Raw genomic sequence first — 57,671 nt, 5'->3', positions numbered from 1 at the left:
ATTAACTTTAGCATTGGCGAGCAGTGCATTATTTGCTTCAGCAGCAAATGCAGAGGAAAATATCGTATTTATTAATTCTGCTTATATTTTCCAACACGCACCGGAACGTGAAGCGGCATTGAAAAAATTGGATGCTGAATTCAAAACACCTGTAGAGGAATTACAGAAGAAAGAAAAAGTAATTATGGATAAAATCCAAAAATTACAGAAAGATGCGAAAAACTTACGTCAAGCAGATATCAAAAAACGTGAAGACGAAATCAACAAATTACGTGTTGACTATGATAAAGAAGCTAGTGAATTACAACAAAAAATCAATGCTCGTCGTGCAGAAGAGGATAATAAAGTTGTTGAGTCTATTCAAAAAGTAATTAATGAAATTGCTAAAGAGAAAAAATACACTTTCGTGATTGATGCAAATGCTGTTGCTTTTGCTACAGATAACAAAAATATTACTAAAGATGTAATGGCTAAACTTGCACCGGCAGCAGATAAAAAATAGGAGCTCGCTGGAATATGCAACAATACCGTCTAATTGATTTGGCGGAAAAAGTCGGCGGTACTCTTAAGGGTAACGCCGATATTTTCGTTGAGAGTATTGCACCATTGGAGCGTGCGACATCACAACAGTTAACTTTTATTTCCAATCCTAAGTTTCGACCTTTACTTGCACAAAGCCAAGCTGGTGTGTTGTTGGTTAGCGAAGCCGATTTGCCTTATTGCGCTGATGATCAGAATGTGATTGTTGTGAAAGATCCTTATGTAGCTTATGCAATTTTGGCACAATTAATGGATACTACACCGCAACCTTCTGCCGATATTGCAGAAAGCGCAGTGATTTCTACAAGCGCATTATTAGGAAAAAATGTCAGCATTGGAGCGAATGCCGTAATTGAAGATGGAGCTATCATTGGTGATGATGTTTGTATTGGTGCCGGATGTTTTATTGGTAAAAATGCTAAAATTGGTGCAAGAACAAAATTATGGGCAAATGTATCGGTTTATCACAATGTTGAGATCGGTGAAGACTGTTTAATTCAATCCTCGGCAGTTATCGGTAGTGATGGATTCGGTTATGCAAATGAGAAGGGGAAATGGATTAAAATTCCTCAAACTGGTAGCGTAATTATCGGTAATCGTGTTGAAATTGGAGCTTGCACCTGTATTGATCGTGGTGCATTAGATTCCACCATAATTGAAGATAATGTAATTATTGATAACCTTTGCCAAATTGCACATAACGCCCATATCGGTACCGGAACGGCAGTTGCCGGAGGTGTGATTATGGCAGGCAGTTTGCACGTTGGGCGTTATTGCTTGATTGGTGGTGCAAGCGTAATTAACGGTCATATGGAAATTTGTGATGGTGTTACCATTACTGGTATGGGGATGGTGATGCGTCCGATCACCAAACCAGGCGTCTATTCTTCAGGCATTCCGTTACAAACTAATAAGGAGTGGCGTAAGACCGCAGCTTTAACATTGGGCATTAACGATATGAATAAGCGTTTGAAAGCGTTAGAAAAACAAATTAAGAATATCAACAATTAACTCTATTTTTAAGGGGCAACTACAGTGACAACCGAACGAGAACCACGAATAGTCGATATTGATGAAATTATGCAACTTTTGCCACACCGTTACCCATTTTTGTTGGTTGATCGAGTGCTGGATTTTGAAGAAGGAAAATGGATTAAAGCGATCAAAAATGTAAGCGTTAACGAGCCTTGTTTTACCGGTCATTTCCCTCAGAAACCGATTTTCCCTGGAGTATTAATTCTTGAAGCATTAGCACAGGCAGCCGGTGTATTGGCATTTAAAACGACACAACTTTCTGAAAATGAGCTTTATTATTTTGCAGCGATTGATAATGCTCGTTTTAAAAAACCAGTGTTCCCGGGAGATCAATTGCTGTTAACGATTGAATTTGAACGAGAAAGACGTGGTGTAATGCGTTTTAAAGGTGTGGCAACAATTGATGGTCAATTGGTGTGCGAAGCTGATTTGATGTGTGCCAGACGAGGAGTGTAATATGATCCATCCAAGTGCCAAGATTCATTCGACAGCTATTGTCGAAGAGGGGGCGAAGATCGCCGAAAACGTGGTGATCGGCCCGTTTTGTATTGTAGAGAAAACAGTCGAAATCGGAGCGAATACTATATTAAATTCACACATTGTAGTAAAAGGCAAAACGAAAATTGGTGAAAACAACCATATTTTCCAATTTGCTACTATTGGTGAAATTAATCAGGATTTGAAATATGCTGGTGAAGCGACAGAAACGGTTATTGGTAATAATAACCGTATCCGTGAACACGTTACAATCCATCGAGGCACAGTGCAAGGCGGTGGAATCACCAAAATTGGTGATAATAATCTATTTATGGTGAATGCGCATATTGCACACGATTGTCAAATTAAAAATAACTGTATTTTGGCTAATAATGCAACATTAGCAGGACACGTTCAATTAGATGATTTCGTCATCGTAGGCGGAATGTCAGCTATCCATCAATTTGTTATTGTTGGTGCGCATGTAATGTTGGGTGGTGGTTCAATGGTAAGTCAGGATGTGCCACCATATGTGATGGCACAAGGAAATCACGCTCGTCCATTCGGTATCAATATTGAAGGATTGAAACGGCGTGGTTTTGATAAGTCGACACTACACGTTATTCGTAGTGTTTATAAATTGATCTATCGTAGTGATAAAACTTTAGAAGAGATTATGCCGGAAATTGAGCAGATTGCTTCAACTGAGTCCTCAATCAGTTTCTTTATTGATTTCTTTAAACGTTCAACACGTGGCATTATTCGTTAATTGTTGTATTTATATTATTAATTGAATCTAAACCGTACTTTATATACCAATAAAGTGCGGTTTATTTATCAAAACTTGTTAGCAGCTATAACTTCACCATTTACGGTGGCAGAATGTATTTAATTTGGGAGCAGTGTAGCCCTTCCAGATCAAAGAATTTATAGAGAATATTTTATCTGATTTTCTATAAATTAAGAGATTGAAACAGCAAACGTGTTGAATAAGGAGAAAGAGAATGCAGGATCTTCAGCTTAGTGTGAATTATGCACCTACTATTGCGATTGTTGCTGGAGAGGTGTCCGGTGACACATTAGGTGCAGGATTAATTCAAGCCTTAAAAATTCGTTATCCGCAAGCGAAATTTATCGGTATCGGTGGCACTAAAATGCAACAGCAAGGTTTTGAGTCGCTTTTTGATATGGAAGAGTTGAGTGTTATGGGGTTAATGGAAGTAGTGAAACATTTACCTCGTTTGTTAAAAATACGCCACTCACTGATTGAACAATTATTAAACTTAAAACCAGATGTTTTTATCGGGATTGATGCGCCGGATTTTAATATTGATGTTGAATTAAAACTTAAGCAGAACGGCATTAAAACCTTGCATTATGTGAGTCCGTCAGTATGGGCGTGGCGACAAAATAGAATTCATAAAATTGCTAAGGCAGTAAATATGATGTTGGTTTTTATGCCGTTTGAAAAGGCGTTTTATGATAAACATCAAGTGCCTTGCCGTTTTATAGGGCATACTTTGGCGGATGCCTTACCATTGAAACCTGATCGATTAGAAGCTTGCCAGTTTTTACAAATTGATCCGCAGCAACGTTATTTATCGATTTTAGTTGGTAGTCGCCATAATGAAGTTGCTTTTTTGGCGGAAACTTTTATTAAAACCGCTATTTTGCTTAAACAACAATATCCAGATATCAAATTATTAGTACCGTTGGCGAACGAGAAACGTCGTCAACAGTTTGAGCAAATTTTGCAGCAGACTGCACCGGATCTGGAAATGATTTTATTAAATGGACACGCTAAGCAGGCGATGATTGCGGCGGAAGCGACATTATTGGCATCCGGCACGGCAGCATTGGAAGCAATGTTATGTAAATCACCGATGGTAGTTGGCTATAAAATGAAAGGCAGCACTTATTGGTTAGCAAAACGATTAGTGAAAACCAATTATATTTCCTTGCCTAATATTTTAGCGAATAAAATGTTGGTGCCGGAGATGATTCAAGAACAATGTGAGCCGACATTATTGGCAGAAAAATTGACAATCTACTTTTCTGAAAGTGAACAGGATCGCCGCTATTGTGCTGAATTACGGCAAACGTTTACCGATTTGCATCGATCTATCCAACAAGATGCGGATAAATTAGCGGCAGAAGCGGTAAGCGATATTTTAGAAGGAAATATTGAAGTATGACCGATTTTGTCTATCCGAATGCAAAACTGATTGCCGGCGTGGATGAGGTCGGTCGAGGTCCATTAGTCGGTGCAGTGGTAACAGCAGCAGTGATTTTAGATCCAGAAAGACCGATAGCCGGTTTAGCCGATTCTAAAAAATTGTCTGAAAAAAAACGTCTGTTACTTGCTGAAGAGATAAAAGAAAAAGCGTTAGCGTGGAGTTTGGGTAGAGCAGAAGCAACAGAGATTGATCGGATTAATATTTTACAAGCAACAATGTTGGCGATGTGCCGTGCAGTACAAGGATTACACATTCAACCGGATTTTGTCTTGATTGACGGTAACAGAATTCCATCAGCGTTAAAGATAGCAGCACAAGCAGTGGTAAAAGGAGATAGTTTAGTAGCGGAAATCAGTGCGGCATCCATTTTGGCAAAAGTTGCACGAGATCAGGAAATGTTATTATTGCATCAAAAATATCCGCAATACGGCTTTGATCGTCACAAAGGTTATCCGACCAAATTGCATTTGGAATCGATTGAAAAATATGGCATTTTGGCTGAACATCGACAAAGTTTTGCACCAGTAAAAAAATATATAAAAGGATAAATTATGAAAAAACAGCTATTAGCATTATTGGCACTTTCTATGGTGACCACAGTTTTCGCCGATAACGCGAAAATTATTGCGCAATTAAAGAAATTGGGCGTTGAAAAAGTGGAAGTTCAAGATTCGCCATTAAATGGCTTGAAAGCGGCAGTTACCGATCAAGGCATTTTATATGTTTCTGAAGATGGCAAATATGTATTGCAAGGTAATTTATATCAATTAACCGATAGCGGTGCGATTAATCTTTCTAATAAATTATTAGTGGCACAAGTAGAAAATTTAAAAAATGAGATGATTGTTTATCCAGCAAAAAATGAAAAATATGTTGTTACGGTATTTATGGATATTACCTGCCATTATTGCCATATTCTGCACGAACAGCTGAAACAATATAATGATTTGGGCATTACCGTACGTTATTTAGCTTTCCCAAGAGGTGGATTATCTAGCCAAGCTGCTCAGCAAATGGAAAGTATTTGGACGGATAAAGATCCATCATATGCTTTGAATGAAGCTGAAAAAGGTAATTTGCCGACCAAAATGAAAACGCCGAATATCGTCAGCAAACATTACCAATTAGGTTTACAATATGGCGTGCGTGGCACACCGAGTATCATTTTGCCTAGTGGTGAATTGTTGGGAGGTTATGTGCCTCCGCAAGAGTTGTTAAAAATTTTACAAGAGTAATACTTGAAGGCTTAAAAGCAGAATTGTAGTAGATAGAGCAGTAAAAATAGTATGAACGATCAGGCTGTAAAAATTATTCAACGGAGAGAAGTTGCAAACGGAGTTCAAGTGAATGCAGATCCGTTATTGGATCGCATTTATCGCAGTCGAGGCATAGCATCTGAAGCGGAACTAAATTATGCCTTGAAATATATGTTGCCGCCCTCTTTATTGACGCATTTGGAGCAAGCAACTGAATTATTGATTGAATCCTATCATCAACAAAAGCGGATTGTGATTGTCGGTGATTTTGATGCGGATGGTGCAACCAGTATTGCAGTTGCGGTATTCGCTTTACGTCAGTTAGGGTTTCAATCAGTTGATTTTTTAGTGCCGGATCGTTTTGAACAAGGTTATGGCTTGAGTGTTTCTGTGGCGCAAGATGCGCTAGATAAACAGGCGCAGTTAGTGATTACTGTTGATAACGGCGTTTCTTCACTAGAGGGTGTTGATTATTTAAAACAACATCAGGTGCAAGTGATTGTTACCGATCACCATTTGCCGGGTGAAAAATTACCAAATGCCGATGTTATTGTGAATCCTAATTTAGTGCATTGCGGTTTTCCATCCAAATATCTCGCTGGAGTGGGGGTGACTTTCTATTTAATGGTGGCGTTACGCGCTGCCTTTCGCCAACAAGGGCTTTTTGCGGATAAAAAAGAGCCTAACTTTGCGGAATTATTGGATTTTGTCGCATTGGGAACGGTGGCTGATGTGGTGCCGTTGGATCACAATAACCGCATTCTTGTTTCTCAAGGCTTGGCAAGAATACGCACACAACATTGCCATTGTGGAATTCGTGCTTTAATTGAAGTTGCTAATCTTGATATTACACAAATAGTTTCTAGTCATTTAGGTTTTTCTATTGCTCCCCGATTAAATGCTGCCGGTAGAATTGATAATATGTCGATTGGCGTGGAGTTACTTTTATCAGAAACAATGGAACAGGCGCGAGCGTTAGCGCTGGAATTGGATACACTTAATAAAACACGCAAAGAGATAGAAATTGGGATGAAACAGGAAGCATTGCATTATTTGCGTGAGTTAAAACCGATCTATCAGGAAGATACTTTTGCTATTGCGCTTTATCGTCCGGATTGGCATCAAGGCGTATTAGGCATTTTAGCGGCAAGAATGAAAGATCAATTTCATCGTCCGACAGCGATTTTTACACAGGAAGATGAGGGCATTTTGCGTGGTTCTGCGCGTTCAATAGAAGGTTTGCATATTCGTGATCTGCTTGATCATATCCATTGTCAACATCCTGAAATCATTATTAAATTCGGCGGTCACGCAATGGCAGCCGGTTTGAGTATTCACCAGAGATATTTTCCGGAATTTCAACGATTGTTCAACCAGTATGCAAAAGCTTGGTTGAATGAAAAATCATTACAAGGTGTTATTTATACTGATGGTGAATTAGGCGCTCAACAAATGAATGTAACAACGGCGGAAATGTTGCAATTTGCCGGTCCGTGGGGGCAACATTTTCCAGAGCCTCAATTTGATGGAGAATTTCGCATCTTACAGCAACGACTTGTAGGGGAAAAACATCTAAAAATGTTGCTGGAACCGATACAGGGAGGAGGATTGTTTGATGCAATTCAGTTTAATGTCGATACTAGACGGTTCCCTGATTTATCGATTAAAACAGCACGGATGGTCTATCATCTTTCAATCAATGAGTATAGATGTAATAGACAAGTGCAACTATTAGTCAATTATATAGAGGTATTGGAATAAATAATGAACAGTATTAAGTTGGCAATGCAAATTTTTTATTTTTTGCTTTTTGCGTTATCGGCGACGGTGAGTTACGCAGAACAGTTGCCGATTTTTAAAGATGGTAAGGACTATTTTTCCTATAAGCAACCGATACAAGAAGAACCGGCAGCAGACAATAAGATCAAAATTAAATTTTTCTTTTCCTATGAGTGTCGTATTTGTTTAATGGCGGCGGATAATTTGAGTTTATATAAACGAATGAATCCGGATAAAGTTGATATTGAATGGATTCCGGCGGCGACACCGGGAGGTTATTTTTCGGCAGCGGTTTATTACTCTCTAGAGAGTATGGGACATCCGGATCTTGCTGATCTGTTTATTTTTGATACGGCGGAACAAAAGTTTAATCGAAATAATCGCCATCGAGGGAAATTCTTACAAGAGTGGTTAACACGTAAACAAATTAATCTTGAGACTTTTTTAGAGGTGTTTAATTCGGAATTAGTTGCCGCTAAAGTGAATCAATCTATTAATTCGACATCAAAATATGGGGTATTTACCTTGCCGTTTGTTTCGGTTAATGGGCGTTATGTTTTAACTGGTAGTACACTCTATAATGATGATTACACGATGGCGGTTTTGGATTCATTAACAGCAAAAATTGTACAAGAACAACGAGGAAAAAAATGAAACTAGGTATTGTTGGTGCAATGGCACAAGAGGTCGAAATATTACAAAGTTTAATGAAAAATAAACGGATAAATAGATTAGCGAATTGTACAATTTACGAGGGAGAAATTGGTCGTCATCAGGTGGCGTTACTGCAATCAGGAATTGGTAAAACCGCAGCAGCAATGGGAACAACCGCATTGATTTTAACTTGCCAACCGGATTGTATTATTAATACTGGTTCGGCAGGTGGTTTAAATCCACAATTAAATATCGGCGATATTATTATTTCTGATAAAGTGTGCTATCACGATGCTGATGTAACTGCTTTTGGTTATGCTAAGGGGCAGTTGCCAGCGTGTCCGGAAAAATTTACGGCAGATGCGAAATTGATTGAAATTGTGAATACAGTGGTAATCGAGCAGGCGCAAAATGCTGTGATTGGTTTAGTCTGTTCCGGAGATCAATTTATTAATGGTGCCAATATGATTGCTCGAATTCGTCAGGATTTCCCTGAAGTTGCGGCGGTGGAAATGGAAGCGGCAGCGATAGCTCACACTTGTTACGCTTTTAATGTGCCGTTTGTTGTTATTCGCGCCATTTCCGATGTGGCAGATAAAGAATCACATATCTCTTTTGATGAGTTTTTACCGATAGCGGTCAAACAATCATCCAAGATTGTGTTGGCAGTGTTGGAAAAGTTAGCGTAAATCACTGAAAATAAAACAGAACAAAAAAGAATCCGTATCCAAAAAGTTAGTTTTCTAACTGATTAAGATGCGGACTTTTTTAGGCATAGTGGACAAGAGTGTTGGTAATAATTACCAAAATAATTAAGACCAACACTTTTTCTATTATTGGGAGCTTTCTATTTCTCGCCGTGTTTTTCCAACCATTGTTGCATAAATTTAATTTCTGCTTGTTGGGCTTTAATAATATTTTCAGCAAGTTGTCTTAGTTCTGGATCTTTACCATATTTCAATTCGACTTCCGCCATTGCTACTGCACCTTGATGGTGTGGCAACATTCCGGCAGCGAATGCAATGTCTGGATCTTGATGGGCAATGCCTTTCATCATTGAATCGTGCATTGCGCCCATAGATTGCATATAAGCTTCATTTGCTGCTGACATCTGGTGGGAATGGGACATTTCGGCAGAGGCATAAGAGGCAAATGCAAAAATAGCAATCGCTGATAGTAGTTTTTTCATTATTACTCCTTTGCTTAAGTTAATAAAAAATCAAAACGGTTGTTAGCATAAGCCTTTCCCTAACTGGAATCAAAATACCTTAAATTGAGTAATTTCGTTTACCAAAAATAGCTGTGCCGATGCGTACCATCGTAGAACCACAAGCAATTGCTGTTCTCATATCGTCTGTCATTCCCATTGATAATGTATCGATTTTTTGTTGAGGGAAGCGTTGTTGTAGTTGTTGTAAAAGTAATTTCATTTGATTGAAAATGGTAATTTGTTGGTTAATGTCTTCTGTTGGAGCTGGAATCGCCATAAGTCCGCGTAGTTGTAATTTTGGTAATTTAATAATTTGTTGTGCTAGCTCTTCCATTTGTTGTGGTGCAATACCGGATTTTGAACTTTCATCGCTGATATTAATTTGGATTAATATTTGTAGTGGGTTTAGATTATCAGGTCTTTGTTGGTTTAGGCGTTCGGCAATTTTTAGACGATCGATTGTTTGTACCCAATCAAAATGTTCTGCCACAATACGCGTTTTATTGGATTGTAATGGACCGATAAGATGCCAGGTAATATCGTTGATATTTTGTTGTTGTGCCAGCTGAATTTTTTCCACACCTTCCTGTACATAATTTTCACCGAATTGACGTTGTCCGGTGTGATAAGCTTTGAGAATGTCGGCGAAAGGTTTAGTTTTGCTGACAGCCAAAAGTGTTACCTCTTGAGTGGGATGACAATCCGCAATCTGTTGGCGAATATGTGCTAAATTTTGTGCAATCTCCATTTTTATCTCCTAAATGCTTAAAACGGTTTTTATTATAGAAAAATTTCTCATTATTCTCATAATTTTATTTGACAAGTGGAATGAATTTAGGTACTTATTATCACCATTGAAATTTAAAAGCGTTATAAAGATTCCTATGACAATGACTGTTATTACGATGACCCGCATTATGATGACCATTATTATTAGTGGGGCGGGTTAGCACTCAAAAAACAGGATTGTTAAACCCGCATCTTAAAAAATGCGGGTTTTTTTATGGGTAATGTTTTAGATAATTTTCAAAATACAATAAAGAGGACAACATCATGCGAGTATTAAAATTTGGCGGAACATCATTGGCAAATCCGGAACGTTTTTCTCAAGCGGGTGAGCTTATTCTGCAAGCACATTTAAAAGATCAGGCAGCAGCGGTACTTTCTGCCCCAGCGAAGATCACCAACTACTTGGTGGCATTGGTTGATAAGACAAATAAAGGTGAGGATAAACAACAGGATTTCAAAGAAGCAAAGCAAATTTTTGAGAATATTTTGAGTGGTTTGAAGCAAAAAAATGCAAAATTTGATGATGATAAATTAAGAAAAGTTGTCCAAAAGGAATTTGACCAAATAGAATCTGCCCTCTCCCAATTTTCTCCTCAATCTCAATGCCCAGATAATATTAATGCTTCAATCATTTCTCGTGGTGAAAAACTGTCAATTGCGATGATGGCAGCTTGGTTTGAAGCGCAAGGTTACCAAGTATATGTGATTGATCCAGTAAAACAATTATTAGCACAAGGGGAATATTTAGAGTCTTCTGTTGATATTGAGGAATCCACTAAACGAATTAATGCACCGTCAATTCCAAAACAGAGTGTGGTGCTAATGGCAGGATTTACCGCCGGTAATGATAAAGGCGAATTAATGGTGTTAGGTCGCAACGGTTCGGATTATTCTGCAGCGGTTTTAGCTGCTTGTTTACATGCAGATTGTTGCGAAATCTGGACTGATGTGGATGGTGTTTACACTTGTGATCCGCGTTTAGTGCCAGATGCGAGATTGTTGGAAACAATGTCTTATCAGGAGGCGATGGAGCTTTCCTATTTTGGTGCGAAAGTTATTCACCCACGTACCATTGCACCGATTGCTCAATTTAATATTCCTTGTTTGATTAAAAATACCGGTAATCCAAGTGCAGCAGGCACATTGATTGATGGCAATGTGCATTCTGAAACCTTGCAGGTGAAAGGTATTACCAATTTGAATGACGTGGTAATGTTTAATGTTTCCGGACCGGGAATGCAAGGAATGGTTGGTATGGCAGCACGTGTTTTTGACACAATGTCAAGAGCTGGCATTTCTGTTATTTTAATTACCCAGTCTTCATCAGAATATAGTATTAGTTTTTGTGTACCACAAAAATCTGCTACTAAAGCGAAGAGTGCTTTAAAACGTGCTTTTGCTAATGAATTGTCTTCTGGTGCTTTAGATGAAATTGAAATTTTGGATAATTTGGCAATTATCTCTGTTGTTGGGGACGGAATGCGTAAAAGTCGTGGTATAGCCGCAAAATTCTTTACTGCATTAGCACAGGCGAATGTCAACATCGTTGCGATTGCTCAAGGGTCGTCTGAACGTTCTATTTCAACTGTAGTGCCACAATCAAAAGCAATAGAAGGAGTAAAAGCAACACATCGTGCGTTGTTTAATAGTCAACAATCATTGCGTATTTTTTTGGTCGGAACAGGTGGGGTTGGCGGTGAGTTATTGGATCAAATCGCTCATCAACAACAGTTTTTAGCTGAAAAAAATATTGCTATTCGTGTTTGTGGAATAGCAAATTCAAAGCGTCTTTTATTGAATGTTGATGGTTTGGATTTAACTGATTGGCGTGAAAAATTGGAAAACTCCAATGAACACTTTTCTTTACATCGTTTTATTGATGCGGTGGAAGATCAACACGTCCTTAATCCGATTTTTGTAGATTGTACTTCCAATCAAGAGATTGCAGATAGTTATTTAACTTTCTTAAATGCCGGTTTTCATGTAGTGACACCTAATAAAAAAGCGAATACATCAAGTTTGGCGTATTATCATAAATTGCGTGATACAGCCTTGGTTAATCAACGTCTTTTCCTTTATGACACTAATGTTGGTGCCGGTTTGCCGGTGATTGAAAATTTGCAAAATTTATTAGCGGCAGGTGACGAAGTTGAGTTGTTTGACGGCATTTTATCTGGTTCACTTTCCTTTATTTTCGGTGAACTGGAACAAGGAAAATCATTATCTGAAGTGACACGTTTAGCTAAAGAAAAAGGCTTTACTGAGCCCGATCCTCGTGATGATCTTTCTGGGCAGGATGTGGCACGTAAATTATTGATTTTAGCACGTGAAACCGGTTTGGAATTGGAACTTAAAGATATTGAAGTGGAAGGTGTGTTGCCGAAAGGCTTTGCTGAAGGTAAATCAACCGCTGAATTTATGACAATGTTGCCTGAATTGGATGAAGAGTTTGCAAAACGAGTGCAAGCGGCACAGGCAACAGGCAAAGTGTTGCGTTATGTCGGTGAAATCAATCACGGTAAGTGCAAAGTGGCGATCAAAGCGGTAGATGCGGAAGATCCACTCTATAAAGTGAAAAATGGTGAAAATGCATTAGCATTTTATACTCGTTATTATTCACCAATTCCTTTATTATTACGGGGTTATGGTGCAGGAAATAATGTGACTGCCGCCGGAATTTTTGCAGATATTTTGCGGACTTTACGCCGTTAATAAAGAGGATTGATTATGTTACGAATTTATGCGCCGGCTTCAAGTGCCAATATTAGTGTTGGATTTGATACTTTAGGGGCAGCAATTTCACCGATTGATGGTTCATTGTTGGGTGATATTATTCAAATTGAGGATTGTGTAAACCAATTTGAATTTGAAAGTGTCGGTTATTTTGTGCGTAAATTGCCGAAAGAGCCACAGAAAAATATTGTCTATCAGGCTTATGTGTTGTTTAGTGAACGTTTGAAACTACGCAATCATACATTAAAGCCATTACGTTTAACCTTGGAAAAAAATATGCCGATAGGTTCAGGATTGGGTTCAAGTGCCTGTTCAATTGTGGCTACATTGGTGGCATTAAATCAATTCCACCAAGAACCGTTTTCTGATATGGAATTGTTGGAGATGATGGGGGAATTGGAAGGCAGAATCTCCGGTTCAATTCACTACGATAATGTTGCTCCTTGTTTTATGGGGGGCGTGCAGTTTATGGTGCAGTCGCTAGGGTCAATTTGTCAGCGTTTACCATTTTTTGATCATTGGTATTGGGTTTTGGTTTATCCGGGAATTAAAGTTTCCACTGCAGAAGCGAGAGCTATTTTGCCGAAAAGTTATACTCGTCAAGATGTGATTGCTCACGGCAGACATTTAGGGGGATTCGTACACGCTTGTCATACTCATCAAGAAAATTTAGCCGCCATTATGATGAAAGATGTCATTGCAGAGCCTTATCGCCAGCAATTATTACCAAATTTTGCAGAAGTGAAACAGGCAACACAGGATCTTGGGGCGTTGGCAACAGGTATTTCAGGTTCAGGGCCAACAATGTTCGCTATTGCACCGGATTTAACCACCGCAAATAAAGTGGCGGATTATTTAGAAAAACACTATTTACAAAATAATGAAGGTTTTGTGCATATTTGTCAGGTCGACAACCAAGGTGCAAGACAACTTAGTTAAGGAATAAAAGGAAAAAGAATGAATTTATACAACATCAAACATCCGGAAGAGAAAGTCAATTTTTCACAGGCAGTGCGTCAAGGATTAGGAAAAGATCAAGGTTTATTTTTCCCAGAAACATTGCCGCATTTTGAGAATGTTGAAGAATTATTAGCACTGCCTTTGGTAGAGCGTAGTCAACGAATTTTATCTGCTATAATTGGTGATGAAATTAGTGCTGAACAGTTAGCAAATATGGTAGCAAAAGCGTTTACCTTTTCGGCACCTTTAGTCAAAGTTGAAGATCATATTTATGCATTGGAGTTGTTTCACGGTCCGACATTGGCTTTTAAGGATTTCGGTGGACGCTTTATGGCTCAAGCATTAGCAACTGTTCGTAAAGATGGCAAAATTACTATTTTAACAGCAACTTCAGGCGATACCGGTGCGGCGGTGGCACACGCATTTTATGGATTGGAAAATATTGATGTAGTAATTCTCTATCCGAAAGGTAAAATCAGTGTGTTGCAAGAAAAATTATTCTGCACCTTGGGGGGCAATATTCGTACTATCGCCATTGAAGGCGATTTTGATGCTTGTCAAGCTCTAGTCAAACAGGCCTTTGATGATCAGGAACTGCGTAAGGCAATTGGTCTAAATTCAGCGAATTCAATTAATATTAGTCGTTTATTGGCACAAATTTGTTACTATTTTGAAGCGTTCGCACAATTACCGAAAGCGCAACGTCAAAATGTGGTAGTCTCTGTGCCAAGCGGTAATTTTGGGAATTTAACTGCGGGATTAATCGCAAAAGCTATAGGTTTACCTATTAAGCGTTTTATCGCTGCAACCAATGCTAACGATACCGTACCACGTTATTTGCGTTCTCATCAATGGCAACCGAACGCTACAGTGGCGACATTATCCAATGCAATGGATGTTAGCCGTCCAAATAACTGGCCACGCGTTGAGGAGTTATTCCATCGTAAAAATTGGCCATTGAATGACTTGCATTCCGATAGTGTAACTGACAATGAAACTGAGCAAACATTGAAGGATATGTTTGCTAACGGATACCTATGTGAACCACACGGTGCTATTGCTTATCGAGTGCTTAAACAGGATCTACAACCGGAAGAAACCGGTATTTTCCTTTGTACGGCACATCCAGCAAAATTTAAAGAAAGTGTTGAACGAATTTTAGAGACTGAAGTGGCATTACCGGAAGCATTGGCTAAACATAACGCCTTACCATTATTATCAATTACAATGCCAGCGGATTTTGATAAATTGAAAGTGTTTTTGTTAAAAGAAATTACTAATTAATAATAAAATAAAGGTGACAAATTTAAATGTCACCTTTTTTATATTCTAAATAAATTGATAAACAATTTGTTGATAATAAGGTTGAAGCGCTTTTTGGATTCCGCCATATTGATACCATTCCGGATGATTTGGGGTGTCCGGCAATGCTTCAGGCTCTAACGCAATGGCTTGATAATTTTGATATTTTCCAGTGTGGCTTGGGGTGCCAGCAAGGAAATTACTGCTATAAACCTGAATGGCATTTTGTGTGGTGGAGAGCAGTAGTGTTAAATCACTCGAAGAGGAAGTCAATTTGGCGGCCGGTCTTAGTTGACCGTTTTTACCTTGCAGCAGAAACGCATGATCATAACCACCGACCGCTTGCTGATCGGCATCTTTTAGAAAGTCGGTAGCGATGATTTTTGCTGTTCTGAAATCAAAATGTGTTGCCTCAACTGCGGTCAATGGACGATTTGGAATACCCTCTGCGTTGACCGGCAAATAGTAATCGGCAAACAGTTGTAATTGATGTTGACGAGCATCAGTAACGCCTTCATCAAGATTAAAATAACTATGATTGGTTAAATTTAATGCGGTGTCTTGATCACATTTTGCTAAGAAATCAATGAATAATGCATTATCATCAGTTAAGCGATATTTTAGAGTAATCTGTAAATTACCGCTAAAACCTTGATCACCATCCGCTGAAAAGAGGGAAAAAACAGCTGTTTGTGCACCGATATGTTCAATTTTCCAACGGCGTTTATCAAAGCCGGCACCACCGTGCAAGGTGTGTTTATTATCTTGATTTTTCACGATCTTTTGTGTTTTTGCGGCTAAACGGAATTGACCTTGATTGATACGATTAGCGAAACGTCCGATAGTAGCCCCTAAAAACGCTTGGTTTTCTGCTAACTTCGAGAGAGGGCAGCTACAAACTGTTTCACGAAGTTTGCCTTTTACTGGCACTAAAATGGATAAAATGGTCGCGCCCCAATCGGTTAATTGCACTTGCATTCCGTTTTTGTTTGTGAGTGTCACCAATTGATAGGGCAAGTTATCTGCGGCGATAATTTTTGTTGCAGTTAGCATAAATGAACCCCTTGTGAAGCGGTACAAACATAGAAATCTTCTTTTAAGCCTGTCTGTTTTTGATAGTTGTCGGCGATTATCTTACGCACAGACTCCACTTTTTCAAATGGTGCAATGGCGACAATACAACCTCCAAAACCGCCACCTGTCATTCTTGCACCGCCGCTATTGCCTATAGCTAGTTGAGCTAATTCCACCAAATAATCAATTTCCGGTACGGTGATTTCAAAATTATCACGCATAGATTGGTGTGATTGAGCCATTAATTCACCTAAATATTTGATATTGTTCTGTTTTAGAGCTTCAACTGCTTCCAATACTCTAGCATTTTCGGTAACAATATGTTTAGCTCGTTTATAAGCTAACGGGTCACGTTGTTCCAACTCTTTTCCGTAAGCATTAAAATGTGCCATACTCACATCTCTTAATGCCTTTACACCAAAAAACTTAGCTGCGGTTTCACATTGCTGACGACGTGTATTATATTCACCATCAACCAGATCGTGTTTGACGTGAGAATTTATAATCATAATGGCTAAGTTATCCGGAATCGGTGTTGGAATTGTCTCTAAACTACGACAATCAATCATCATTGCGTGGTGGTGTTGTCCTAAGGCAGAAATAAGCTGATCCATATTACCGCATTGACAACCGACAAAAAGATTTTCTGCTTTTTGACCAATTAAGGCGAGCTGTGTATTAGTTAGTGGTAGATTTCCTAGTTGTTGGCAGAATTTGCCGGTTGCCACTTCCAATGCGGCGGATGAGCTTAACCCTGATGAAAGCGGAACATTACCGCTAATCACAATATCTGCTCCTTGTGTAAAATTAGGGCAGGCTTGCTGAATAAAATAGACAACGCCTCGAACATAATTACACCATTTCCGTTCACTCGGTTTAATTTCTTGCAACAATGAAAATTGATCCTGTTCATCTAAATCAGCGGCATAAACATTAAAATGATGATCATCTCGTGGTTTCCCACAAATTGAAGTGCCGTAATTAATGGCACAAGGCATAACGAAACCGTCATTGTAGTCAGTATGTTCACCGATTAAATTTACTCTACCGGGTGCATAAACTTGCAATGTCGGTTGAGTGGTAAAACGTTCAATAAATACTTTTTTGGCAATTTCAATAGGTTGCATAAATTCCTCTCAATCAAATTTGGCTGTAATGGGTGGTGGATAATGCGGCTAGTCGAGCGGCTGCCTGTTCTGCGGTTAAATCACGTTGTGATTCAGCTAGCATTTCGTAACCAACCATAAATTTACGCACTGTTGCTGAACGCAACAGTGGTGGGTAAAAATGGGCGTGTAATTGCCAATGTTGCTGATCTTGATTAGTGAATGGCGCACCGTGAAAGCCCATTGAATAAGGGAAAGAGGTCATAAAAAGATTGTCATATTTTGTTGTTAATTGTTTCAAAGCGGTGGATAAATCACGACTTTGTGAGTCGTTTAATTCTGTCATTCGAGTTACGTGAGCTTTAGGCAAGAGTAGTGTTTCAAACGGCCAAACTGCCCAAAACGGCACAACGGCAAGCCAATGTTCAGTTTCTACCACAATACGTTCTTTCCGTTCCAATTCTTGTTGGGCATAATCGACCAACAATACAGAATGATGTTGCTGAAAATATTGACGTTGCATTTGATCTTCGCGCGTAATTTCATTTGGTAAAAAACTGTTTGCCCAAATTTGGCCGTGTGGATGAGGATTGGAACAACCCATTGCTGCCCCTTTGTTTTCAAAAATCTGTACCCACGGATAGGTTTTCCCTAATTCTTTAAGTTGTTGTTGCCACACTTGAATAACCTGAAAAATTTCTTGTTCAGTCAACAGCGGTAAGGTTTTGCTGTGATCTGGAGAGAAACAAACTACACGACTTTCACCGGTTGCTTGGCTAAATTGAAATAATGGATTAGTACTTATTGGTGGTGCTGGTGTTTCATTCAATAGTGCTGAAAAATCATTTTTGAAGACAAAAGGTTGGGTATATTGTGGATTTTGTTCACCCGTGATGCGTCTGTTTCCCGGACAAAGATAACAGCTTGGATCGTAACTTGGTTTTTGTTCATCTGTTGCTTTTTCCTGTTGACCTTGCCAAGGGCGTTTTGCTCGATGTGGTGAAACCAGCACATATTCGCCTTTTAATGGATTATAACGGCGATGTGGATGTTCTGTAGGATCAAAAATTTCGCTCATAAAGTATTCCTTGCTATCAAATGTAAACGGTTACAATTTAATGCGTAAGATACCAATTATTTTCGCAATAAACTGTTATCCAGATCACAAAAAGAACATATTTTTAGTACGATGTATCTATTTAGCGTTATTATTTACGAAAATAATGTAACAAAGATTGGTATAGGATAAAAATATGGTAACAATTCGCGATGTAGCTAAAGTAGCTGGGGTCTCAGTTGCAACGGTTTCTCGTGTACTCAATGATCATCCAAGTATTAGCGAAAAAGCAAAAAATAAAGTATTACAAGCAGTTGCAGAATTAAACTATCAACCGAATGCAAATGCTCAGGCCTTAGCATCACACGCTGTAGATACTATTGGTGTTGTTGTAACAGATGTAACAGATCCGTTTTTTGCTATTTTAGTGAAATCTATAGATCAAGTGGCGGAAAGTTATCAGAAAAATATTTTGATTGGTATGGGATACCACAATGCGGATAAAGAGCGCAAAGCGATTGATAACCTGCTACGAAAACGTTGCACCTGCTTGGTAATACACGCAAAAGCCTTATCAGATGAGGAGTTGTCTTCATATTTAACGGCGATTAAAGGAATGGTAATTATTAATCGTATTGTTCCTGGATTCGAGAACCGCTGTATAGGTTTAGACAATGTCAAAGGAACAGAAATCGCTACTGAAACATTAATTCGGAGTGGACATCGTTGTATTGGTTACATCGGTTCTAATCATCCGATACACGATGAAACTGATAGACTACAAGGTTACTTAAATACATTGAAAAAATATAAAATTCCTATCAAAGAATTGGCTATTACAAAAAGCTCACCGAATTTTGAAGGAGGAGAGGAGGCAATGATTAATTTATTAAGTTATAACAGTGATTTAACTGCAGTTGTTGCCTATAACGATTCAATGGCAGCAGGTGCAATGTCGGTATTGAGTGAAAACGGTATTATTGTGCCTAAAGATTTTTCTTTAATTGGTTTTGATGATATGCCGATAGCTAATCATTTAATTCCTAAATTAACCACCATACGTTATCCTATTGATTTAATGGCAAATTATGCTGGTAAGTTAGCATTAAGTTTAGCTAATAATGATATTGAACTGCCGGAACCGATACAATTTAATCCAACTTTGGTAAGGCGTTTTTCTGTTGAAAGATGTATAAAATAAAAAAATTGTAATTAAGTTACATTTTTGTGAAACCGATCACATCAAATATTAAAAAAAATCTGTATGCTATTTGAAGTTATATTTCTGCAATAGCGGTATGGAAAGATAACCGACAGTTGATAACGATAGTTTTGACTGTATAAATAAAGAGTGAGCTGCTCTTAAGATTATGAATTTCCAGTAAATTTAATAGGAGATGTGTATTATGAAGAAAATTGTACTTAGTGCGATTGCATTATCATTAGGCTTAGGATTAAGCACTATGGCGCAGGCAAAAGATGTTCGTATCGGTGTAACCATTTACAAATATGACGATAATTTTATGTCTTTGATGCGTAAAGAAATCAATAAAGATGCTGAAAAAGTGGAAGGCATTAAATTATTGATGAATGACTCACAGAATGCACAATCTATTCAAAACGATCAAATTGATGTTTTACTTTCTAAAGGCGTAAAAGCATTGGCGATTAACTTGGTTGATCCGTCTGCTGCTCCAACAGTGATTAATAAAGCGAAAGGTTTGAATGTGCCGATTGTTTTCTTCAATAAAGATCCTGGTCAAAAAGTAATTGACAGTTATGATGCGGCCTACTATGTAGGAACTGATCCAAAAGAATCAGGTATTATCCAAGGTGATTTGATTGCAAAACAGTGGAATGCACATCCAGAATGGGACTTAAATAAAGATGGAAAAATCCAATTTGCTTTATTAAAAGGTGAACCGGGACATCCTGATGCGGAGGCTCGTACAAAATATGTGGTTGAAGAATTAAATGCAAAAGGTATTCCAACCGAACAACTCTTCTTGGATACCGGTATGTGGGATGCTGCAATGGCGAAAGATAAAACTGATGCTTGGTTGTCCAGCTCAAAAGCTAACGATATTGAAGTGATCATCTCCAACAATGATGGTATGGCGATGGGCGCATTGGAAGCAACCAAAGCACACGGTAAAAAATTACCGATTTATGGTGTGGATGCATTGCCTGAAGTGCTTCAACTCATCAAGAAAGGTGAAATTGCCGGTACTGTCTTGAACGATGGTGTTGGTCAAGCTCAAGCAGTTGTTGATTTATCCAGCAACTTAGCGAAAGGCAAAGAAGCGACAGATGGAACACAATGGAAATTAGAAAAACGCGTTGTTCGTATTCCTTATGTAGGTGTCGATCAAGAAAATTTAAGTGATTTCTTAAAATAATATCTGATTACCAGATTGTGGGGGAGCAATCCCCCTCTTTCCTGCTTTGGGGTTGAATATGGTAGTACAAGCCGAAACAAATAGCAGTCAAGTGCTGCTAGAAATGAAAAATGTCAACAAATCATTTCCCGGTGTGAAAGCACTTGACCACGCCAATTTAACAGTTCACGCACATTCCGTTCACGCATTAATGGGCGAGAATGGTGCGGGAAAATCCACATTATTAAAATGTTTATTTGGAATTTATGCAAAAGACGAAGGTGAAATTCTCTATTTAGGAAAAGAGGTTAATTTCCGTACCTCAAAAGAAGCTCTTGAAAATGGGATTTCGATGGTACATCAAGAATTAAATCTTGTTCGTCAAAGAAGTGTAATGGATAACCTCTGGTTGGGGCGTTATCCGTTAAATGGTTTCTTAGTGGATCACGGAAAAATGTATCGTGATACAAAAGCGATCTTTGATGAATTGGATATTGATATTGATCCGAAAGAGAAAGTTGCTAACTTATCTGTTTCACAGATGCAAATGATTGAAATTGCAAAAGCTTTCTCTTATAACGCTAAAATTGTCATTATGGATGAGCCAACTTCCTCATTGTCGGAAAAAGAGGTAGAACATCTATTTAAAATTATTGCCAAGCTAAAAGATCGCGGTTGTGGCATTATCTATATTTCTCACAAAATGGATGAAATTTTTAAGATTTGTGATGAAGTGACCATTTTACGTGATGGAAAATGGGTCAATACTGTCAAAATAAAAGATACTGATATGGATCAATTAGTAACGATGATGGTAGGGCGTGAGTTAACCCAGCGTTTTCCCGAAAAACGTAATGTGCCGAAAGAAACCATTCTTACTGTTGAACATTTAACCGCAAAAAATCAACCATCTATTCAAGATATCAGTTTTGAACTTCGTAAAGGTGAAATTTTAGGTATTGCCGGTCTGGTGGGCGCAAAACGAACTGATATTGTTGAAACTATTTTTGGTATTCGTGAAAGAGCAAGCGGAACGATCAAACTGCACGGCAAAGAGATGCGCAATAAAAGTGCATTGGAAGCGATTAATAATGGTTTTGCATTAATCACTGAGGAGCGTCGTTCAACAGGGATTTATGCCAATTTAAGTATTGAGTTTAACTCATTGATTTCTAATATGAAGTCCTATCTGGGTAAATTAGGACTTCTCAGCACAGCAAAGATGAAAAGTGATACTCAATGGGTTATTGATTCGATGAATGTGAAAACGCCATCACATCGTACCAATATCGGTTCATTATCAGGCGGTAATCAACAAAAAGTGATTATTGGGCGCTGGTTATTAACTCAACCGGAAATTCTAATGATGGATGAACCGACACGAGGCATTGATGTCGGTGCGAAATTTGAAATTTACCAATTAATGATGCAATTAGCAGAGAAAGATAAAGGTATCATTATGATCTCTTCCGAAATGCCGGAGTTGCTCGGAGTAACGGATAGAATTTTAGTGATGAGTAATGGTCGGGTAGCAGGGATTGTCGAAACGGCAAAAACCTCGCAAGAACAGATTTTGCAACTTGCAGCAAAATATTTATAAGTTGATAAAAGGATTGAATTATGGCTGGTATTCAACAAAAAAAATCACTTGATTTTATGAAACAAAATGCGATTTATTTTGTTCTTTTAATCTTGTTAGGGGTGATCGTTTCACAAGATGATACCTTTTTAAGTTTATTGAACTTCAGTAATATTTTGACACAATCATCCGTGCGTTTAATTATTGCATTGGGGATGGCTGGAATTTTGATTACACAGGGTACGGACTTATCCGCCGGGCGTCAGGTTGGATTGGCAGCGGTGGTTTCAGCAACAATGTTACAAGCGTTGGATAATACTAATCGTGTATTCCCTGATCTTGCTGAAATGCCAATTCCTGTTGTGATTTTAATCGTGTGTGCTATCGGTGCAGTTATCGGAATGATTAACGGCTTAATCGTCGCCTATCTAAATGTAACACCGTTTATTGCGACTTTAGGAATGATGATTATTGTTTATGGTGCAAACTCACTTTACTATGATGCAGTTGGTTCTTCTCCGATTGCAGGCTTCAGCAAATCTTTCTCTGAATTTACTCAAGGTTTCTTCCAACTTGGCGATTTCAGGCTCTCTTTCATCACTATTTATGCCGCAATCGCTGCATTTTTTGTCTGGGTTGTGTGGAATAAAACACGTTTTGGTAAAAATATGTTTGCTATCGGCGGTAATCCGGAAGCAGCACGCGTGTCCGGTGTAAACGTTGCTAGGAACCTAATCTTTGTTTATGTACTTGCTGGTGCATTTTACGGTTTTGCCGGGATGTTGGAAGGTGGTCGTATCGGTAGTGCTACTAACAATCTCGGTTTTATGTACGAATTGGATGCAATCGCCGCTTGCGTGGTTGGAGGTGTATCCTTTGCCGGTGGTGTTGGTACTGTTATTGGTGTTATCACAGGTGTTATTATTTTCACTGTTATCAACTATGGTTTAACCTACATTGGTGTAAACCCATATTGGCAATATATTATCAAAGGTACCATCATTATCCTTGCGGTAGCAATAGATTCTTTGAAATATGCGAAGAAGAAATAGTCTTTCTTCCACAAGTTATAATAAAGCCGCATCGACTAGATGCGGTTTTTTGTCTTGAATATATAACCTAACTACAACATATAAGAAAAAAATATTCAAAGCATAAAAAGCCCCATATTCATATATTATGGGGCAAGTAGTAGGAGGTTGTTTTTTATTATTTTAATGCAGCTTGATCCTCTTCTTGAATTTTTGCTTCACACGCTTTGACTTGTTTTTCAAAAATAGTGAGCCATTGTTTATGTTGCAAATGATAGGTGCAATTATAGGATTTTGGAATAAAGATTTGCTAACAGGAGAGGTCTTTTCTCACATAGTAAGTATGTTCCCTGCATTTATTATAGGATTACTACTTGGATTATTCGGATACCAATTGATGCATAAATATAATATTAATTATCATAAAATCATTTACTGTTTTTTAATCGTTATTGGTAGTATTCTAATCTTACAGAATCTTGTGAAGATATAAGGTGAGATTATGAAACGAATATTAATTATTGGTCTTGTTGTCCTCCTAACCGCTTGTGCTTTGACACCGGAGCAACAGCGAGCTAGAGAGGAGGCTCAAATTCGGCAGCAGCAGGCGCTACAGGTTGCTTTGGCAAAACAGTGTGATGAAGAAACGGCATATTTAATGAAGCGTCAGTTTGATCAGGATATTGGCTTAACAGAAAAAGAGCAGAAAGCATTCAAAGCGGAATATACTAAGCGGGTGAATGATCCAATGTTCCAATCCTGTTATAAATTGGCATTACAAAATTATATGGCTCAGCAACAAATCCGACAGATGGAGATTGAGCGGCAATTTTATTATGATGATTTTCCTCCATACGATTTAGGACCACGTTGGCATCATCGGCATTGGCATCGTTGGTAGATGAGAAGTTATAAAAGGTAAAGGCTAAGCCTCTACCTTTTTTGTCTATTACTGATAATCCACTAAAATATCAGATTCGCTGATGGTGTCGCCGTAAACCGGATAGAGTGTTTTTTCGTAAGCGGCTTTAATTTTGCCCTCTTTAGTTAGTTTTACGATTTCATCATTTAACCATTTTAATAATTCAGGTTGATTTTTTTGTACTGCCGGAGCGATGAACTCTTGTTCGCCCAAGCTACGCACGCCAACGGTATAGCCTGGATTATTTTTTGCCCACGCGAATAATAGTGTGTTGTCGTGTGCTAATGCGTCGCCACGCCCATCTTTTAAGGCATCAAAGGTTTCTGTATTTTGTTCAAATTTCAATAATTTGATATTAGGATAATTTTTTGTGAAGAAGGCATCGGCGGTAGTGCCCTTATTAACTAATAATGTTTTATCAGTTAATTGCTGAATATCAGTGATGACGGAATCTATTTTACCGACTTCTTAAAAATTGTTCTGGAGTGTTCTATTCAATAATATTGCTTTGATCCATAAAAATAATGTGGTCTGAAACTTGACGAGCGAAAGTCATTTCGTGGTAAACAATCTTGCAAGAGATTTCAATATAAGCTTTAGTGATGCGAGATAAAACTCGTATCGGATACACCAGCAGCACTGCACAGATAATGCCGATAATTAGAGAGAAAATAATACCGGCTCCTGCTAAATAAAGTGTGAGTAAGGTTGCATCAATAAATTTTGGAATTGCATTAACAACGTATTGCCAATCCATTTTTAGATTCCATTTAAACTAAAACATAAAGGCATTATATAAATTTATTTCTATACGGCTAGATGGCTATTTAGCACTTTTTATTATTTTTTATAACTAAAAGAAATAAAAGTATGATAGTAATCGGAAATGTTATAAGAAATCTGCATTTAAAATAATGTTGAATAATGTTGATCTTTTTTGAAGAAGGAATAATTAGAATGATAAAAAAAGAAGATGGGAAATACCCATCTTCAAGAGATAAAAGGAATTGTAGAAAAGGGTTATACGATACCTTGAGCTAGCATTGCATCGGCCACTTTGCGGAAACCGGCAATATTTGCGCCGTTTACATAGTTGATGTAGCCATTTTCGCTACCATTAGCAACGCAGTTTTCGTGGATATTTGCCATAATGTCGAAAAGGCGTTGATCCACTTCTTCACGACTCCAAGATAAACGAATTGCGTTTTGGCTCATTTCCAATCCCGATGTCGCTACTCCACCGGCATTGCTGGCTTTACCCGGTGCATAAAGAATTTTTGCATCGATAAATACGTTTACAGCACCTAAAGTAGAAGGCATATTCGCCCCTTCGGCAACACAGATACAACCATTACTCAATAATGTTTTGGCATCTTCTGCATCCAATTCATTTTGAGTTGCGCAAGGTAGTGCGACATCACAAGGAATTCCCCAAGGTTTTTGGTTGGCAAAATATTCTAAGCCTTGTTCTTTGGCATAAACAGAAATACGTTCGCGACGCACTTCTTTTAATTCAATTAATGCTGCTAATTGAGCTTCTGTCATACCGCTGTCAGCAAATTTAACAAAACCGTTTGAGTCGGAAAGGGTTAAGACTTTCGCACCTAATTGGATCGCTTTTTCAGCTGCATACTGCGCAACATTACCTGAACCGGAAATAAGCACGCGTTTACCTTCAATGCTTTGTCCTTTGGTTTTTAACATACTTTGTGCGAAGTACACCACACCGTAACCGGTGGCTTCCGGACGAATCAAACTACCGCCGTAAGGTAAACCTTTTCCGGTTAATACAGAAGCAAATTCATTACGAACACGTTTGTATTGTCCAAATAGATAGCCGATTTCACGTCCGCCAACGCCAATATCACCGGCAGGTACATCAAGATCGGCACCGATGTGACGAGAAAGTTCGGTCATAAATGCTTGGCAGAAACGCATTACTTCCGCATCAGATTTGCCTTTAGGATCGAAATCAGAACCGCCTTTGCCGCCACCCATAGGTAACGTGGTTAAAGCATTTTTGAAGACTTGTTCAAAAGCAAGGAATTTTAAGACACCAAGATCAACAGTCGGATGGAAGCGTAATCCGCCTTTATAAGGACCGATGGCGGAGTTCATTTGAATACGATAACCACGATTTACTTGCACTTGACCTTTGTCATCAACCCAAGATACTCGGAACATTACTACTCGTTCCGGTTCAACGATACGTTCAAGTAAGCCTTGTTGTGCATATTTCGGATGTTTGGCGATAAAAGGTGCTAGACTACCGAAAACCTCTTTAACTGCTTGATGAAATGGTGCTTGGTTCGGATCACGTTGTTTAATTTTTTCGAATAAAAGTGTTAAGTCATTCATATGTTTGCCTTCCTATTTTGTTGTTATGTTTGAATTGTTTGTCAGTGTAGCAAGCAAGGCAAAAAAAAGGCTAGTTTTTTTTAAGAAAAATAAGAAAAGTTAAATGAGATATAAATAAACCGGATATTTTTGAAATATGTTTAATTTTTGAATAAAAGATATAAAAAAACTGCCCCGAAAGGCAGTTTTTTAACCAATAGTTATTAATTACATAGTTTGTGTGAAAGTACGAGTAATAACGTCTTGTTGTTGCTCTTTAGTTAAAGAGTTAAAACGCACTGCATAACCGGAAACGCGAATGGTTAATTGTGGATATTTTTCCGGATTTTCCATTGCATCTAACAACATTTCACGGTTCATTACGTTCACGTTCAAGTGTTGTCCGCCTTCAATGGTCGCTTCGTGGTGGAAATAACCGTCCATTAAGCCTGCTAAATTACGTTTTTGTGCTTCGTAATCTTTACCTAACGCATTTGGTACGATTGAGAAGGTATAAGAGATACCGTCTTTCGCATAAGCAAATGGCAATTTAGCCACAGAAGTTAATGAAGCTACCGCACCTTTTTGGTCACGACCGTGCATTGGGTTTGCACCTGGTCCGAATGGTGCGCCGGCACGACGACCGTCCGGAGTATTACCGGTTTTCTTACCGTAAACCACGTTGGAAGTAATGGTCAATACAGATTGAGTAGGTACTGCATTGCGGTAAGTTTTAAGTTTTTGAATTTTCTTCATAAAGCGTTCAACCAAGTCGCAAGCAATTTCATCTACACGGCTGTCGTTGTTACCGAATTGTGGATATTCACCTTCAATTTCAAAGTCGATAGCAATATCTTTAGCCACAACATTACCATCTTTATCTTTGATGTCGCCACGGATAGGTTTAACTTTTGCATATTTGATAGCAGAAAGTGAGTCTGCCGCAACGGATAATCCGGCGATACCGCAAGCCATTGTGCGATAAACATCACGATCGTGTAATGCCATTAATGCAGCTTCATAACTGTATTTATCGTGCATATAGTGGATGATGTTCAAGGCAGTAACATATTGTTTTGCCAACCAATCCATAAAGCTATCCATACGGGTCATAACATCATCGTAGTCAAGATATTCAGTTTTGATTGGCTCTGTTTTCGGACCAACTTGCATACCGTTTTTCTCATCAACACCACCATTGATAGAGTAAAGCATTGTTTTCGCTAAGTTGGCTCTCGCACCGAAGAACTGCATTTGTTTACCAACAACCATTGGACTCACACAGCAAGCAATAGCATAATCATCACTATTGAAATCTGGACGCATTAAATCATCGTTTTCATATTGAACAGAAGAGGTATCAATAGAAACTTTTGCACAGAAACGTTTAAAGTTATCTGGTAATTTTTCAGACCAAAGAATTGTCATATTTGGTTCAGGTGATGGTCCCATAGTGTAAAGAGTATTTAAGAAACGGAATGTATTTTTAGTTACTAAAGTACGTCCATCTAAACCCATACCACCAAGAGATTCTGTTGCCCAAATTGGGTCCCCTGAGAATAATTGATCGTATTCAGGAGTACGTAAGAAACGTACCATACGTAATTTCATAACAAGATGATCGATCAACTCTTGAGCTTGTTCTTCAGTCAAAGTGCCTTCTTTTAAGTCACGCTCAATATAAATATCTAAGAATGAAGAGACACGACCAAATGACATCGCTGCACCGTTTTGTGATTTAACTGCTGCAAGGTAACCGAAGTAAGTCCATTGTACAGCTTCTTTAGCATTTTTTGCCGGTCCGGAAATATCGTAACCATAACTGGCAGCCATTTGTTTGATTTGACCCAATGCGCGATGTTGTTCAGCAATTTCTTCACGTAATTGGATGGTCATTTCAAGATCTTCACCGCTTTCTAAGCGTGGTTGAAGTGAAGAGAATTGTTTATATTTATCAGCCATTAAGAAATCAATACCATAAAGGGCAACACGGCGATAATCTCCGATGATACGTCCACGTCCATAAGCATCTGGTAAGCCGGTTAATACACCTGATTTACGACAACGTAGAATATCTGGTGTGTAGACATCAAATACTCCTTGATTATGTGTTTTACGGTATTCAGTAAAGATTTTTTTTACTTTAGGATCTAATTCTCGACCATAAACTTTGCAAGATCCTTCAACCATTTTGATCCCACCAAAAGGAATAATGGCACGTTTTAAAGGAGCATCAGTTTGTAATCCAACGATCTGTTCTAATTCTTTCTCGATATATCCTGCTGGGTGAGAAATGATTGTTGAAGGAATGTCTGTATCAAAATCAAGAGGTTCGTGAGTGCGATTTTCCTCTTTAATCCCTTCCATAACTTTATCCCAAAGTTTGGTGGTAGCAGCAGTAGCACCAGCTAAGAAAGATTCATCACCTTCATATGGAGTGTAGTTACGCTGAATAAAATCACGTACATTGACGTTTTCTTGCCAATCACCAGCTTGGAAACCTGACCAAGCTAATTGTTGTTGTTCTGTTAATTGAGTCATAATCATTTCCTTAATTGAATAATGAATAAAAATAAATGCTTTAGTGCGCTTTGGCTAAAAAGCGATGGAATAAGCCAATACAAACCGCACCACCAATAATGTTACCTAATGTGACAGGAATTAAATTCTTCACAATAAAATGGTAGAAATCTAAATCGGCAAACTGTGAAGCATCAATTCCCAATTGTTGCCAAAATGAAGCATCACTATAATGTGCTGTCAAAATACCCATTGGAATCATAAACATATTTGCTACACAGTGTTCAAAACCTGAAGCAACGAACATCCCAATCGGTAAAATCATAATTAATGCTTTATCGGTTACCGTCCGTCCGGAATAAGCCATCCAAATGGCGACACAAACCATAATATTACATAAAATACCTAAGCAAAAAGCCTCTAACCAAGAATGGTGAATTTTATGTTGTGCAGTTTTCAGAATAGTTAATCCCCATTGACCTTCCACGGCCATTGTTTGCCCAGCGAACCAGATTAACGCCACAATGATTAAACTGCCTACGAAATTGCCAAAATAAACAACAACCCAGTTGCGTAGCATTTGTACAGCAGTAATTCTACCGGAAGCTTTGGCGGTGGCGGTTAGTGTGGAGGAGGTAAAAAGTTCTGTTCCCAAAATCACTACCATAATGACACCAAGAGAGAAAACCAAACCGCCAACGAGTTTAGCCAATCCCCACGAAGCATTAGTTAATCCGGTTTGTGTTGTTGTATAAAACACAAAGGCAAGTGCAATACAGGCACCGGCGGAAATACCGGAAGCAAAAGAGAGAAAAGGTTTTTTCTGTGCTTTATAAGCGGCAACATCTTCCGCCAGATCTGTCATCTGTGCCGGATTCAGTGCAATAGTTGTCGCATCTTTCATAAACACGATTTCCTTCAAAAAAATTTTATATTTTCAAAAATTTTGCTAATTATAGGAAGTTTTAGTGGGAATAAATAGCAAATTCAGTGTTTAGAAATTACCGTTTTGAGGTATCGTTGATACAGATCAAATTTCAAATTAAGTTATTGAAATATTGTTAAAAAGTTGTTTTAAAACAATGTAAAGAAGTTTTCTTCTCTTTTACAAGCATAACTATAAAAAAGCCTTTATAATAGACGAGTTATTTTAACCTTCATATTATTAGTTATTTTTAAGGAGAAAAGTTATGGCAACAGAAACTATCTTTAGCAAAATTATCCGTAAAGAAATTCCGGCAGATATCGTCTATCAGGATGATTTAGTTACGGCATTTCGCGATATTGCTCCGCAAGCGCCGACACATATTTTGATTATTCCGAATAAAATCATCCCAACTGTCAACGATGTAACAGCGGAAGATGAACAAGTTTTAGGGCATCTGTTTGTCATTGCTGCAAAAATTGCAAAAGAACAAGGTATTGATGAGAATGGTTATCGCCTCATTGTGAATTGTAATAAACACGGCGGACAGGAAGTGTTTCATTTACATATGCATTTGGTTGGTGGTAAACAGCTTGGCAAAATGTTGCCGTAAGCAGGAGTTTTGAATGTCTGAATTATTAATTGCTTTCATTTTAGGTTGTGTTGAAGGCTTAACCGAATTTTTACCTGTTTCATCAACTGGACATATGATAATTGCCGGTCATTTTCTTGGCTTTGAAGGTCAAAAAGCGGCAACGTTTGAAGTGATTATCCAATTAGGGTCGATTTTGGCAGTTATTTTTGTGTACTGGCGCAAAATGTTCGGATTGATCGGTATTCATTTCGGTGAGAAAGTGGATCGGAACAAAGCTCACTTAAATTTAATACATATTATTTTAGGGATGATCCCAGCAGTGGTGTTGGGGTTAGTATTTCATTCCACGATCAAATCTTGGTTTAATATTCATAATGTTATCGGTGCTTTGGTTGCCGGTGGTATTTTATTGATTTTGGCGGAAAAATTTCGTCCGCAACCGGCATATGCGGAAGAGTTGGATCAAATTACTTACCGTCAGGCATTTGCGATCGGGCTATTCCAGTGTTTGGCATTATTCCCTGGTTTTTCTCGTTCCGGAGCGACTATTTCCGGTGGGTTGTTGATGGGAGTAGGTAAAAAAGCTGCAGCAGAATATTCTTTTATTTTAGCTGTGCCGATGATGATTGGTGCAACAGCATTGGATTTATATAAAAGCCTTCCTTTTCTTTCGTGGGATGATTTACCGTTATTTGTGGTTGGTTTCGTTACCGCATTTGTAGTGGCAATGATTGCTATTCGAACATTCTTGCATTTAATTGGTAAAATCTCATTCGTTTCTTTTGCGATATACCGTTTTATCTTAGCGATTTTATTGGCTTGGATCGTGTTGGCTTAATAAGGGGCAGAGGGTGAAATATAAAAATTTACGTGAATTTATTACATTGCTGGAACAACAGGGGGAGCTTAAACGCATTACGGTTGAAGTTGATCCGTATCTGGAAATGACAGAAATTGCGGATCGTACTTTGCGTAAAGGAGGGCCGGCACTGTTGTTTGAAAATGCAAAAGGATTTGATATACCTGTTTTATGTAATCTGTTTGGTACGCCGAAGAGAGTTGCATTGGGGATGGGGCAAGAGGATGTTAGCGCCTTGCGTGAAGTAGGCAAATTGTTGGCATTTTTGAAAGAACCAGAGCCACCGAAAGGAATCAAAGATTTATTCAGCAGCATTACGCAATTTCGCCCTGTGTTGAATATGCCGACAAAAACGGTGAGTAAACCGGAATGTCAGGATGTTGTTTTAAGTGGAGATCAGGTGGATTTATACCGTTTACCGATTATGCACTGTTGGCCGGATGATGTAGCCCCTTTAATTACTTGGGGATTGACAGTTACAAAAGGGCCTTATAAAAAACGGCAAAATATCGGTATTTATCGTCAACAACTGATTGGAAAAAATAAATTAATTATGCGTTGGCTATCGCATCGTGGTGGTGCTTTAGATTTTCAGGAATGGAAAGAAGTCCATCCAGACGAGAAATTCCCAGTTGTTGTAGCGTTGGGCGCTGATCCGGCAACTATTTTAAGTGCAGTAACACCTATTCCAGATACGCTTTCTGAGTACGCCTTTGCAGGCTTGCTTCGTGGTAATAAAACAGAAGTGTCGAAAGCATTAAGTTGCAATCTGGAGATTCCTGCTGGTGCGGAAATTGTGCTGGAGGGATATATTGATCCGAATGAAACTGCATTAGAAGGGCCTTATGGCGATCACACCGGTTATTACAATGAGCAGGAACACTTTCCGGTATTTACCGTGACTCACCTGACAATGCGTAAAGACCCGATTTACCATTCGACTTATACCGGCCGTCCACCGGATGAGCCTGCGGTGTTAGGGGAATCATTGAATGAGGTCTTTATTCCTATTTTGCAGAAGCAGTTTCCGGAAATTGTTGATTTTTACTTACCGCCGGAAGGGTGCTCTTATCGCTTAGCGGTAGTGACGATCAAAAAGCAGTATGCCGGTCACGCTAAACGTGTAATGATGGGAGTTTGGTCATTCTTACGACAGTTTATGTATACTAAATTTGTAGTGGTTTGTGATGATGATGTTAATGCACGTGATTGGAAAGATGTAATTTGGGCAATTACAACCAGATGCGATCCAGCACGGGATGTTACATTAGTGGAAAATACCCCGATAGATTATCTTGATTTTGCTTCACCAGTAGCGGGGTTAGGCTCCAAAATGGGAATTGATGCAACCAATAAATGGCAGGGAGAAACTCAACGGGAGTGGGGGCGTCCTATTAAAAAAGATCCGAATGTCGTGAAACGAATTGATGAGATTTGGCAACAATTAGGTCTTTAAGCGTAATGTTTTCAGTCTTGAAATAGGCGGTTACGCTAATATTAAATATCGTAAATCGCAATAATAGAAAACGTACTACTCAGAGTAATTGTTTCTGTGGTACTATGCCAGCACTTTTCAAATAAAATTAAGGAGTAAATTTTATGTCACAACTTGAAGCTCTACGCAAAATGACAGTGGTTGTTGCCGACACCGGCGATATTGAAGCAATCAAAAAATACCAACCACAAGATGCAACCACCAATCCATCATTAGTATTAAGCGCCTCCCAACTACCACAATATGCTTCGTTAATTGATGAAGCTGTTGATTATGCAAAAAGTAAAAGTTCAGATAAAGCACAACAATTAATTGATGCAGAAGATAAATTAGCGGTAAATATTGGTTTGGAAATTTTGAAAATCGTCCCAGGACGTATTTCTACTGAAGTGGATGCTCGTTTATCTTACGATACAGAAGCAACTGTAGCAAAAGCACGTAAACTTATTGCACTTTATAATGAAGCAGGAATCAGTAATGATCGAATTTTGATAAAAATTGCGTCTACTTGGCAAGGTATCCGTGCAGCGGAAATTCTAGAAAAAGAAGGGATTAACTGTAATTTAACATTATTATTCTCTGAAGCTCAGGCAAGGGCGTGTGCAGAAGCAGGTGTTTACCTTATTTCGCCGTTTGTTGGTCGTATTTTAGACTGGTATAAAGCGAACAGTGATAAGAAAGCATTTGTGCCGAGTGAAGATCCTGGTGTAATTTCAGTAACAAAAATTTATAACTATTACAAACAGTATGGCTATAAAACCGTAGTAATGGGAGCAAGTTTCCGCAATATCGGAGAAATTACTGAATTGGCAGGTTGCGATCGTTTAACTATTTCGCCGGCATTATTGAAAGAGTTGCAGGAAAGCGAAGCGGAATTGCCACGTAAATTGGATTATAAGGGTGATGTATTGCCTCGACCAGCCGCGATGACAGAAAGCGAGTTTTACTGGCAACATAATATGGATGCGATGGCAGTTGAGAAGTTGGCAGAAGGTATTCGTAAATTTGCAGCAGATATTGAAAAATTGGAAGCGATGTTGGCAGCAAAACTTTAATAGTTGATGTTTTTCAGGCGGTGAATCACCGCTTTTTTTTGCCCGTTTTTAGATAAATGAAGATTAAGTTTTTATGTTCTATGTGGATTTAGGCTATAATGCCTCCTTATTTTAAACAGCATTAGTAAAAGATAATTGAACAGATGAAAAAATATTACTCACTTTTATCCCTATCTATTATGGCGGCACTTTACAGTCAACAAAGCTTTGCCGATTTAACAGCGCAATGCTTATTAGGTGTTCCTCGTTTTACCGGTGAGGTGGTGAAAACCGATCCTAACCAGTTGCCGGTTTATATTGATGCAGATAGTGCTGAAATTAATCAGCCCCAAAATGCGTTGTATCAAGGGAATGTTCAGGTAGAGCAGGGAAATCGCAAATTGAATGCAAACTCTGTTTTTGTTGAACAGAAAGGTGAGAAAGACAATCTTCAGCGTTATGCTTATATCAATGGTAATTTAAATTATCAAGATAACTTAGTACACGTTTTAGGTGAAAAAGCGAATATTCATCTCAATTCAAAAGATGCTGATATCTATCAATCTGATTATCAGTTTGTTAATCGTCAAGGTAGAGGAACTGCAGAAAAAGCGGAATTAAGGCAAGATTATCGCTTATTGAAAAATGCTACTTTTACTTCTTGCTTACCAAATAATAACTCTTGGAAGTTACGTGCTTCTGAAATGAAACAGCATATTAAAGAGGAGTATGCTGATTTGTGGAATGCTGTTTTTTATGTGAAAGATATTCCAGTCTTCTATTTCCCTTATGTGCAGTTTCCAATCGGTGATCGTCGCCGTAGCGGATTATTAATGCCAGAAATTGGAACATCTGGTAGTGATGGTTATTTTTATGCGCAACCGATCTATCTTAATATTGCACCAAATTATGATATGACTATTACACCGAAATATATGAGTCGCCGTGGATGGCAGATGTTGGGTGAAGCACGTTATCTCAATGTTCTAGGTTCAGGTGTACTGGCAGGTGAGTATATTAAAGATGATCGTTATAAAGATTATAAACTGGATGATCCTCGCTATTTACTTTATTGGAGTAACAGTGGCTCATTGTGGGATAGTTGGCGTTTTAATGTAAATTATACTAAAGTGAGCGATAAACAATATTTTAATGATTTTTCTTCTCCTTATGGTAGCAGTACTGACGGTTATGCAACACAGAGTTTTGCGTTAAGTTATTACAAACCGAACTATAATTTAACCGTTTCAGCAACACAATTTCAAGTGTTTGATACTTTAACTGGTGCAGGCCCATACAGAACTTTGCCGCAGATTGATTTTAACTATTACCGTGATTCTTTATGGAATGATCGTTTAGATTTTTCACTTTTTGCGCAAGCGGTACAATTTAAAAATGACAGTGAAAGAATGCCTTCTGCGTGGCGTTTTCACGCTGAGCCAGCGTTGTCAATGCCATTAGCAAATCGTTATGGTAGCTTGAATTTAGAAACAAAATTATATGCAACTCACTACCGTCAAAAAGAAGGGAATGCTGATAATGCATATAAAATAGAACATTCAGTAAATCGAGTAATTCCTCAATTTAAAGCAGAATTGGCAACTGTATTGGCAAGCGATCAATCTTTATTTGAAGGATATACACAAACACTTGAACCTAAAGTGCAATATTTATACCGACCATATCGTGATCAAAGCAATATTGGAACTGATAAATATCGTTATTTAGGTTTCGGTTATGACTCCGTGTTATTACAGCAAGATTATTTCTCCTTATTCCGTGATCGTCGTTATAGTGGTTTAGACCGCATTGCTTCTGCCAATCAGATTACGGTTGGTGGTACAACACGTTGGTTTGACAAAAATGCGGACGAACGTTTTAACCTTTCACTTGGGCAAATTTTCTATTTAACACCAGCAAAAATTGATAGTGATCCGGAACATCGTACTCAACGTTCTTCCTCTTCTTGGGCACTAGATACTAACTGGAAAATTAGCGATCAATGGAATTGGAAGGGTAGTTATCAATATGATACTTTATTGAAACAGACTTCATTGATGAACACGGCGTTGGAGTATCGTCCATCCGGTGTAAATTTGATTCAGTTCACTTATCGTTATGTTAGCAAAGATTATATTGATCAAAATTTAGTAGGTGCAAACTCTTATGGACAGAGTATTCGTCAGGTTGGAATGGCTGCATCGTGGCAGATAAACGATAACTGGGCAATGGTTGGACACATTTACCAAGATACAGAATTGGATAAACCGGTTGAACAGTACTTAGGTGTAGAATATAGTACTTGTTGCTGGAAAGTAAATGTCGGAGCAAGACGTTATTTAACAGCATCACCTGATGGTAAATATTCGTCGTTAGAGGATACATATTACAATCACTCTTTCGGTGTTAATTTTGAAATTTCCGGACTAGGAAATCGTCACGGTAGCAATGTTAGCAAAATGTTGAAAACCGGTATTCTTCCTTATACCGATCCGTTTAGTTTGAGATAGTTACGGGTTATTCCTCATTTTTATCAATTTAAAGTCGGGCAATGTATTGTTCGGCTTTATTTTTTTAGATAAATAAAAAATTTTGCGAGCTAGATCAAATATCCGATAATCTATCTTTTGACATTCCCTCATCATAGGTCTATATTAACAAACGATTAACATTAGGCATTTTAATAATCAAATGTTACTTCTACGCTACTATTAATAATTAAGGATGGACTATGGCTAATTTCCTAGAAGATTATCAAAAACACGTTGAACAACGTAAAGCAGCTGGTGTTGTTCCTCTTCCTCTTAATGCCGAACAAACTGCACAATTGATCGAATTATTGAAAGCACCGGCAGGGCAGAATACTGAATATTTAATGGATCTTTTTGAAAATCGTATTCCGGCGGGGGTAGATGAAGCGGCATATGTGAAAGCATCATTCTTATCCGCTGTGGTTGCCGGAGATGTCAGTTCTCCATTAATCAGCAAACAGCGTGCAGTCGAATTATTAGGCACAATGCAAGGCGGTTATAACATTGAACCATTAGTTAAAGCATTGGATAATCCAGAGTTAGCACCGTTAGCGGTAAAGGCGCTTTCTCATACATTATTAATGTTTGATAGTTTCCACGATGTAGCGGATCGTGCTAAAGCTGGTAATGAATTTGCGAAACAGGTATTACAATCTTGGGCGAATGCAGAGTGGTTCTTATCTCGTCCTAAATTAGCGGATAAAATTACTGTTACTGTGTTTAAAGTAACTGGTGAAACCAACACTGATGACCTTTCTCCAGCACAAGATGCTTGGTCAAGACCAGATATTCCATTACACGCAAAAGCAATGTTGAAAAATAGTCGTGATGGTATTACTCCGGATAAGGATGGAGAAGTTGGTCCAATTACTCAAATCAATAAGTTAAAAGAAAAAGGTTTCCCACTTGCTTATGTTGGTGATGTAGTTGGAACAGGGTCTTCTCGTAAATCAGCAACTAACTCTGTGCTTTGGTATATGGGTGAGGATATTCCATTTATTCCTAATAAACGTGCTGGTGGTGTCGTATTAGGTGGAAAAATCGCACCAATTTTTTTCAATACGCTGGAAGATGCAGGAGCATTGCCAATTGAAGTAGATGTAACCTCATTAAATATGGGGGATGTTATCGATATTTATCCTTATGAAGGAAAAATTTGTCGACATAACAGCGATGAAGTATTGGCAACGTTCACATTAAAAACACAAGTGTTATTGGATGAAGTACGTGCTGGTGGGCGTATTCCATTAATTATAGGTCGGGGATTAACTCATAAAGCGAGACAGGAATTAGGTCTTGGGGAAAGTGATGTTTTCATTAAACCTCAAGCAGTGGCAACTAGCAATAAAGGCTTTACTCTAGCACAAAAATTAGTTGGCCGTGCTTGCGGTGTGGATGGGGTTCGTCCGGGACAATATTGTGAGCCTCGTATGACTTCTGTCGGTTCTCAAGATACTACTGGCCCTATGACTCGTGATGAATTAAAAGATTTGGCTTGCCTAGGTTTCTCAGCAGATTTGGTAATGCAATCATTCTGCCATACTGCGGCTTATCCGAAACCGGTTGATGTTAACACTCACCATACATTGCCTGATTTCATTATGAATCGTGGTGGGGTTTCACTTCGTCCGGGTGACGGTATTATCCACTCTTGGTTAAACCGTATGTTATTGCCGGATACTGTAGGTACAGGCGGTGACTCACATACTCGTTTCCCAATCGGCATTTCATTTCCAGCCGGTTCAGGTCTTGTTGCATTTGCCGCTGCAACCGGAGTTATGCCGTTAGATATGCCTGAATCCATATTGGTGCGCTTTACTGGCACAATGCAACCGGGAATCACATTACGAGATCTTGTTCACGCCATTCCGTATTATGCGATCCAACAAGGTTTGTTAACCGTTGAGAAGAAAGGTAAGAAAAATATCTTCTCCGGTCGTATTTTAGAGATTGAAGGTTTGGAAAACCTCAAAATTGAACAGGCATTTGAGCTTTCCGATGCGTCAGCTGAACGTTCTGCGGCAGCTTGTACTATTAAATTGAATAAAGAGCCGATTATTGAATATTTGAATTCAAATATCACTTTATTGAAATGGATGATCGCAGAAGGATATGGTGATGCGCGCACATTAGAACGTCGTATTAAAAATATGCAGGCGTGGTTGGCTGATCCTCAATTATTGCAAGCAGATCCGGATGCAGAATATGCGGCAGTTATTGAAATCAATATGGATGAGATTAAAGAGCCTATCCTTTGTGCGCCGAATGATCCGGATGATGCTCGTAAACTTTCTGAAGTACAAGGTGATAAAATTGATGAAGTCTTTATCGGATCTTGTATGACCAATATCGGACATTTCCGTGCGGCAGGTAAGCTATTGAATAAATTTGCTGACGTGATCCCAACCCGTTTATGGATTGCTCCACCAACAAAAATGGATGCCGCATTATTAACTGAAGAGGGATATTACAGTATCTTTGGTAAGAGTGGTGCAAGAACAGAAATGCCGGGCTGTTCATTATGTATGGGAAACCAGGCACGTGTTGCTCCGAAATCAACAGTCGTTTCAACTTCTACCCGTAACTTCCCGAACCGTTTAGGTCAAGGTGCAAATGTTTATCTTGCCTCTGCGGAATTGGCGGCGGTTGCAGCATTATTAGGTAAATTACCTACTCCGGAAGAGTACTTAAGCTATGCTGCTGATTTACAGGCAGATAAAGATGATACTTATCGTTATATGAATTTTGATAAGATCAATGCTTATGTGAAGAAAGCGGATGAAGTGATATTTCAAACTGCGGTTTGATTATTTAGGTAAAAATTAAGTTTACTTTTTCTTATTAATCTCCAAACTTTTCCCATCGCGTTTATCGTGATGGGATTTTTTTGTTTTTTCAGCTTGTTAAATCTATTAAAATAGCTTTCAAATTATTTCACAAGTAAGGAAGAATTATGATTATTGTAACAGGTGGGGCAGGTTTCATTGGGAGTAATATTGTGAAAGCTCTCAATGACTTAGGTAGAAAAGATATTTTAGTAGTTGATAATTTAACTGATGGTACTAAATTTGCTAATTTGGCAGATTTGGATATTGCGGATTATTGTGATAAAGAGGATTTTATTGCTTCTATTATTGCTGGTGATGATCTAGGTGAAATTGATGCTATTTTCCACGAAGGTGCTTGTTCGTCTACTACAGAATGGAATGGCAAATATATGATGCAAAATAACTATGAATATTCAAAAGAGTTATTGCATTATTGTTTAGATCGCCGTATTCCTTTTCTTTATGCTTCTTCCGCTGCAACTTATGGTGATCGTTTGGAATTTATTGAAGAACGTCAATATGAGCATCCGCTTAATGTTTATGGTTATTCTAAATTCTTGTTCGATCAATATGTGCGTCGGATTTTGCCACAGGCAGAATCTCCGGTTTGTGGTTTCCGCTATTTTAATGTGTATGGGCCGCGCGAAAATCACAAAGGCACAATGGCAAGTGTGGCGTTTCACTTAAATAACCAAATTTTGGATGGTGAAAATCCGAAGTTATTTGAAGGCAGCGAACATTTCCGTCGCGATTTTGTTTACGTTGGAGATGTAGCAGCAGTAAATATTTGGTGTTGGCAACATAAGGTATCAGGTATTTTTAATTGCGGTACTGGCAATGCGGAAAGTTTTGCGGAAGTCGCTAAAGCGGTGATTAAATATCACGGTCAAGGACAAGTTCAAGCTATCCCATTCCCAGAACATTTAAAGAGCCGTTATCAGGAGTATACTCAAGCCGACTTAACCAAATTGCGCGCCGCCGGTTATGATAAACCATTTAAGACCGTTGCCGAAGGGGTAGCAGAATATATGGTGTGGTTGAATAAAAAATAATTGGGAAATATGAGAATTCTTGTAATAGGCCCATCTTGGGTCGGCGATATGATGATGTCGCATAGCTTATACCAATCATTAAAGCAGCAATATTCTGATTGTATCATTGATGTGTTGGCGCCGAATTGGTGCCGCGCATTACTTTCTCGAATGCCGGAAGTCCGTAATGCAATTGCGATGCCGATTGGTCATGGTGAGTTTGATTTAAAACAGCGTTATCAAATTGGGAAATCATTACGTGGGCAGTATGATTTAGCGATTGTGTTGCCTAAATCTTTCAAATCCGCATTAATTCCGTTATTTGCAAAGATTCCAGTTCGTCGCGGCTGGAAAGGGGAGAGTCGCTATTTTGTATTGAATGATCTGCGGAGTAATAAGCAGGCGTATCCGTTAATGGTGCAACGGTATGTTACTCTGGCTTATGAGCAGGGTGCTATTCCGTTAGCAAAAGATCTTTCTTTTCCTTATCCGTATTTGCAAATAGAACCAGAACAGGTTGCGGCAACATTGACTCAGTTCTCAGAAAAATTTGCTCTTGACCCCAGACGAAAAATAATTGGGTTTTGTCCTGGTGCTGAGTTCGGACCGGCAAAGCGGTGGCCTCATTATCATTATGCCAATTTAGCTAAGTTATTGATTAATAGGGGCTACCAGATATTGTTGTTTGGTTCAGCAAAAGATCATTCTGTCGGAGAGGAGATCCGTCAAAGTTTAACAAAGGAAGATCAAGCTTTCTGCATTAATATTGCAGGAGAAACTTCGTTACCTCAGGCAATAGATTTATTGGCAAGTTGTGATGGTGTTGTGAGCAATGATTCAGGTTTAATGCATATTGCTGCAGCTTTAAAGCGACCGTTGGTTGCAGTTTATGGACCAACCAGTCCGGAATATACGCCACCATTGTCTGAGCGTGTCAAGGTGATTCGTTTGATTAGTGGAGGATTGATCAAAGTTCGTAAAAGCAAAGATAGTCAAGAGGGCTATCATCAATCTCTTATTGATATTCAACCACAATTAGTATTAGAAGAGTTAGAAAAATTACTTTAATACTTATCTTATAAATAATGGGTGAAGCATTGTGGCTTTACCCATAAAATTTTAAACCATAATCCAGATTCGGAGGAAATAAATACAATGTTGTTTCGATATATCGCATTGGTTGCGTTACAACTTTTTATATTTATTGCTATCAGATCCATCGATTGGTTTTTCTTTGTTAAACCAACAAAACCACACTATAAACGAGTTTTCTTCTGGTTGAGCTATGTTGCGATCAATGCGTTTATTTTGTTATCTATTGCACGCATTATTCCTGATGGATTTAAATATTCAGCTTATATATTGATCACTTTATGGTATATCACGCTTGTAGCCGTGATGATTTTCCTATTACGCAAATTCTTATTGCTGTTTGCCGTTGAATTGGCAGCATTTCCTATTATCAGTCGTTGTATTGCATTAGTGTCGTTATCCGCTTTATTTTCGTATAGTATTTATCAGGCTTATACGCCACAAATTGTGCATTATAGCGTTAAAATAGATAAAGAGATGCAACCGTTACGTATTGGTGTTGCCAGTGACTTACACTTGGGAAAATTGTTTGGTGTCAAACAGTTAGAACAACTACAAAATATTTTTGAACAACAAGAAGTAGACATTATTCTGCTACCGGGCGATTTAATGGATGATAATTTAAATGCCTATTTCTCTGAAAAAATGGGTGCATATTTTGCCAAACTTTCTGCTCCACTAGGTGTCTATGCAACATTGGGAAATCACGATTTCTTCCAACAACCGCAACAAATTGCTCACGAAGTTCGTAAAGAGGGTGTTTATTTATTAACAGATCAAGCAGTTATTGTTTCAGATAAATTTATTTTAGTGGGGCGTAATGATGAAATGGATCAGCTTCGTCAAACTACAGAAGCTATATTATCTTTTATTCCTACAGAGAAACGACAAAATTTACCGATTTTATTGATGGATCACCGTCCGTTTTCACTATCGGAAAATGCAAATGCAGGGGCAGATATTCAGGTTTCTGGTCATACGCATAATGGACAAATTTTCCCAGGTAATTTGATTACAAAATGGGTTTATGAATTGAGTTATGGTTATAAACAGATTGAGCAAATGCATACGTTTGTTACATCAGGCTACGGTTTTTGGGGAGTGCCTTTCCGCTTAGGTTCTCAGTCTGAAGTGATGATTATTGATGTTTCAGGGACAAAATAAGATGAAGCGATATGATGTGATTATAATCGGTGCCGGGGCGGCAGGGTTGTTTTGCGCTGCTCAAATCGGTAAAAATGGTAAATCAGTGTTGGTATTGGATAATGGTAAAAAAGTCGGACGCAAAATTTTGATGTCGGGTGGCGGTTACTGCAATTTCACAAATTTAGAAGTGGGAGCACAGCACTATCTATCGCAGAATCCACATTTTGTGAAGTCGGCTTTAGCTCGTTATAGCCAATGGGATTTTATTGCTTTATTGGCAGACTATGGCATTAGCTATCACGAAAAAGAGTTAGGACAGCTTTTTACTGATAACGGAGCAGAGCAGATTGTTTCAATGCTGGTGAAAGAGTGTCAATCAGCAAATGTACAAATTCAATTACAAGTTCAAATTTCTCAAGTAATGCGTCTCACACACGGCTTTGAAGTGAAATATGGGAATGATCTGTTTTTTCAATGTGAAGAGTTAGTGATAGCCACTGGTGGTTTATCGATGCCGAAATTGGGAGCAACAGCTTTCGGTTATCAGATAGCAGAACAATTTGGATTGTCTATTATTCCGCCTCGAGCTTCGCTTGTTCCTTTTACCTGGCGTGAGCAAGATAAAGTTTTTGCTGATTTAGCCGGAATCTCTGTGCCGATTAAGGTTACAGCGGAAAATGGGATGAGTTTTAGTAATTCTTTGTTATTTACACATCGAGGAGTTTCCGGGCCGGCAATGTTACAAATTTCTAACTATTGGTTACCGAATCAATCTTTATTTGTCGATTTTTTACCGAAGATCAGGCTAGATGAATATTTGCAAGCAATGCGTCAGTCTTCATCAAAAATGCAATTAAAAACAGCGTTACAACGGTTATTGCCGAATAAATTGGTTGAATTTTTTATTTCGTATTATCAATTACCAACAAGCATTTTGGCTGATTTAAGCAATCTAAAAATTGCTGAAATTAGCCGACTTTTTCATCAATGGAAATTTATGCCGAATGGGACAGAAGGTTATCGAACAGCTGAAGTAACTTTAGGTGGTGTTGACACTAACCAAATTTCCTCGAAAACAATGGAGGTGAAGCATATAAAAGGGCTTTATTTTATTGGTGAGGTGTTGGATGTTACCGGTTGGCTTGGTGGTTATAATTTCCAATGGGCATGGAGTTCTGCTTATGTTTGTGCAAGTGCAATTATTGGTGAATAAATAAAGGCTGACAAAGCAGCCTTTATTCATATATTTTATATTAATATTTAGAACCGAGTATTTTTCCTGTTGCTTCCGATGCTTTCTGACTCGCTTCCATTTTCGCTCTAGAAACAGCAGATTCTTTTGCAGATTTTCCGATATCCTCTAAGTTTGTTTTTAATTCGGCACATCCTGCTAATGACATTGATGCAATAATCATTGTTGTGATAAACAGTTTATTTAGTTTCATAAAAAAATCCTCTTAAAAAATAATACAGTTCAAGTTTAAGACAAATTAATGAATTAAACCAATATAGTTTATATTTAAACTAATATGGTTTACAAGAATTTTTTTTAATAGGTGATAATTCTTTCTATGAAAATACCTAGTGAAAAAGAGAAATTCAGTGAACGATTAAAACTAGCTATTTCAGTGAAATATCCTAACTTATTGAAAAATAGTGAAATAGCAACAAAATTTAATCTTCGTCATCCTAATGAACCTATTACGCAACAAGCCGTTTATAAGTGGTTAAACGGCTTGGCTATCCCTGCTTTTGATAAAATTAATACATTATCAGAATGGTTAAATGTTAAACCAGAATGGTTAAGATATGGTGTTTTGGAAAATGAGCAAGTTGACATTATAGATGAAACGTTGATAGGGCTTATTTCTACACTTTCGGATAATCAAAAGCGAGCAATATTGCAGTTGATATTATCTTTTCAAGATAAATAGTTTAAAGAAATTAACGCTCACTAAAGCTACGAAGTTCACCAAAGGCTGCAAGGAAAAGACCTAATGGCGGACGAGTTGAATTTTGTTGCTGATATTTCGCATTAAATTTTTTGTAATTTCCATATTTATCAATTTGATATTGCACGCCATCACTATCAATAATGACTACCCAACGATTATTGGCACTAAGTGTCCAATTATCTGGTGAGTGATTGAGGGCAAATAGATTATTACCAAGTGCAAAATCGGAGATTGGATTAGTAACTTGGAAAGTGTGCTTCAGTAATGTAGGCACAATATCTAAAGTGCTAGTTAAATCAAAACGTTGTAAAATGTTGGATGTCGGCATATGAATTAAAAGCGGTACTTGAATATTATCTGCTGAAAAATCCGACAAATCATTCTGATGCTCTTCACTAAAGCCACTATCGGCAGTTACTATAATGATAGTATCGTCAAATTGTTGCTGTTGTTTTAACAGATTAATCAAATCAGAAAATTGCTGATCAATTTCAATTAATCTTTCGGCATATTGATAAGGAGATACCGTATCAGAAACCATCGCTTTGGTGGTTATAGGATTGTTTGTTGTGGTCAAGCTGACATCAATAAAACTGAACCAAGTTTGTTGAGCCTGTTTTTGATACCATTGTTGCCATTGCTGGAAAGCAGTTTTGTTGTTTTCCGCTACAGATTGCTCTTTTTTATTAAACAACACGGAAAAGAGCGGTTGATTATTCTCTTTTGTGGTATTAGCGTGAATTAGGTATTCTAAGTTTCGTAGGTGATGTAATAACACCGGTTCAGTTTTACTGAATAAAATACTGTCAAGATAATTACCCGGTAGCCCATAAAATAAGCCGACTAACCCTTCTTGAGATAAATTACTACTGCTGTAATTGTTTTGAAAATCTATCGATTGTTTGGAAAATTGATAAATTGCCGGTGTAGTTGTCGCTGAAATGGCGCTACGTTTAAGCCCGGAAATATTGATAAGCAGAATATTTGGTTGTTGCTGAGATAAAGAATAATTCAATTTGTGTTTTGGATAGTCTAGATAACGAGCATCAGCGCGACCGCTGTTTGTTAGCTGTTGTTGGTAACTCTCTGCGTCTAAAATACCGTTTTTTTCTAAGAATTTTCGTGCTGTCATTGGATAAGAGAGCGGTAGATTAGAACGTTGAGCAGTAATCGGTCGATAGAAAGTAGCATCTGCCCATACATAAATTAAATGAGTAGCTATAAAAGCTAACAAAAATGTATAGGAAACGGGTTTAATCCATTTTTGTCGTTCAAGACTGCGTAATTTTTGCCATGACCAGCGAGAAAATAGCATTTGTAACAGTAGAATAATTGGCATCGGTGCAAAGAAGAGTTGCCAGTCGCGAGCTAATTCACCATTTTCAGGATTAATCATTAAATCCCATACCATAGAGGTGAGGTGAATATAAAAGCGTTTATAAATCTCACTATCCAATAATAGCAAAGTAGTGCAAAGCGTTGCCAAAATAACGGTTATTCCACGAAATGTACGATGATTTTTTATAATGAAACTGAGTGGAAAAATGATTAATAAATAGATAGCAAAAACAATAAAACTGAAATGCCCGATAATACTGATAAAAAAGTAAATTTTACCGAGTAATGTATCCGGCCAATCGGAATTAAAAGCATAACGAGCACCAATAATGAAAGAAATAATAATGTTAAAAAAGGCAAACCAATGACCCCACGAAATTTTTCGTGATAATTCTTCGCGATCTTGCCGTGTGTGATTTAGTTTTAACATTATGCCGGATGAATTAATTAATGTTTTTTATTGGGTGTTTTCAATGAATTTAATAGTGCTTGAGAAAAGGCTTCAGCTAGTTCAATACGCTTGTTTTCCTGCACACTGCTTAATAAAAGATTGCTTACCATATCCCCCAGTACGATTAAAGAGAGATCAACCGGTGCTTGTTGTTTTTCTAAAATGCCGATCATCTCATTCATCAACAGTTCGATTTGTTTATTAGAATATTTTGAATGTGTAGCCATAGTATTGAAATAGACAAAAAACGTAGCGTTATGATAACAGATTTTTTCAGAAAATCGGCTAAAAATGATGAGTAAAATCACCTATAATGGCAATTATTTATATTGTATAGGGCGAAGAATAACATTATGAGTATAAATGTTGAACAAATTATTTTGCATCAATTATTTCGTAAACCAGCAGAAGAAAGTGAAGCAATAGAGATAGATACCAGATTGCGTCAGCAGTTATTGCCGGATAACGAATTAGTGCGGCAGTTAATGTTGGAGCTTCATCAACATTATCAATCAAAAAATAAGACTTATGCCGTTTTTACCGATGCATCCAGTTTTGCACAATTATTAAACCGCTATTTAGAAAATGACATTGATTTTTTAACTTTTAGTCAACAGGCAGCACAGCAATTGGCGCAGGAAATCAGTAAATATACTTTTGCCAATGGTGGGAATTTTATTATTAGTCAATACAACTTTTTAGCAACGGAGTATCTCTTTTTAGGGTTGGTAGACAGTCGCAGCAGTTTATTAGTAGATGATGAATTAAATGTTCACGATACTCAATATTTGGATCTTAGTAAGTGCGATATCATTGCTCGTATCAACTTAACTGAACTAAAAATGGATGCTCAGTCTAATCGTTATTTGACCTTTTTAAAAGGACGTGTTGGGCGAAAAGTCAGTGATTTTTTTATGGACTTTTTGGGGGCGGAAGAGGGCTTAAATCCGAAAGTGCAAAATCAGCTATTAGTGCAGGCTGTACAGGATTATTGTCACCAAGAGCAGATTGAACCAAAACTTGCACAAGAGGTCAAACAGCAGGCATTGACTTATTGTAAAACCCAAGCACAGCAAGGGGAAGATATTGATGTTACTGAACTGTCTAGCGAAATGGGTATATTAAATGGTAAATCATTTGTCGAATTTGCACAAAATGAGGAGTATGCTCTTGAAGAAAATATTCCACCTCTAGCGTCAACATTAAAGAAATTGGAGAAATTTTCTGGTGCAGGGCGTGGCGTAACTTTAACCTTTAATGCTGAATTATTAGGACAACGTGTGATTTGGGATGAAGAGAATGATACGTTGACAATCAAAGGTGTGCCAGCTAATTTGAAAGATCAGTTACAGCGAAATAAATATTAAATTGGCATTTAGGCTAAGTTTCGGTATCATCAGAATGAGTTAACGATTATTAAGAAGGCTAACTACTATGAAATTAAAGATTGTTTTACTATCATCACTTTTTGCATTGGGGATTACAGCCTGTTCTACACCGTTAGAAAAATTGGTGTATCGTATTGATGTACCTCAAGGTAATTATATTGATGCTGCGTTGGTGCAGAAATTGCAGAAAGGGATGACTGAAGAACAAGTACAGTATTTGTTGGGAACCCCATTATTGGTTGATCCATTTAATCGTGCAAATTGGATTTATGTGCAACGTATTCAAAAAGGGTATGAAACGCCTGTTGAAAAGAAATTGATAGTTCACTTTAATCCTCAGCTGACGGTAGAAAGTTTTAATTATTCACCGGATTTGCAACCAGTTGAGGTGGAAAAGGTAGAAGTGGGGCAATCACAAACAGGAGCAGAAACATCAGAAAAATCTTGGTGGCAATTTTGGAAATAAATTTTGTATAAAAATAAAAAAACCTGCTTATTACAGAAGCAGGTTTTTATCTTTTTATTATTTTTTTGTACTAGGAATGCTGAAACGTTTGTTAAAGCGTTCAACACGACCGCCAGTGTCAACAACACGTTGTTTACCGGTAAAGAATGGATGGCATTTATTACACACGTCTAAGTTAATATCGTGTCCAATAGTAGAACGAGTTTTAATCACATTACCGCAAGAGCAAGTCACTGTGATTTCTTTATATTCAGGATGAATACCTTGTTTCATAATAACCTCATTTGATGATGTACCGCTATTGGTCGCTTAAGCACCAACACCGTACATATTTTTACAAAAAAACATCGCACAACGGCGACAGTAAAAAGGAATGCGCATCATATAAGAAATGGTGGTGAAATTCAATACAATCAGATTAATTATTCTGAATATTAGGGGATTTATGGAAATTTGCCTATAATAAGCTGTTTATTTTATTGAGGTAGCGATGAAAATTGTCCGTGTTGCGTTAGATATCGCATTAAGAAATCAGTTTGATTATTTATTGCCTGATTCATTGGAAGTTACAATTGGCACAAGAGTGCTGGTTCCATTTGGTACACAAAAGCGCATTGGCATTGTGAGTGAATTTTTGCCCGCAAGTGAAGTGGAAAATTTAAAAGCAGTGCTGAAAGTATTGGATCAACAGCCACTGTTTGATGAAAAAATGTGGCAATTATTGTTGTGGGCAAAAGATTATTATCACTATCCTATCGGTGAAGCTTTATTTACGGCTTTACCGATAAAATTCAGCAAAGAAGAACATCCCTCATTAACGCAGCTACAATTTTATCAATTAACTGAATCGGGCAAAGCAGCGCTGGCAGAAAATAGCCTAAAACGCGCATTAAAACAGCAAGAAATGTTGCGATTTTTATTGCAACATCAACGCTTGGAAAAAGAGAGCGATATTTTTTCCGCAACGATAAAGCGCCAATTATTGCAGAAAAATTATGTTGAATTAATTACAGATGAACAGCCTAAGCTATGGTTTGAGCGTGCGATAATTAGCGCTATCCCATTAGTGAATGAAAAGAATAAATTGATGTTAAATAAAGAACAGGCGTTAGCTGTGAGTCAAATCTCTTTACGACAAGGATTTCATAGCTGGTTATTACAAGGTGTAACCGGTTCGGGAAAAACAGAAGTTTATTTGCAAGTGATCGAAGAAGTATTAAAACAGAAACGGCAGGTGCTGGTTTTAGTGCCGGAGATTGGCTTAACTCCGCAAATCATTCGCCGTTTTAATTTGCGGTTTAATGTGCCGATTGGCGTTTTACATTCCAATATGACGGATAATTCACGTCTTCAGGTGTGGCAGCAGGCTAAGAAAGGTGAATTGGCAATAGTAATCGGTACTAGATCGGCGATTTTTACTCAGTTTTATGACTTGGGATTAATCGTGCTAGATGAGGAGCACGATCAATCCTTTAAGCAACAGGAAGGCTGGCGTTATCACGCTAGAGATTTAGCAGTTTATCGAGCAAAACAACACCATATACCGATTATTTTAGGCAGTGCGACACCGAGTTTAGAGAGCTTACACAATGTAGAAAATCGAAAATATCATTTTATTCCTTTGCGCTATCGGGCGACAAATCAGGTGGCGAACCATCAAATGGTAGTAGATTTAAAAACACAACCAATGGAAAATGGCTTGTCCTATGCTTTATTGCAGCAGATGAAACAAGTATTGGAACGCGGCGAGCAGGTGCTACTGTTTTTAAACCGTCGTGGTTTTGCGCCGGTTTATTTATGCCACGAATGCGGAACGGTTGAAACCTGTCCACGTTGCAATCGACCTTATACCTATCACCAATCTAGGCATATTTTGCAATGCCATCATTGTGATGCACAAAAAACAATTCCGTTTCAATGTAAGAATTGTGGTTCGACCCATCTTTTGACGACAGGAATAGGAACGGAGCAGTTGGAACAAGTTTTACAGCAGAAGTTTCCACAATATCAAATCGCTCGTTTGGATCGGGATAATGTTACGAAAAAAGGGGAGTTGGATCGCTATTTAGATGAAATTGCGCAAGGGAAACGGCAGATTTTGATTGGAACGCAGATGTTGGCAAAAGGGCATCATTTCCCTAATGTCGGTTTAGTTGGATTGATCAATATTGATTCGGCACTCTTTTCTTCTGATTTTCGAGCGGAAGAACGTTTGGCGCAGCTTTATGTGCAGGTTGCCGGCAGAACGGGGCGAGGTAATAAAGCAGGGTTGGTTTTATTGCAAACACACTATCCGGAACATCCGTTGTTTAATACCTTGATTTCAAAAGGTTATTCAGCATTCAGTCAGCAAGCGTTATTGCAGCGGCAACAGTTTCAATTACCGCCGTATAGTTATCAGGCATTGTTAAAAGCCAGCGGAAATAATGAAACTCAGCTGTCACAAAGCCTGACTTTTTTTGTTGAACAAGTTAAAAACTTGCCGCAGGCGTGGTTGGAGCAGCTGCAAATTGTCGGTCCATTGCCGGCATTAATGGAAAAAAGAGCCGGTAAATATCGCTGGTATGTTCTGTTTCAACATCAACAACGCAGCAAATTGCATCAGGTGCTGTTTCATATTGAAACGTTGCTGAATACGAATAAGTCGGCATCGGGCGTAAGGTTATCATTGGATATTGATCCTTATGATTTTAGCTAATCCTCTAGTCAATATTTCAAAATTTCAGTAGAATTATCGGCTGTTTAAACGTTTTATATTATTTATTCAGTTAGGAAATTGTTGTGGCACAACGAGATTATGTTTCTAGAAGTTCAGCACCGCGAAAAAGACAACAAAATGGTGGCAAGAAAAAACTGTTAATTATCCTTATTTTAGCTATTGTCATTGTGTTTGCGGTTGCCCTTTTCTTTTTAAAAGAGAAATCACCGGTGAATCAACAGCAAGCAGCCGCTCCGACAGCTAATACCTCAACCACGACCAAGAAAAGCACCTTGCCCAGCCGCCCTGAAGAAGTTTGGAGTTATATCAAACAGCTTGAAACAAGAGAAGTGCCGGTTGATGATAATATCTCTTCAATTTCAAAAAATGTGCAGTTAACTGATGAACAAAAGAAAATTTTGTTGCAGTTGGAACAGGAAAAGTTAGCTGAACAGAAAGCACAAGCACAAAAAGCACAGGAACAGGCGAAGTTACAACAGGAGTTAGCCAAAGCCCAACAAGAGCAAGCAAAACAGCAGGCCGCGCAACAGCGTCAAGCTGAAAAAGAGAGAAACGCGAATAGACAGCAGACTCAGTCGACAGCACCAGCAAAAACGGCGGTTGCCGAAGCCAAAACAGCGGATAACAGCCAAAGCAATAAAAATGCGGATAAAGGCGGTAGAAAATATGGCTTGCAGTGCGGTGCATTTAAAAACAAACCTCAAGCGGAAAATTTACAGGCACGTTTAGCAATGAGTGGCTTTAACGCTTTTACTAAAAGTTCAGCAGACTGGACGCGTGTTTTTGTTGGACCGGTTGATAGTTACAACGCAGCGGCAAGCACTAAATCAACGCTTGCCGGAAAAGGGGTAGATTGTGTGGTTGTCGGAATGTAAGCGGCAAAGATGAATTAAAAATTGAAAAGTGTTGGTGTTAAAACCAGCACTTTTTTATTATGCGTTATATTTGATTTTGCGATGAAAACAGGAATATGAAAAAGCACATATTAAATACGCTCACTGGATAAAACAACAGTATTTAGGTGATTAAGGGTGGCGTGATGAAAATAAACAAAGAGATAGCACAAAAAATTGTGTGGCGTACGATGAAGATTATTCCCTATTCGGTCAATGTGATGGATGAGAATGGGGTGATTATTGCTTCAGGCAATGCCTCTCGTTTGAACCAACGCCACACTGGCTCAGTTTTGGCGATTAGAGAAAATCGGGTGGTGGAAATTACGGCAGAGTTGGCAAAATTATGGAATTTTGAGGCACAGGAAGGGATCAATCTACCAATCAATTATCAAGGCAAAATTCTTGGTGTTGTCGGTATTTCCGGTAAACCGGATGAGGTGAAGCCATTTGCAGAATTAGTGAAAATGAGTGCGGAATTGATTGCCGAACAGGCATTTGTGCTTGAACAGGAGCGTTGGCATCACCGTTATAAAGAAGAATTTATATTGCAATTATTAAATGGTGTTCCGGATGCGGAGTGTTGTGCACAGCAAGCCTCTTTTTTTGCGATCGATTTAACGAAACCTTATGTTGCTGTAATTATTAAATTAATTGATTCGACAAAAGCAGATTTACAGGAATTGATTAATTATTTAGCGCAAGTACAAAATGAACAGGATCTTCATTTTGCCCTGCTTTCTTTTGAAGCTGTTGTGGTGTTGAGTGCCAATCCGCAGCTGAAAAATCGCCAATATTTATCTAAATTATTGCCACCGAATAGCAGTGTTCATCGCTATAAATTTGCGGTAGGCGCAATGCGATCGGATGATGTTGATCTCTCTTTCTCCTATAAAACAGCGGTAAGAACATTAGCTTATGGACAGCGTTTTTTCCCGAAACGGAATGTCTATTTTTTTGAGGAGTATAAACTGCCGGTCTTGCTGGATGAGCTATTACAATCGTGGCAAGTGTCCGAATTGCTTAAACCGCTACAAAAGTTATATCAAAAAGATCATTCTCATCAATTACAAAAAACGTTGCAGCAATATTTTTTCTCAAATTGTGATCCGGCACGCACTGCAACGGAACTCTTTATTCATATCAATACATTGCGTTATCGGCTGAATAGAATTGAGCAAATAACAGGCTTGTCTTTCAATAAGATAGAAGATCTTTTTATCTTATATCTCAGTACATTATTGCAACGCTAATTGTATTTTTATACAAATTATTGACTATAAAAACTTATTTTATTGTTAATTTAGACAATGTATTTTTTAAAATAAGGTTAAATAATGCCTAATAGATGCACAATATGACAAAGGAGGCTTCTATGACAGGCGTTTCTCTTATTATCACTTTTATCATCGCGATTATGGTTATGATCTGGATGATTGCAAAATTGAAAGTTCATCCGTTTTTAGCCTTGATGAGTGTTTCTTTAGCGTTGGCATTATTGGCAGGCATACCGCTCAATAAAATTCCGTCTATGATAGGGGAGGGCTTTAGCGGCACATTCAAAAGTATCGGTATTGTTATTATATTTGGTGCGATTATTGGTACTGTTCTCGAGAAAACAGGTGCGGCATTAAAATTGGCTGATATGGTGGTTAAAGTTGTCGGTCAAAAAAGACCGGAATTAGCAATGTTGATTATGGGATGGGTTGTCGGTATTCCTGTTTTCTGTGATAGCGGTTTCGTGGTGTTAAATCCGATCAGAGAGGCAATACAGAAGAAAATTGCTGCCAATCCGGTCGGAACAGCGGTGGCATTGAGTGGTGGTCTTTATGCGGCACACGTTTTCATTCCGCCAACACCGGGCCCAATTGCGGTAGCCGGAGGCGTTGGGCTTGAACACAATTTATTATTAGTCATTGTGATGGGGATTGTCGTTTCCATACCGGTTTTAGCAGCAAGTTATCTCTTTGCAAAATATATCGGTAAACGTGTTACTGTCAGCAGTGATGGCAAAGATGATGAATTAATCGCGCAAAGCTATGATGAATTGCTTAAACGTTACGGTAAATTACCGAGTGGCGGCTTAAGCTTAGCACCGATTTTTATTCCGATTATTTTAATGGCGTTGGGTTCAATTACTAAAATTCTAGGTTTAAGCGGCGATGCCAGCAATTTAATTCTCTTTTTAGGTAATCCGATTCTTGCACTTGCAGTCGGCGTAGTGTTTGCTGTTATTTTGATTTTCCATTCAGGAAAAGCGAGTGAATTTGAACAATTAACCAACGACACATTAAAAATTGTTGGACCGATTTTGTTTATCACAGCAGCCGGCGGTGTATTAGGTAAAGTTATCGTTGAAGCCGGTTTTGTTGAATATATTAAACAGAATGCGGTTACGATCAGTACTGCCGGCATTTTCTTCCCATTTTTAATTTCTGCCATTTTGAAAACTGCACAAGGCAGTTCCACAGTTGCAATGATTACAACTGCTGCGATTATGGGAATGTTTAATGCGAATGATTCCTTGATGAACACTTTGGGTTTAACTTCTGAAATTGCTGCAGCCTTGACTGTAATGGCAATTGCTGCGGGGGCAATGTGTGTTTCTCACGCAAATGACAGTTATTTTTGGGTAGTGACCAACTTTAGTAAAATGACTCCGCAACAGGGCTATCGTACACAAACAGCATTGACTTTTATTATGGGAATTGTGGGTATATTAACAGTTTATCTATTATCTCTCATCTTATTGTAACTAAGGAGTTAATATGAAAATTGTGATTGCCCCTGATTCATTTAAAGAAAGTCTGACCGCATTACAAGTTGCGCAAGCAATAGAAATTGGGTTTAAAAAAATCTTTCCCGATGCGGAATATGTTAAAGTGCCGATGGCAGATGGAGGTGAAGGTACAGTGCAATCTCTGATTGATGCTTGGAAAGGGCAATCAATGATAACAGAAGTTACCGCTCCTTTGGGTAATAAAGTATTGGCTAAGTGGGGGTTATCTGCTGATAGGAAGACTGCCATTATTGAAATGGCAGAGGCTTCTGGGCTACATCTTGTAGATGAAAATAAACGAAATCCTCTTATTACTAGTAGTTATGGCACAGGTGAATTGATTAAAGCTGCATTAAATTTAGGTGTAGAGAAAATTATTTTAGGCATTGGAGGCAGTGCTACGAATGATGCAGGTGTTGGAATGTTGCAAGCATTAGGAGCCGCATTTTTAGATAATAAGGGGAAACCGTTAGTAGCAGGTGGTGCAGCGTTAAAACGATTGTCTAAAATTGATCTGTCTACTTTGGATCCAAGATTGGCAATAACACAGATTGAAGTGGCTTGTGATGTGGATAACCCGTTATGTGGTGAACGTGGTGCTTCGGCAGTATTCGGTCCCCAAAAGGGGGCTACAGTGGCTATGATTAAAGAATTGGATGCAGCCCTCTTTTTCTTCTCGCAAAAAGTAGAACAGCAATTAAATAAGGATATTGCCAATATTGCCGGTGCCGGTGCTGCTGGTGGTATGGGGGCAGGGCTACAATTATTACCTAATTGTCATCTTAAGTCAGGTGTTGACATAATTATCGAAGCAACAAATTTAGCGGAAGTAATGATAGATGCTGATTTAGTGATTACCGGTGAAGGCAGGATGGATAGCCAAACAGTGTATGGTAAAACACCGGTTGGTGTAGCAAAAACGGCAAAACGTTTCAATAAAGCAGTGATTGCCATAGTGGGATGTTTACGAGCAGATTATGAAGTGGTTTATGATGCCGGAATTGATGCGGTTTTCCCAATTATTCGTAATGTAGCTTCATTGTCAGATACTTTGGCACAAGGACGAGAAAATCTGATTTCCACCGCTCAAAATGTGGCAAAAATATTGAAATTGAAGATTTAAGATTAATATATATCGAAATATCCCTAATTTGTTCAATTAGGGATATTTTTATTTTTTAAAGGTTTAATAAGCGAAAGTTGCGCCGTCAGGGTTTCTCGGATCGGACGCACCGAAGAAGCCATCTTCTGTAGATTGTACAATCTGTACACGTCCCATTGAGGCTTTGGTGACTACCTTGTATCCCTCTTCTTGTAAGAGGTGAATAGTATCAGGACTAATACCTTCTTCAATTCTTAACTCGTCAGGTAGCCATTGGTGATGAACACGAGGCACAGAAATTGCTTCAGCAACATTCATTTTATAATCAATGGTATTCACAATACTTTGTAGAACTGTTGTAATAATTCGTGCGCCACCCGGACTGCCGGTAACAAGAAATGGTTTATTATCTTTCATTACCAATGTTGGTGTCATTGATGATAGTGGTCGTTTTTTCGCTGCAATAGCATTAGCTTCTCCACCAATTAATCCAAATGCATTCGGTACACCAGGTTTGGAAGAAAAATCATCCATTTCATTATTTAATAAAATTCCTGTACCTTCAGCAACGATACCACTGCCGAAATTAAGATTGAGTGTGTAGGTTACAGCAACAGCATTTCCGCTTTTATCCATAATAGAGTAGTGCGTGGTTTGATCACTTTCATAGAGTTGTGGTTCACTCGCTTTAATCTCTTTTGATGGAACGATATGATCTGAAGGAATTTTTTTGACCAATTCATCCGCATATTTTTTAGAAATTAAACCATTTAAAGGAATTTTAACGAAATCCGGATCGCCTAAATATTCAGAGCGATCGGCATAAGCTAGTTTCATTGCTTCCGCGTATTTAGTAATGGCTTTTGCACTGTTTGCCCCATATTTCTCTAAAGGATAATGTTCGAGAATATTTAATATTTGAATAAGATGTGCGCCACCGGAGCTTGGTGGTGGCATAGTAACAATTTTATATCCACGATAATTTCCAGTAACAGGTTTGCGTTCAATAACACGATAGCTTTTCATATCTTCTAAAGTGATTAAGCCACCGTATTTTTCCATTTCTTTTACAATTTTTTCAGCAATTTCACCTTGGTAGAAAGCTTGAGAACCTTGTTTGGCAATAAGCTGCAATGAATGAGCTAAGTCTTTTTGAATTAAACGATCACCGCTTGTCAGAGGTTGCTCACCTTTGAAAAAGATAGCTTTTGTGCTTTCCCATTTAGCAAGATTATCTTTTTCTATAGCTAATGTTTTCCCTAGGGTATCACTGATAATAAAGCCTTCATTGGCAAGTTTAATTGCTGGTGCGATCACTTTTTCCAATGACATAGTTCCCCATTTTTTCAAAGCATATTCCATTCCTGCTACCGTTCCGGGGACACCAACGGCAAAGTGAGTGAATAATGATTTTCCATCAATAACATTACCTTTTTCATCAAGGTACATATTTTTGTGAGCTTTTAATGGCGCTATTTCACGAAAATCTATTGCAAAATTTTCACCAGATTTTGCATCGTGTAATACCATAAAACCACCGCCACCAATATTACCTGCATTTGGTAAAACAACTGCTAAGGCAAAGCCGACAGCAACGGCAGCATCAATAGCATTCCCTCCCTCTTTTAAAATCTGTAAACCCACTTGACTGGCAAGATGTTGTTCTGTAGCCACAATACCTTGTGTACCATAAACAGGATGAAAAATATCTTTACTGCTGTCATAACGTAAAGCGGCAGCGATAGTTTGTTTTGTAGCTTGTGTTGTTTGAGATGTATCTTCTAACGATGAGTATTTACTATCAATTTGTTGTGAGGATTGTATTGGTTGAGGCGCGGTATTTGAGAATACGGCAGTGCTGACTAATGGTAATGTTAGTAATAAAGTGAATAAATTCTTTTTCCGGTTGCGAAATGATTTTGGCATAGAATAACTCCATATTGGGGAATAATAAGAATGAAATATAGATTTAACAAAATATTTTTATCTTTGCAATATTTTTAATAAATGTGATTATTTTGTTATGTTTTTAGTGGGTGAATAGTGAGGTTAATGGTTATAGTGAAGA

At 38.2% G+C, this 57,671-nt stretch carries 50 protein-coding genes and 1 pseudogene (1 of these 51 running past the window's edge); 36 read left to right on the top strand and 15 right to left on the bottom strand.

Features of this window, described 5'->3' with window-relative positions; all coding sequences use genetic code 11:
- From QV04_RS01820 to mtnN, 10 genes are all read left to right on the top strand, one after another.
- Positions 1–502 carry the 3' portion of an OmpH family outer membrane protein gene (locus QV04_RS01820; protein ID WP_039171594.1) on the top strand. 26 nt of this gene lie to the left of the window's left edge, so the window shows 502 of its 528 coding nt (coding positions 27–528); its start codon lies beyond the left edge, outside the window; its stop codon occupies positions 500–502.
- 14 nt (positions 503–516) lie between these two features.
- A complete protein-coding gene (gene lpxD / locus QV04_RS01815; RefSeq protein ID WP_039171592.1) occupies positions 517–1,551 on the top strand; it encodes a UDP-3-O-(3-hydroxymyristoyl)glucosamine N-acyltransferase in 1,035 nt (344 codons plus the stop codon).
- A gap of 24 nt (positions 1,552–1,575) precedes the next feature.
- The gene (fabZ, locus tag QV04_RS01810) at positions 1,576–2,031 is read left to right on the top strand and encodes a 3-hydroxyacyl-ACP dehydratase FabZ (protein ID WP_013746660.1); all 456 of its coding nucleotides are present in this window, start codon (positions 1,576–1,578) and stop codon (positions 2,029–2,031) included.
- 1 nt (position 2,032) lies between these two features.
- Positions 2,033–2,821 (top strand): acyl-ACP--UDP-N-acetylglucosamine O-acyltransferase, encoded by a 789-nt coding sequence (gene lpxA / locus QV04_RS01805; protein WP_039136066.1) that lies wholly within the window; start codon positions 2,033–2,035, stop codon positions 2,819–2,821.
- Positions 2,822–3,056: 235 nt separating this feature from the next.
- The gene (lpxB, locus tag QV04_RS01800) at positions 3,057–4,247 is read left to right on the top strand and encodes a lipid-A-disaccharide synthase (protein ID WP_065233121.1); all 1,191 of its coding nucleotides are present in this window, start codon (positions 3,057–3,059) and stop codon (positions 4,245–4,247) included.
- Positions 4,244–4,837, top strand: a complete 594-nt coding sequence (rnhB, locus tag QV04_RS01795) for a ribonuclease HII (protein ID WP_039136062.1) — start codon at positions 4,244–4,246, stop codon at positions 4,835–4,837. The genes lpxB and rnhB overlap by 4 nt, the downstream gene beginning before the upstream one ends.
- Before the next feature lie 3 nt (positions 4,838–4,840).
- Positions 4,841–5,524: a bifunctional protein-disulfide isomerase/oxidoreductase DsbC gene (gene dsbC, locus QV04_RS01790; RefSeq protein WP_039136059.1), complete on the top strand. Its 684-nt coding sequence runs from the start codon at positions 4,841–4,843 to the stop codon at positions 5,522–5,524.
- A gap of 51 nt (positions 5,525–5,575) precedes the next feature.
- On the top strand, positions 5,576–7,306 hold the full coding sequence (recJ, locus tag QV04_RS01785; protein ID WP_065233120.1) for a single-stranded-DNA-specific exonuclease RecJ: 1,731 nt from the start codon (positions 5,576–5,578) through the stop codon (positions 7,304–7,306).
- Between the two features lie 3 nt (positions 7,307–7,309).
- A complete protein-coding gene (locus tag QV04_RS01780; protein ID WP_039136054.1) occupies positions 7,310–7,978 on the top strand; it encodes a thiol:disulfide interchange signal peptide protein in 669 nt (222 codons plus the stop codon).
- Positions 7,975–8,667 (top strand): 5'-methylthioadenosine/S-adenosylhomocysteine nucleosidase, encoded by a 693-nt coding sequence (gene mtnN, locus QV04_RS01775; RefSeq protein WP_065230425.1) that lies wholly within the window; start codon positions 7,975–7,977, stop codon positions 8,665–8,667. Before QV04_RS01780 ends, mtnN begins: the two co-directional genes overlap by 4 nt.
- 158 nt (positions 8,668–8,825) lie before the next feature.
- Here the strand turns inward: mtnN and QV04_RS01770 are convergent, their stop codons facing one another.
- Complete coding sequence (locus QV04_RS01770; RefSeq protein ID WP_065233119.1) at positions 8,826–9,167, bottom strand: DUF305 domain-containing protein; 342 nt, start codon at positions 9,165–9,167, stop codon at positions 8,826–8,828.
- 79 nt (positions 9,168–9,246) lie between these two features.
- Complete coding sequence (locus QV04_RS01765; protein ID WP_065230427.1) at positions 9,247–9,936, bottom strand: YggS family pyridoxal phosphate-dependent enzyme; 690 nt, start codon at positions 9,934–9,936, stop codon at positions 9,247–9,249.
- A gap of 305 nt (positions 9,937–10,241) precedes the next feature.
- Between QV04_RS01765 and thrA the strand changes: the two genes are divergently transcribed.
- Genes thrA through thrC form a run of 3 tightly spaced genes read left to right on the top strand, consistent with a single transcriptional unit; the run spans position 10,242 to position 14,954 of the window.
- Positions 10,242–12,689, top strand: coding sequence for a bifunctional aspartate kinase/homoserine dehydrogenase I (thrA, locus tag QV04_RS01760; RefSeq protein ID WP_065230428.1), 2,448 nt, complete (start codon positions 10,242–10,244; stop codon positions 12,687–12,689).
- 15 nt (positions 12,690–12,704) lie between these two features.
- A complete protein-coding gene (thrB, locus tag QV04_RS01755; protein ID WP_065230429.1) occupies positions 12,705–13,649 on the top strand; it encodes a homoserine kinase in 945 nt (314 codons plus the stop codon).
- 18 nt (positions 13,650–13,667) lie between these two features.
- Positions 13,668–14,954 carry a threonine synthase gene (gene thrC, locus QV04_RS01750; protein WP_065230430.1) on the top strand — a complete coding sequence of 429 codons (1,287 nt, stop codon included), beginning with the start codon at positions 13,668–13,670 and terminating at the stop codon, positions 14,952–14,954.
- 45 nt (positions 14,955–14,999) lie between these two features.
- On the opposite strand, the gene QV04_RS01745 is transcribed toward thrC, so the two are convergent.
- The 3 genes from QV04_RS01745 to galT are packed head-to-tail and all read right to left on the bottom strand — an operon-like array spanning position 15,000 to position 18,230.
- Positions 15,000–16,025 carry a galactose-1-epimerase gene (locus tag QV04_RS01745; protein ID WP_065230431.1) on the bottom strand — a complete coding sequence of 342 codons (1,026 nt, stop codon included), beginning with the start codon at positions 16,023–16,025 and terminating at the stop codon, positions 15,000–15,002.
- Positions 16,019–17,173 (bottom strand): galactokinase, encoded by a 1,155-nt coding sequence (gene galK / locus QV04_RS01740; protein WP_039088455.1) that lies wholly within the window; start codon positions 17,171–17,173, stop codon positions 16,019–16,021. The genes QV04_RS01745 and galK overlap by 7 nt, the downstream gene beginning before the upstream one ends.
- Positions 17,174–17,186: 13 nt before the next feature.
- Positions 17,187–18,230, bottom strand: a complete 1,044-nt coding sequence (gene galT, locus QV04_RS01735; RefSeq protein WP_039088457.1) for a galactose-1-phosphate uridylyltransferase — start codon at positions 18,228–18,230, stop codon at positions 17,187–17,189.
- Between the two features lie 175 nt (positions 18,231–18,405).
- Between galT and QV04_RS01730 the strand changes: the two genes are divergently transcribed.
- The 5 genes from QV04_RS01730 (at position 18,406) to QV04_RS01705 (ending at position 24,098) form a co-directional block, all read left to right on the top strand.
- Positions 18,406–19,410: a substrate-binding domain-containing protein gene (locus QV04_RS01730; RefSeq protein ID WP_039171574.1), complete on the top strand. Its 1,005-nt coding sequence runs from the start codon at positions 18,406–18,408 to the stop codon at positions 19,408–19,410.
- Between the two features lie 205 nt (positions 19,411–19,615).
- A complete protein-coding gene (gene mglB, locus QV04_RS01725) occupies positions 19,616–20,608 on the top strand; it encodes a galactose/glucose ABC transporter substrate-binding protein MglB (protein WP_065230432.1) in 993 nt (330 codons plus the stop codon).
- Between the two features lie 58 nt (positions 20,609–20,666).
- The gene (mglA, locus tag QV04_RS01720) at positions 20,667–22,187 is read left to right on the top strand and encodes a galactose/methyl galactoside ABC transporter ATP-binding protein MglA (RefSeq protein ID WP_065230433.1); all 1,521 of its coding nucleotides are present in this window, start codon (positions 20,667–20,669) and stop codon (positions 22,185–22,187) included.
- Positions 22,188–22,207: 20 nt separating this feature from the next.
- Positions 22,208–23,218 carry a galactose/methyl galactoside ABC transporter permease MglC gene (gene mglC, locus QV04_RS01715; protein WP_065230434.1) on the top strand — a complete coding sequence of 337 codons (1,011 nt, stop codon included), beginning with the start codon at positions 22,208–22,210 and terminating at the stop codon, positions 23,216–23,218.
- A 481-nt stretch (positions 23,219–23,699) separates the two neighbouring features.
- On the top strand, positions 23,700–24,098 hold the full coding sequence (locus QV04_RS01705) for a hypothetical protein (RefSeq protein ID WP_065230435.1): 399 nt from the start codon (positions 23,700–23,702) through the stop codon (positions 24,096–24,098).
- A 48-nt stretch (positions 24,099–24,146) separates the two neighbouring features.
- Here QV04_RS01705 and QV04_RS01700 read toward each other — a convergent pair.
- The 5 genes and pseudogenes from QV04_RS01700 to focA all read right to left on the bottom strand — a co-directional run.
- A pseudogene (locus QV04_RS01700) lies at positions 24,147–24,584 on the bottom strand (ABC transporter substrate-binding protein); the annotation flags it as partial.
- A 25-nt stretch (positions 24,585–24,609) separates the two neighbouring features.
- Positions 24,610–24,876, bottom strand: a complete 267-nt coding sequence (locus QV04_RS01695; RefSeq protein ID WP_065230436.1) for a hypothetical protein — start codon at positions 24,874–24,876, stop codon at positions 24,610–24,612.
- Positions 24,877–25,139: 263 nt separating this feature from the next.
- Positions 25,140–26,477, bottom strand: a complete 1,338-nt coding sequence (gene gdhA, locus QV04_RS01690) for an NADP-specific glutamate dehydrogenase (protein WP_065230437.1) — start codon at positions 26,475–26,477, stop codon at positions 25,140–25,142.
- Positions 26,478–26,684: 207 nt separating this feature from the next.
- The gene (gene pflB / locus QV04_RS01685) at positions 26,685–28,997 is read right to left on the bottom strand and encodes a formate C-acetyltransferase (protein WP_065230438.1); all 2,313 of its coding nucleotides are present in this window, start codon (positions 28,995–28,997) and stop codon (positions 26,685–26,687) included.
- Positions 28,998–29,037: 40 nt separating this feature from the next.
- A complete protein-coding gene (gene focA / locus QV04_RS01680) occupies positions 29,038–29,880 on the bottom strand; it encodes a formate transporter FocA (RefSeq protein WP_039136829.1) in 843 nt (280 codons plus the stop codon).
- A gap of 286 nt (positions 29,881–30,166) precedes the next feature.
- On the opposite strand from focA, the gene hinT reads away from it, so the two are divergent.
- From hinT to QV04_RS01630, 10 genes are all read left to right on the top strand, one after another.
- On the top strand, positions 30,167–30,514 hold the full coding sequence (hinT, locus tag QV04_RS01675) for a purine nucleoside phosphoramidase (RefSeq protein WP_065230439.1): 348 nt from the start codon (positions 30,167–30,169) through the stop codon (positions 30,512–30,514).
- 13 nt (positions 30,515–30,527) lie between these two features.
- Positions 30,528–31,334, top strand: coding sequence for an undecaprenyl-diphosphate phosphatase (gene bacA, locus QV04_RS01670; protein ID WP_065230440.1), 807 nt, complete (start codon positions 30,528–30,530; stop codon positions 31,332–31,334).
- Positions 31,335–31,347: 13 nt separating this feature from the next.
- Positions 31,348–32,811 carry a 4-hydroxy-3-polyprenylbenzoate decarboxylase gene (ubiD, locus tag QV04_RS01665; RefSeq protein WP_065230441.1) on the top strand — a complete coding sequence of 488 codons (1,464 nt, stop codon included), beginning with the start codon at positions 31,348–31,350 and terminating at the stop codon, positions 32,809–32,811.
- 143 nt (positions 32,812–32,954) lie between these two features.
- Positions 32,955–33,905 (top strand): transaldolase, encoded by a 951-nt coding sequence (tal, locus tag QV04_RS01660; RefSeq protein ID WP_039136836.1) that lies wholly within the window; start codon positions 32,955–32,957, stop codon positions 33,903–33,905.
- A gap of 143 nt (positions 33,906–34,048) precedes the next feature.
- Complete coding sequence (lptD, locus tag QV04_RS01655) at positions 34,049–36,394, top strand: LPS assembly protein LptD (RefSeq protein ID WP_065233118.1); 2,346 nt, start codon at positions 34,049–34,051, stop codon at positions 36,392–36,394.
- 221 nt (positions 36,395–36,615) lie between these two features.
- On the top strand, positions 36,616–39,222 hold the full coding sequence (gene acnB / locus QV04_RS01650) for a bifunctional aconitate hydratase 2/2-methylisocitrate dehydratase (RefSeq protein ID WP_039136840.1): 2,607 nt from the start codon (positions 36,616–36,618) through the stop codon (positions 39,220–39,222).
- Between the two features lie 146 nt (positions 39,223–39,368).
- Positions 39,369–40,295 (top strand): ADP-glyceromanno-heptose 6-epimerase, encoded by a 927-nt coding sequence (gene rfaD / locus QV04_RS01645; RefSeq protein WP_065230553.1) that lies wholly within the window; start codon positions 39,369–39,371, stop codon positions 40,293–40,295.
- Positions 40,296–40,304: 9 nt separating this feature from the next.
- The gene (gene waaF / locus QV04_RS01640) at positions 40,305–41,342 is read left to right on the top strand and encodes a lipopolysaccharide heptosyltransferase II (protein ID WP_065230552.1); all 1,038 of its coding nucleotides are present in this window, start codon (positions 40,305–40,307) and stop codon (positions 41,340–41,342) included.
- Between the two features lie 87 nt (positions 41,343–41,429).
- A complete protein-coding gene (locus tag QV04_RS01635) occupies positions 41,430–42,530 on the top strand; it encodes a metallophosphoesterase (protein WP_039174241.1) in 1,101 nt (366 codons plus the stop codon).
- Between the two features lies 1 nt (position 42,531).
- Positions 42,532–43,725, top strand: coding sequence for an NAD(P)/FAD-dependent oxidoreductase (locus QV04_RS01630; RefSeq protein ID WP_065233117.1), 1,194 nt, complete (start codon positions 42,532–42,534; stop codon positions 43,723–43,725).
- A gap of 40 nt (positions 43,726–43,765) precedes the next feature.
- Here QV04_RS01630 and QV04_RS01625 read toward each other — a convergent pair whose 3' ends face one another.
- Entirely contained in the window at positions 43,766–43,957 is a 192-nt protein-coding gene (locus tag QV04_RS01625; protein ID WP_039136847.1) for a hypothetical protein, read from the bottom strand.
- 126 nt (positions 43,958–44,083) lie between these two features.
- Between QV04_RS01625 and QV04_RS01620 the strand changes: the two genes are divergently transcribed.
- On the top strand, positions 44,084–44,446 hold the full coding sequence (locus tag QV04_RS01620; protein WP_039136849.1) for a helix-turn-helix domain-containing protein: 363 nt from the start codon (positions 44,084–44,086) through the stop codon (positions 44,444–44,446).
- A gap of 10 nt (positions 44,447–44,456) precedes the next feature.
- On the opposite strand, the gene QV04_RS01615 is transcribed toward QV04_RS01620, so the two are convergent.
- Together QV04_RS01615 and QV04_RS01610 are read right to left on the bottom strand one after the other, a co-directional pair.
- Positions 44,457–46,235 carry a DUF3413 domain-containing protein gene (locus QV04_RS01615; RefSeq protein WP_065233116.1) on the bottom strand — a complete coding sequence of 593 codons (1,779 nt, stop codon included), beginning with the start codon at positions 46,233–46,235 and terminating at the stop codon, positions 44,457–44,459.
- A 17-nt stretch (positions 46,236–46,252) separates the two neighbouring features.
- Positions 46,253–46,483, bottom strand: a complete 231-nt coding sequence (locus QV04_RS01610) for a YejL family protein (RefSeq protein WP_065230550.1) — start codon at positions 46,481–46,483, stop codon at positions 46,253–46,255.
- A gap of 126 nt (positions 46,484–46,609) precedes the next feature.
- On the opposite strand from QV04_RS01610, the gene yejK reads away from it, so the two are divergent.
- Together yejK and QV04_RS01600 are read left to right on the top strand one after the other, a co-directional pair.
- Positions 46,610–47,623: a nucleoid-associated protein YejK gene (yejK, locus tag QV04_RS01605; protein WP_065230549.1), complete on the top strand. Its 1,014-nt coding sequence runs from the start codon at positions 46,610–46,612 to the stop codon at positions 47,621–47,623.
- Between the two features lie 67 nt (positions 47,624–47,690).
- Positions 47,691–48,110, top strand: a complete 420-nt coding sequence (locus QV04_RS01600; RefSeq protein WP_065230548.1) for an outer membrane protein assembly factor BamE — start codon at positions 47,691–47,693, stop codon at positions 48,108–48,110.
- A gap of 57 nt (positions 48,111–48,167) precedes the next feature.
- Here the strand turns inward: QV04_RS01600 and rpmE are convergent, their stop codons facing one another.
- Positions 48,168–48,383 carry a 50S ribosomal protein L31 gene (gene rpmE / locus QV04_RS01595; RefSeq protein WP_039174251.1) on the bottom strand — a complete coding sequence of 72 codons (216 nt, stop codon included), beginning with the start codon at positions 48,381–48,383 and terminating at the stop codon, positions 48,168–48,170.
- A gap of 217 nt (positions 48,384–48,600) precedes the next feature.
- Here rpmE and priA point away from each other — a divergent pair, with 217 nt between their 5' ends.
- From priA to QV04_RS01570, 5 genes are all read left to right on the top strand, one after another.
- Positions 48,601–50,808: a primosomal protein N' gene (gene priA / locus QV04_RS01590; RefSeq protein ID WP_065233115.1), complete on the top strand. Its 2,208-nt coding sequence runs from the start codon at positions 48,601–48,603 to the stop codon at positions 50,806–50,808.
- An 83-nt stretch (positions 50,809–50,891) separates the two neighbouring features.
- The gene (gene ftsN / locus QV04_RS01585; protein WP_065233114.1) at positions 50,892–51,704 is read left to right on the top strand and encodes a cell division protein FtsN; all 813 of its coding nucleotides are present in this window, start codon (positions 50,892–50,894) and stop codon (positions 51,702–51,704) included.
- A 164-nt stretch (positions 51,705–51,868) separates the two neighbouring features.
- Entirely contained in the window at positions 51,869–52,975 is a 1,107-nt protein-coding gene (locus QV04_RS01580) for a CdaR family transcriptional regulator (RefSeq protein ID WP_065233113.1), read from the top strand.
- A gap of 122 nt (positions 52,976–53,097) precedes the next feature.
- Positions 53,098–54,477 carry a GntP family permease gene (locus QV04_RS01575; RefSeq protein ID WP_065233112.1) on the top strand — a complete coding sequence of 460 codons (1,380 nt, stop codon included), beginning with the start codon at positions 53,098–53,100 and terminating at the stop codon, positions 54,475–54,477.
- Between the two features lie 13 nt (positions 54,478–54,490).
- Complete coding sequence (locus tag QV04_RS01570; protein WP_065233111.1) at positions 54,491–55,624, top strand: glycerate kinase; 1,134 nt, start codon at positions 54,491–54,493, stop codon at positions 55,622–55,624.
- A 63-nt stretch (positions 55,625–55,687) separates the two neighbouring features.
- Here QV04_RS01570 and ggt read toward each other — a convergent pair whose 3' ends face one another.
- Positions 55,688–57,529 (bottom strand): gamma-glutamyltransferase, encoded by a 1,842-nt coding sequence (gene ggt / locus QV04_RS01565; protein WP_065230542.1) that lies wholly within the window; start codon positions 57,527–57,529, stop codon positions 55,688–55,690.
- Between the last annotated feature and the right edge of the window lie 142 nt (positions 57,530–57,671).

This window comes from Gallibacterium genomosp. 1 (assembly GCF_001678575.1).
In the GTDB taxonomy this organism is placed as follows: Bacteria; Pseudomonadota; Gammaproteobacteria; order Enterobacterales; family Pasteurellaceae; genus Gallibacterium.
The sequence above is the reverse complement of the archived record's forward strand: the minus strand, read 5'-3'. Positions and strand labels throughout refer to the sequence as shown.

Coding starts and splice junctions, on each gene's coding strand:
- lpxD (WP_039171592.1), top strand. CDS start 517: ATGCAACAATACCGTCTAATTGATTTGGCGGAAAAAGTCGGCGGTACT.
- lpxA (WP_039136066.1), top strand. CDS start 2,033: ATGATCCATCCAAGTGCCAAGATTCATTCGACAGCTATTGTCGAAGAG.
- lpxB (WP_065233121.1), top strand. CDS start 3,057: ATGCAGGATCTTCAGCTTAGTGTGAATTATGCACCTACTATTGCGATT.
- rnhB (WP_039136062.1), top strand. CDS start 4,244: ATGACCGATTTTGTCTATCCGAATGCAAAACTGATTGCCGGCGTGGAT.
- dsbC (WP_039136059.1), top strand. CDS start 4,841: ATGAAAAAACAGCTATTAGCATTATTGGCACTTTCTATGGTGACCACA.
- recJ (WP_065233120.1), top strand. CDS start 5,576: ATGAACGATCAGGCTGTAAAAATTATTCAACGGAGAGAAGTTGCAAAC.
- QV04_RS01780 (WP_039136054.1), top strand. CDS start 7,310: ATGAACAGTATTAAGTTGGCAATGCAAATTTTTTATTTTTTGCTTTTT.
- mtnN (WP_065230425.1), top strand. CDS start 7,975: ATGAAACTAGGTATTGTTGGTGCAATGGCACAAGAGGTCGAAATATTA.
- QV04_RS01770 (WP_065233119.1), bottom strand. CDS start 9,167: ATGAAAAAACTACTATCAGCGATTGCTATTTTTGCATTTGCCTCTTAT.
- QV04_RS01765 (WP_065230427.1), bottom strand. CDS start 9,936: ATGGAGATTGCACAAAATTTAGCACATATTCGCCAACAGATTGCGGAT.
- thrA (WP_065230428.1), top strand. CDS start 10,242: ATGCGAGTATTAAAATTTGGCGGAACATCATTGGCAAATCCGGAACGT.
- thrB (WP_065230429.1), top strand. CDS start 12,705: ATGTTACGAATTTATGCGCCGGCTTCAAGTGCCAATATTAGTGTTGGA.
- thrC (WP_065230430.1), top strand. CDS start 13,668: ATGAATTTATACAACATCAAACATCCGGAAGAGAAAGTCAATTTTTCA.
- QV04_RS01745 (WP_065230431.1), bottom strand. CDS start 16,025: ATGCTAACTGCAACAAAAATTATCGCCGCAGATAACTTGCCCTATCAA.
- galK (WP_039088455.1), bottom strand. CDS start 17,173: ATGCAACCTATTGAAATTGCCAAAAAAGTATTTATTGAACGTTTTACC.
- galT (WP_039088457.1), bottom strand. CDS start 18,230: ATGAGCGAAATTTTTGATCCTACAGAACATCCACATCGCCGTTATAAT.
- QV04_RS01730 (WP_039171574.1), top strand. CDS start 18,406: ATGGTAACAATTCGCGATGTAGCTAAAGTAGCTGGGGTCTCAGTTGCA.
- mglB (WP_065230432.1), top strand. CDS start 19,616: ATGAAGAAAATTGTACTTAGTGCGATTGCATTATCATTAGGCTTAGGA.
- mglA (WP_065230433.1), top strand. CDS start 20,667: ATGGTAGTACAAGCCGAAACAAATAGCAGTCAAGTGCTGCTAGAAATG.
- mglC (WP_065230434.1), top strand. CDS start 22,208: ATGGCTGGTATTCAACAAAAAAAATCACTTGATTTTATGAAACAAAAT.
- QV04_RS01705 (WP_065230435.1), top strand. CDS start 23,700: ATGAAACGAATATTAATTATTGGTCTTGTTGTCCTCCTAACCGCTTGT.
- QV04_RS01695 (WP_065230436.1), bottom strand. CDS start 24,876: ATGGATTGGCAATACGTTGTTAATGCAATTCCAAAATTTATTGATGCA.
- gdhA (WP_065230437.1), bottom strand. CDS start 26,477: ATGAATGACTTAACACTTTTATTCGAAAAAATTAAACAACGTGATCCG.
- pflB (WP_065230438.1), bottom strand. CDS start 28,997: ATGACTCAATTAACAGAACAACAACAATTAGCTTGGTCAGGTTTCCAA.
- focA (WP_039136829.1), bottom strand. CDS start 29,880: ATGAAAGATGCGACAACTATTGCACTGAATCCGGCACAGATGACAGAT.
- hinT (WP_065230439.1), top strand. CDS start 30,167: ATGGCAACAGAAACTATCTTTAGCAAAATTATCCGTAAAGAAATTCCG.
- bacA (WP_065230440.1), top strand. CDS start 30,528: ATGTCTGAATTATTAATTGCTTTCATTTTAGGTTGTGTTGAAGGCTTA.
- tal (WP_039136836.1), top strand. CDS start 32,955: ATGTCACAACTTGAAGCTCTACGCAAAATGACAGTGGTTGTTGCCGAC.
- lptD (WP_065233118.1), top strand. CDS start 34,049: ATGAAAAAATATTACTCACTTTTATCCCTATCTATTATGGCGGCACTT.
- acnB (WP_039136840.1), top strand. CDS start 36,616: ATGGCTAATTTCCTAGAAGATTATCAAAAACACGTTGAACAACGTAAA.
- rfaD (WP_065230553.1), top strand. CDS start 39,369: ATGATTATTGTAACAGGTGGGGCAGGTTTCATTGGGAGTAATATTGTG.
- waaF (WP_065230552.1), top strand. CDS start 40,305: ATGAGAATTCTTGTAATAGGCCCATCTTGGGTCGGCGATATGATGATG.
- QV04_RS01635 (WP_039174241.1), top strand. CDS start 41,430: ATGTTGTTTCGATATATCGCATTGGTTGCGTTACAACTTTTTATATTT.
- QV04_RS01630 (WP_065233117.1), top strand. CDS start 42,532: ATGAAGCGATATGATGTGATTATAATCGGTGCCGGGGCGGCAGGGTTG.
- QV04_RS01625 (WP_039136847.1), bottom strand. CDS start 43,957: ATGAAACTAAATAAACTGTTTATCACAACAATGATTATTGCATCAATG.
- QV04_RS01620 (WP_039136849.1), top strand. CDS start 44,084: ATGAAAATACCTAGTGAAAAAGAGAAATTCAGTGAACGATTAAAACTA.
- QV04_RS01615 (WP_065233116.1), bottom strand. CDS start 46,235: ATGTTAAAACTAAATCACACACGGCAAGATCGCGAAGAATTATCACGA.
- QV04_RS01610 (WP_065230550.1), bottom strand. CDS start 46,483: ATGGCTACACATTCAAAATATTCTAATAAACAAATCGAACTGTTGATG.
- yejK (WP_065230549.1), top strand. CDS start 46,610: ATGAGTATAAATGTTGAACAAATTATTTTGCATCAATTATTTCGTAAA.
- QV04_RS01600 (WP_065230548.1), top strand. CDS start 47,691: ATGAAATTAAAGATTGTTTTACTATCATCACTTTTTGCATTGGGGATT.
- rpmE (WP_039174251.1), bottom strand. CDS start 48,383: ATGAAACAAGGTATTCATCCTGAATATAAAGAAATCACAGTGACTTGC.
- priA (WP_065233115.1), top strand. CDS start 48,601: ATGAAAATTGTCCGTGTTGCGTTAGATATCGCATTAAGAAATCAGTTT.
- QV04_RS01580 (WP_065233113.1), top strand. CDS start 51,869: ATGAAAATAAACAAAGAGATAGCACAAAAAATTGTGTGGCGTACGATG.
- QV04_RS01575 (WP_065233112.1), top strand. CDS start 53,098: ATGACAGGCGTTTCTCTTATTATCACTTTTATCATCGCGATTATGGTT.
- QV04_RS01570 (WP_065233111.1), top strand. CDS start 54,491: ATGAAAATTGTGATTGCCCCTGATTCATTTAAAGAAAGTCTGACCGCA.
- ggt (WP_065230542.1), bottom strand. CDS start 57,529: ATGCCAAAATCATTTCGCAACCGGAAAAAGAATTTATTCACTTTATTA.